This is a genomic window from Limimaricola cinnabarinus, assembly GCF_002723615.1.
Classification (GTDB): domain Bacteria; phylum Pseudomonadota; class Alphaproteobacteria; order Rhodobacterales; family Rhodobacteraceae; genus Limimaricola; species Limimaricola cinnabarinus_B.
This window is the reverse complement of the sequence record NZ_KZ304953.1, coordinates 1,362-55,733: the sequence shown is the minus strand read 5'-3', so window position 1 is coordinate 55,733 and position 54,372 is coordinate 1,362. Positions and strand designations below refer to the sequence as shown.

The 54,372-nt window shown below is 68.2% G+C and carries 56 protein-coding genes (1 of these 56 cut by a window edge); 34 read left to right on the top strand and 22 right to left on the bottom strand.

Annotated elements, in window-relative coordinates; all coding sequences use genetic code 11:
- On the bottom strand, positions 1 to 1,171 hold the 5' portion of the coding sequence (locus CJ301_RS04875) for a DUF5928 domain-containing protein (RefSeq protein ID WP_099274865.1). The gene continues 401 nt to the left of window position 1, outside the view; the window shows 1,171 of its 1,572 coding nt (coding positions 1–1,171); the start codon lies at positions 1,169 to 1,171; the stop codon falls past the left edge of the window.
- Between the two features lie 135 nt (positions 1,172 to 1,306).
- On the opposite strand from CJ301_RS04875, the gene CJ301_RS04870 reads away from it, so the two are divergent.
- On the top strand, positions 1,307 to 2,125 hold the full coding sequence (locus CJ301_RS04870) for a sulfotransferase family protein (RefSeq protein WP_099274863.1): 819 nt from the start codon (positions 1,307 to 1,309) through the stop codon (positions 2,123 to 2,125).
- 45 nt (positions 2,126 to 2,170) lie between these two features.
- The gene (locus CJ301_RS04865; protein ID WP_099274861.1) at positions 2,171 to 2,890 is read left to right on the top strand and encodes a phosphatase PAP2 family protein; all 720 of its coding nucleotides are present in this window, start codon (positions 2,171 to 2,173) and stop codon (positions 2,888 to 2,890) included.
- Here the strand turns inward: CJ301_RS04865 and CJ301_RS04860 are convergent.
- The gene (locus tag CJ301_RS04860; RefSeq protein ID WP_099274859.1) at positions 2,887 to 3,870 is read right to left on the bottom strand and encodes an adenosine kinase; all 984 of its coding nucleotides are present in this window, start codon (positions 3,868 to 3,870) and stop codon (positions 2,887 to 2,889) included. The two genes, CJ301_RS04865 and CJ301_RS04860, sit on opposite strands and share 4 nt — an antisense overlap.
- A complete protein-coding gene (gene nth, locus CJ301_RS04855) occupies positions 3,867 to 4,511 on the bottom strand; it encodes an endonuclease III (protein ID WP_099274857.1) in 645 nt (214 codons plus the stop codon). The genes CJ301_RS04860 and nth overlap by 4 nt, the downstream gene beginning before the upstream one ends.
- Before the next feature lie 221 nt (positions 4,512 to 4,732).
- Here nth and CJ301_RS04850 point away from each other — a divergent pair, with 221 nt between their 5' ends.
- The 4 genes from CJ301_RS04850 (at position 4,733) to CJ301_RS04835 (ending at position 7,560) form a co-directional block, all read left to right on the top strand.
- The gene (locus tag CJ301_RS04850; protein WP_099274855.1) at positions 4,733 to 5,563 is read left to right on the top strand and encodes a methylated-DNA--[protein]-cysteine S-methyltransferase; all 831 of its coding nucleotides are present in this window, start codon (positions 4,733 to 4,735) and stop codon (positions 5,561 to 5,563) included.
- A gap of 152 nt (positions 5,564 to 5,715) precedes the next feature.
- On the top strand, positions 5,716 to 6,375 hold the full coding sequence (locus tag CJ301_RS04845) for an OmpA family protein (protein ID WP_099274853.1): 660 nt from the start codon (positions 5,716 to 5,718) through the stop codon (positions 6,373 to 6,375).
- Positions 6,376 to 6,482: 107 nt separating this feature from the next.
- Entirely contained in the window at positions 6,483 to 7,256 is a 774-nt protein-coding gene (locus tag CJ301_RS04840; protein ID WP_099274851.1) for a FadR/GntR family transcriptional regulator, read from the top strand.
- 40 nt (positions 7,257 to 7,296) lie between these two features.
- Positions 7,297 to 7,560: a hypothetical protein gene (locus tag CJ301_RS04835; RefSeq protein ID WP_099274849.1), complete on the top strand. Its 264-nt coding sequence runs from the start codon at positions 7,297 to 7,299 to the stop codon at positions 7,558 to 7,560.
- Between the two features lie 75 nt (positions 7,561 to 7,635).
- On the opposite strand, the gene CJ301_RS04830 is transcribed toward CJ301_RS04835, so the two are convergent.
- The 5 genes from CJ301_RS04830 to CJ301_RS04810 form a co-directional block, all read right to left on the bottom strand.
- Positions 7,636 to 8,196, bottom strand: coding sequence for a F0F1 ATP synthase subunit B (locus CJ301_RS04830; protein ID WP_099274847.1), 561 nt, complete (start codon positions 8,194 to 8,196; stop codon positions 7,636 to 7,638).
- Positions 8,193 to 8,747 (bottom strand): F0F1 ATP synthase subunit B', encoded by a 555-nt coding sequence (locus tag CJ301_RS04825; protein WP_099275214.1) that lies wholly within the window; start codon positions 8,745 to 8,747, stop codon positions 8,193 to 8,195. The genes CJ301_RS04830 and CJ301_RS04825 overlap by 4 nt, the downstream gene beginning before the upstream one ends.
- A gap of 81 nt (positions 8,748 to 8,828) precedes the next feature.
- Positions 8,829 to 9,065: a F0F1 ATP synthase subunit C gene (locus CJ301_RS04820; RefSeq protein ID WP_099274845.1), complete on the bottom strand. Its 237-nt coding sequence runs from the start codon at positions 9,063 to 9,065 to the stop codon at positions 8,829 to 8,831.
- 70 nt (positions 9,066 to 9,135) lie between these two features.
- The gene (locus tag CJ301_RS04815; RefSeq protein WP_099274843.1) at positions 9,136 to 9,918 is read right to left on the bottom strand and encodes a F0F1 ATP synthase subunit A; all 783 of its coding nucleotides are present in this window, start codon (positions 9,916 to 9,918) and stop codon (positions 9,136 to 9,138) included.
- A gap of 4 nt (positions 9,919 to 9,922) precedes the next feature.
- Positions 9,923 to 10,261, bottom strand: a complete 339-nt coding sequence (locus CJ301_RS04810) for an AtpZ/AtpI family protein (protein ID WP_254050075.1) — start codon at positions 10,259 to 10,261, stop codon at positions 9,923 to 9,925.
- A gap of 220 nt (positions 10,262 to 10,481) precedes the next feature.
- Between CJ301_RS04810 and CJ301_RS04805 the strand changes: the two genes are divergently transcribed.
- Entirely contained in the window at positions 10,482 to 10,841 is a 360-nt protein-coding gene (locus tag CJ301_RS04805) for an ArsR/SmtB family transcription factor (RefSeq protein ID WP_099274841.1), read from the top strand.
- Between the two features lie 146 nt (positions 10,842 to 10,987).
- Here CJ301_RS04805 and CJ301_RS04800 read toward each other — a convergent pair whose 3' ends face one another.
- Positions 10,988 to 11,863 (bottom strand): LysR family transcriptional regulator, encoded by an 876-nt coding sequence (locus tag CJ301_RS04800; RefSeq protein ID WP_099274839.1) that lies wholly within the window; start codon positions 11,861 to 11,863, stop codon positions 10,988 to 10,990.
- A gap of 246 nt (positions 11,864 to 12,109) precedes the next feature.
- Between CJ301_RS04800 and ffh the strand changes: the two genes are divergently transcribed.
- From ffh to CJ301_RS04745, 11 genes are all read left to right on the top strand, one after another.
- The gene (gene ffh, locus CJ301_RS04795) at positions 12,110 to 13,606 is read left to right on the top strand and encodes a signal recognition particle protein (RefSeq protein ID WP_099274837.1); all 1,497 of its coding nucleotides are present in this window, start codon (positions 12,110 to 12,112) and stop codon (positions 13,604 to 13,606) included.
- Positions 13,603 to 14,121: a GNAT family N-acetyltransferase gene (locus tag CJ301_RS04790; protein WP_099274835.1), complete on the top strand. Its 519-nt coding sequence runs from the start codon at positions 13,603 to 13,605 to the stop codon at positions 14,119 to 14,121. Before ffh ends, CJ301_RS04790 begins: the two co-directional genes overlap by 4 nt.
- Entirely contained in the window at positions 14,118 to 14,411 is a 294-nt protein-coding gene (locus tag CJ301_RS04785) for a chorismate mutase (RefSeq protein WP_099274833.1), read from the top strand. The genes CJ301_RS04790 and CJ301_RS04785 overlap by 4 nt, the downstream gene beginning before the upstream one ends.
- A 43-nt stretch (positions 14,412 to 14,454) precedes the next feature.
- The gene (rpsP, locus tag CJ301_RS04780; RefSeq protein WP_099274831.1) at positions 14,455 to 14,817 is read left to right on the top strand and encodes a 30S ribosomal protein S16; all 363 of its coding nucleotides are present in this window, start codon (positions 14,455 to 14,457) and stop codon (positions 14,815 to 14,817) included.
- Positions 14,817 to 15,467: a 5,6-dimethylbenzimidazole synthase gene (gene bluB, locus CJ301_RS04775; protein WP_099274829.1), complete on the top strand. Its 651-nt coding sequence runs from the start codon at positions 14,817 to 14,819 to the stop codon at positions 15,465 to 15,467. Before rpsP ends, bluB begins: the two co-directional genes overlap by 1 nt.
- A gap of 60 nt (positions 15,468 to 15,527) precedes the next feature.
- Positions 15,528 to 16,037: a ribosome maturation factor RimM gene (gene rimM, locus CJ301_RS04770; protein ID WP_099274827.1), complete on the top strand. Its 510-nt coding sequence runs from the start codon at positions 15,528 to 15,530 to the stop codon at positions 16,035 to 16,037.
- 84 nt (positions 16,038 to 16,121) lie between these two features.
- Entirely contained in the window at positions 16,122 to 16,286 is a 165-nt protein-coding gene (locus CJ301_RS04765) for a DUF1328 family protein (RefSeq protein ID WP_017929173.1), read from the top strand.
- Positions 16,287 to 16,347: 61 nt separating this feature from the next.
- Positions 16,348 to 17,175: a tRNA (guanosine(37)-N1)-methyltransferase TrmD gene (trmD, locus tag CJ301_RS04760; RefSeq protein ID WP_099274825.1), complete on the top strand. Its 828-nt coding sequence runs from the start codon at positions 16,348 to 16,350 to the stop codon at positions 17,173 to 17,175.
- Positions 17,176 to 17,227: 52 nt separating this feature from the next.
- On the top strand, positions 17,228 to 17,620 hold the full coding sequence (gene rplS, locus CJ301_RS04755; protein WP_099274823.1) for a 50S ribosomal protein L19: 393 nt from the start codon (positions 17,228 to 17,230) through the stop codon (positions 17,618 to 17,620).
- 11 nt (positions 17,621 to 17,631) lie between these two features.
- Entirely contained in the window at positions 17,632 to 17,853 is a 222-nt protein-coding gene (rpmE, locus tag CJ301_RS04750) for a 50S ribosomal protein L31 (RefSeq protein WP_099274821.1), read from the top strand.
- 248 nt (positions 17,854 to 18,101) lie between these two features.
- Positions 18,102 to 18,632, top strand: a complete 531-nt coding sequence (locus tag CJ301_RS04745) for a hypothetical protein (protein ID WP_099274819.1) — start codon at positions 18,102 to 18,104, stop codon at positions 18,630 to 18,632.
- Positions 18,633 to 18,692: 60 nt separating this feature from the next.
- On the opposite strand, the gene CJ301_RS04740 is transcribed toward CJ301_RS04745, so the two are convergent.
- Positions 18,693 to 19,967 carry a DEAD/DEAH box helicase gene (locus CJ301_RS04740; RefSeq protein ID WP_099274817.1) on the bottom strand — a complete coding sequence of 425 codons (1,275 nt, stop codon included), beginning with the start codon at positions 19,965 to 19,967 and terminating at the stop codon, positions 18,693 to 18,695.
- Between the two features lie 374 nt (positions 19,968 to 20,341).
- Here CJ301_RS04740 and CJ301_RS04735 point away from each other — a divergent pair, with 374 nt between their 5' ends.
- Positions 20,342 to 21,151, top strand: coding sequence for a division plane positioning ATPase MipZ (locus CJ301_RS04735; protein WP_099274815.1), 810 nt, complete (start codon positions 20,342 to 20,344; stop codon positions 21,149 to 21,151).
- 76 nt (positions 21,152 to 21,227) lie between these two features.
- On the opposite strand, the gene CJ301_RS04730 is transcribed toward CJ301_RS04735, so the two are convergent.
- Positions 21,228 to 22,082 (bottom strand): SDR family oxidoreductase, encoded by an 855-nt coding sequence (locus CJ301_RS04730; protein ID WP_099274813.1) that lies wholly within the window; start codon positions 22,080 to 22,082, stop codon positions 21,228 to 21,230.
- Positions 22,083 to 22,255: 173 nt separating this feature from the next.
- Here CJ301_RS04730 and CJ301_RS04725 point away from each other — a divergent pair, with 173 nt between their 5' ends.
- Positions 22,256 to 23,560 (top strand): dihydrolipoyl dehydrogenase family protein, encoded by a 1,305-nt coding sequence (locus CJ301_RS04725; protein WP_099274811.1) that lies wholly within the window; start codon positions 22,256 to 22,258, stop codon positions 23,558 to 23,560.
- Between the two features lie 88 nt (positions 23,561 to 23,648).
- Here the strand turns inward: CJ301_RS04725 and glgX are convergent, their stop codons facing one another.
- The 3 genes from glgX to treZ form a co-directional block, all read right to left on the bottom strand.
- Complete coding sequence (glgX, locus tag CJ301_RS04720) at positions 23,649 to 25,808, bottom strand: glycogen debranching protein GlgX (RefSeq protein WP_254050074.1); 2,160 nt, start codon at positions 25,806 to 25,808, stop codon at positions 23,649 to 23,651.
- A 185-nt stretch (positions 25,809 to 25,993) separates the two neighbouring features.
- Complete coding sequence (gene treY, locus CJ301_RS04715) at positions 25,994 to 28,399, bottom strand: malto-oligosyltrehalose synthase (RefSeq protein ID WP_099274809.1); 2,406 nt, start codon at positions 28,397 to 28,399, stop codon at positions 25,994 to 25,996.
- A complete protein-coding gene (treZ, locus tag CJ301_RS04710; protein ID WP_099274807.1) occupies positions 28,399 to 30,147 on the bottom strand; it encodes a malto-oligosyltrehalose trehalohydrolase in 1,749 nt (582 codons plus the stop codon). The genes treY and treZ overlap by 1 nt, the downstream gene beginning before the upstream one ends.
- A 153-nt stretch (positions 30,148 to 30,300) precedes the next feature.
- Between treZ and CJ301_RS04705 the strand changes: the two genes are divergently transcribed.
- Complete coding sequence (locus CJ301_RS04705; RefSeq protein ID WP_099274805.1) at positions 30,301 to 31,095, top strand: SDR family NAD(P)-dependent oxidoreductase; 795 nt, start codon at positions 30,301 to 30,303, stop codon at positions 31,093 to 31,095.
- Between the two features lie 352 nt (positions 31,096 to 31,447).
- Positions 31,448 to 32,587 (top strand): THUMP domain-containing class I SAM-dependent RNA methyltransferase, encoded by a 1,140-nt coding sequence (locus CJ301_RS04700; protein ID WP_099274803.1) that lies wholly within the window; start codon positions 31,448 to 31,450, stop codon positions 32,585 to 32,587.
- Between the two features lie 14 nt (positions 32,588 to 32,601).
- On the opposite strand, the gene CJ301_RS04695 is transcribed toward CJ301_RS04700, so the two are convergent.
- From CJ301_RS04695 to CJ301_RS04685, 3 genes are all read right to left on the bottom strand, one after another.
- Complete coding sequence (locus CJ301_RS04695; protein WP_099274801.1) at positions 32,602 to 32,976, bottom strand: hypothetical protein; 375 nt, start codon at positions 32,974 to 32,976, stop codon at positions 32,602 to 32,604.
- A 137-nt stretch (positions 32,977 to 33,113) separates the two neighbouring features.
- Positions 33,114 to 34,364, bottom strand: a complete 1,251-nt coding sequence (locus CJ301_RS04690; protein WP_099274799.1) for an aminotransferase class V-fold PLP-dependent enzyme — start codon at positions 34,362 to 34,364, stop codon at positions 33,114 to 33,116.
- A gap of 98 nt (positions 34,365 to 34,462) precedes the next feature.
- Complete coding sequence (locus tag CJ301_RS04685; RefSeq protein WP_216823246.1) at positions 34,463 to 34,939, bottom strand: Lrp/AsnC family transcriptional regulator; 477 nt, start codon at positions 34,937 to 34,939, stop codon at positions 34,463 to 34,465.
- A gap of 185 nt (positions 34,940 to 35,124) precedes the next feature.
- On the opposite strand from CJ301_RS04685, the gene hppD reads away from it, so the two are divergent.
- Both hppD and CJ301_RS04675 read left to right on the top strand, forming a co-directional pair.
- Positions 35,125 to 36,237, top strand: a complete 1,113-nt coding sequence (gene hppD / locus CJ301_RS04680) for a 4-hydroxyphenylpyruvate dioxygenase (RefSeq protein ID WP_099274795.1) — start codon at positions 35,125 to 35,127, stop codon at positions 36,235 to 36,237.
- Positions 36,238 to 36,281: 44 nt separating this feature from the next.
- Positions 36,282 to 36,608 carry a Rieske (2Fe-2S) protein gene (locus CJ301_RS04675; protein ID WP_254050073.1) on the top strand — a complete coding sequence of 109 codons (327 nt, stop codon included), beginning with the start codon at positions 36,282 to 36,284 and terminating at the stop codon, positions 36,606 to 36,608.
- Between the two features lie 61 nt (positions 36,609 to 36,669).
- Here the strand turns inward: CJ301_RS04675 and CJ301_RS04670 are convergent, their stop codons facing one another.
- The 3 genes from CJ301_RS04670 to CJ301_RS04660 are packed head-to-tail and all read right to left on the bottom strand — an operon-like array spanning position 36,670 to position 39,900.
- The gene (locus tag CJ301_RS04670) at positions 36,670 to 37,119 is read right to left on the bottom strand and encodes a hypothetical protein (RefSeq protein ID WP_099274790.1); all 450 of its coding nucleotides are present in this window, start codon (positions 37,117 to 37,119) and stop codon (positions 36,670 to 36,672) included.
- 13 nt (positions 37,120 to 37,132) lie between these two features.
- Entirely contained in the window at positions 37,133 to 39,421 is a 2,289-nt protein-coding gene (locus tag CJ301_RS04665) for a xanthine dehydrogenase family protein molybdopterin-binding subunit (protein ID WP_099274788.1), read from the bottom strand.
- Positions 39,421 to 39,900: a (2Fe-2S)-binding protein gene (locus tag CJ301_RS04660; RefSeq protein ID WP_099274786.1), complete on the bottom strand. Its 480-nt coding sequence runs from the start codon at positions 39,898 to 39,900 to the stop codon at positions 39,421 to 39,423. Before CJ301_RS04660 ends, CJ301_RS04665 begins: the two co-directional genes overlap by 1 nt.
- 236 nt (positions 39,901 to 40,136) lie before the next feature.
- Between CJ301_RS04660 and CJ301_RS04655 the strand changes: the two genes are divergently transcribed.
- The 3 genes from CJ301_RS04655 (at position 40,137) to CJ301_RS04645 (ending at position 42,388) form a co-directional block, all read left to right on the top strand.
- The gene (locus tag CJ301_RS04655; protein WP_110522076.1) at positions 40,137 to 40,733 is read left to right on the top strand and encodes a c-type cytochrome; all 597 of its coding nucleotides are present in this window, start codon (positions 40,137 to 40,139) and stop codon (positions 40,731 to 40,733) included.
- Positions 40,734 to 40,765: 32 nt separating this feature from the next.
- Complete coding sequence (locus CJ301_RS04650; RefSeq protein ID WP_099274784.1) at positions 40,766 to 41,608, top strand: XdhC family protein; 843 nt, start codon at positions 40,766 to 40,768, stop codon at positions 41,606 to 41,608.
- Positions 41,609 to 41,713: 105 nt separating this feature from the next.
- Positions 41,714 to 42,388: an SDR family oxidoreductase gene (locus tag CJ301_RS04645; protein WP_099274782.1), complete on the top strand. Its 675-nt coding sequence runs from the start codon at positions 41,714 to 41,716 to the stop codon at positions 42,386 to 42,388.
- A gap of 66 nt (positions 42,389 to 42,454) precedes the next feature.
- Here CJ301_RS04645 and CJ301_RS04640 read toward each other — a convergent pair whose 3' ends face one another.
- The gene (locus CJ301_RS04640; protein ID WP_099274780.1) at positions 42,455 to 42,766 is read right to left on the bottom strand and encodes a hypothetical protein; all 312 of its coding nucleotides are present in this window, start codon (positions 42,764 to 42,766) and stop codon (positions 42,455 to 42,457) included.
- Between the two features lie 764 nt (positions 42,767 to 43,530).
- A complete protein-coding gene (locus CJ301_RS04635) occupies positions 43,531 to 44,571 on the bottom strand; it encodes an NAD(P)-dependent alcohol dehydrogenase (RefSeq protein WP_099274778.1) in 1,041 nt (346 codons plus the stop codon).
- 281 nt (positions 44,572 to 44,852) lie between these two features.
- On the opposite strand from CJ301_RS04635, the gene CJ301_RS04630 reads away from it, so the two are divergent.
- From CJ301_RS04630 to CJ301_RS04600, 7 genes are all read left to right on the top strand, one after another.
- Entirely contained in the window at positions 44,853 to 46,424 is a 1,572-nt protein-coding gene (locus CJ301_RS04630) for a sugar ABC transporter ATP-binding protein (protein WP_254050072.1), read from the top strand.
- A gap of 62 nt (positions 46,425 to 46,486) precedes the next feature.
- Positions 46,487 to 47,509 carry an ABC transporter permease gene (locus CJ301_RS04625; RefSeq protein WP_254050071.1) on the top strand — a complete coding sequence of 341 codons (1,023 nt, stop codon included), beginning with the start codon at positions 46,487 to 46,489 and terminating at the stop codon, positions 47,507 to 47,509.
- A 52-nt stretch (positions 47,510 to 47,561) separates the two neighbouring features.
- The gene (locus CJ301_RS04620; RefSeq protein WP_099274774.1) at positions 47,562 to 48,554 is read left to right on the top strand and encodes a substrate-binding domain-containing protein; all 993 of its coding nucleotides are present in this window, start codon (positions 47,562 to 47,564) and stop codon (positions 48,552 to 48,554) included.
- A gap of 128 nt (positions 48,555 to 48,682) precedes the next feature.
- On the top strand, positions 48,683 to 49,441 hold the full coding sequence (locus CJ301_RS04615) for an SDR family oxidoreductase (protein ID WP_099274772.1): 759 nt from the start codon (positions 48,683 to 48,685) through the stop codon (positions 49,439 to 49,441).
- Positions 49,438 to 51,225, top strand: coding sequence for a dihydroxyacetone kinase subunit DhaL (gene dhaL / locus CJ301_RS04610; protein ID WP_216823245.1), 1,788 nt, complete (start codon positions 49,438 to 49,440; stop codon positions 51,223 to 51,225). Before CJ301_RS04615 ends, dhaL (CJ301_RS04610) begins: the two co-directional genes overlap by 4 nt.
- Complete coding sequence (gene dhaL / locus CJ301_RS04605) at positions 51,225 to 51,941, top strand: dihydroxyacetone kinase subunit DhaL (RefSeq protein ID WP_216823244.1); 717 nt, start codon at positions 51,225 to 51,227, stop codon at positions 51,939 to 51,941. Before dhaL (CJ301_RS04610) ends, dhaL (CJ301_RS04605) begins: the two co-directional genes overlap by 1 nt.
- Positions 51,905 to 53,983, top strand: coding sequence for a bifunctional sugar-binding transcriptional regulator/dihydroxyacetone kinase subunit DhaK (locus CJ301_RS04600; RefSeq protein ID WP_254050070.1), 2,079 nt, complete (start codon positions 51,905 to 51,907; stop codon positions 53,981 to 53,983). The genes dhaL (CJ301_RS04605) and CJ301_RS04600 overlap by 37 nt, the downstream gene beginning before the upstream one ends.
- The last annotated feature ends 389 nt before the right edge of the window (positions 53,984 to 54,372 follow it).

Below are 54,372 nucleotides of genomic sequence, written 5' to 3'. Positions count from 1 at the left end.
CGCGGCGGTGGCGCGACCGCTTGCCCAGCCCGCGCTCCAGCCCGCCCATGGCGGGCAGCGCGGTGTCTTCCTCGTCGAAGAGGTAATCGATGCCGAGCATCCCGGTATGGTGCTTGATCGCCCCCACCAGCCGCTTGGCGACGTGTCTTTTGTGGCTGATCACCACCAGCAGCACCCGGCCCGCCCCGAGCGAGCTGCCGACCTCCCAGGCGCGCGGCGCAAAGCGCAGGCCCACCCGGCCGCGCCCGGTCAGAAAGCCGTGCAGCCGCCGCCCGTCGCCGCCCGCCGGAAAATCGCGGCGGTCCGAGGCCCAAAGATCGCCCAGCCGCGCGCGCAGCCGCGCAGCGCCGGGGCTGATCTTGCGCGCGAAAAGCGCGTCCTGCCCGAGCAGCAGGTCGTAATGGTCGTCGTGGAAGCTCGCGGGCATGCCGTAATCGGTGAAGGTCAGGAAGGTCGGGCTGCATGAGCGGATCTCCTCGCGCGGCACGAGATGGCGCACGAGGGTCTGGAACATCGTCTCGTCGGGAATCCAGCTCCAGCGAAACAGCCGCCGCACATCCGGGCGCGCGTCGAGAAACGCCAGCACCGCCTCCACCGTGGCGCGCCTCAGGCACCACCATTGCGAGCCGATCATCGGGCGGATATCGGCCGGCAGCGCCCGCGCGATGCCGAGCCGGCGCTGCGCCGCGAGGCTGGCATAGAACAGCCCCTTGCGGTCCCGCTCGTTGAGGAAATGCCAGCGCGTCAGCCGCTCCTCATGCATGCCGGTCTTGATCCAGCCGCCATCGAAGAAATCGACGCTCTCGATCCGGTCGGCCGGGTCTGCGGCGAGCTTCTCATGCGCGTGAACGGCCGATTTGATCGCCATGCAGTCGCCCGAGAGCAGGTAGAAATGCGTGGCGTCACCAAAGCGCGCGAGCGCCAGTCGCAGCGCCGAGAGCGTCGCGGCCACGAGGCTCCATTCGCCCCAGCCGCAGCGCTGCCGCCGCTCCACGAGCGCGATGCCCGGATGCCCCGACAGCCCGCCGCGCAAGCGCAGCCAATCGGTGCGCGAGGCGCGTGCGTCCATGTGTACCACCACCGCATCGCCAGAGGCGGCGAGCCCGCGCGCCTGCCGGATCACCGCGCCGGGGTCCTTGTGACACAACAGAATGAAAGCGATGCGCGTCATATGCGTTCCCCGGGCCACGCGGTCAGGATCACGCGCGGTTTGCGCCTTGATAGCGCGCGAAACCGTCGCATAAACAGGTCTCCAGAGTTTTCAGGGCCCCTTGTGGCCCAAGCGCGGCAGCGGATGGGACGGCAGATGGGATTTCCGGGCACCTGGATGACCGAAAGCGAAAGCATGGTGTACCGCGTGGTGCCCAAATGCGCCTGCTCGACCATCGGCCAGATCATGTACCGCTCCGACCACGGCCATTTCTTCGACGGCGACATCCACGATGCGCAGGGGGGGCTGCACAAATGGGCGCAGGAGCGCAGCCAGGGGCCGATCACCGACAACGTGACCGCGCGAAAGAGCCTCGTCTTCACCTGCGTGCGCAACCCCTATGGCCGCATCCTGTCCTCCTTCTTCGACAAGATCTGCGGCATCCAGCGCAATGGCCGCCGCTATCGCGGCAATCTCGTGCCGATGCTGGTGCAGAAATACGGGATCGAGGTGGGCGACCCCGAGACCGGCTTCGAATTCGACCAGATCCGCAGCTTCCGCCGCTTTCTGCTCTTCGCCCGCGACACGATCCGCTTTCGCAAGCCGATGGACCCCGACATCCACTGGGCGGCCATGTCGGGCCATGTCTCGACGCTGATCCGCGGCGGCGGGCGCTATGACATGATCTTCGACACCGAGAATTTCGACGCCGGCATGAGCGCCGTTCTGGCGCGCGCGCCGCTGCGCCACCCGGTCGATCTCGCCGCGATGCCCCGCTTCAACGAAAGCGAGGGCCACGGGCCCAGGCGCGCCCATCCGGTCGAGGATTTCTTCGACGATCTGTCGATGCATCTCATGCGCGAGGTCTATGGCCGCGATTTCGAGCTGTTCGGCTATGACATCGACGACCCGTCGCGCCGCGCCCCCGTGCGCGAGATCGATCTCGACGCGGTCCACGCCAAGCTCGGCGGATGAGACGCCTTCGGAACCCGCGCCCCACCGCATGGTTGAGACGCCGACATGCCTGATACCAGCGACATCCCCGCCCGCCTGCGCCGCCGTCCCGAATTGTGGATGGTGCTGCTGTTTCTGCTCTCGCTCGCGGCTCTGGGCTTCTTCCTGCTTGCGGGTGAGGTGGTCGAGGGCGACACCATGGCTTTCGACGAGGCGATCCTGCTGGCGCTCAGAACGCCCGGCGATCTGAGCGATCCGATCGGCTCGCACTGGGTCGAGGAGATGGCGCGCGACATGACGGCGCTGGGCGGCGTGGCGTGGCTGGTGCTGCTGACGGCGGGGGTCGCGGGCTATCTGGCGCTGTCGCGCCACACGCGCACCATGTGGTTCATGCTGGTCGCCATCGGCAGCGGCACCCTGGTCAGCCGCACCGCCAAGATGCTGTTCGAGCGCGCCCGCCCCGATCTCGTGCCGCATGGCTCCTACGTCTATACCGCGAGCTTTCCCTCCGGCCACACCATGCTCTCTGCGGTGACCTATCTGACGCTGGCGGTGATGCTGTCGCGGCTCGAGCCGCGCCGGGTGATCAAGGTCTATATCATGACCTGCGCGATCATCCTCACCGGCCTCGTCGGCGCGAGCCGGGTCTATCTCGGGGTGCACTGGCCCACCGACGTGATCGCCGGCTGGACCGCGGGCGCAGGCTGGGCCGTGCTGTGTCTTCTCGTGGCGCAGTGGTTGCAGCGCAAGGGCCGGATCGACCCGGCCGAAGACGCCGAGGATTAAAGCAGCCCGGCCTGCGCGAAGAGCGCCTTGAGATCGGCCTCGGGCCGCGCTCCGAAATGCGAGATCACCTCGGCGGCGGCGACGCAGCCCATGCGCCCCGCCGTTTCCAGATCGCGATCCGTGGCGATGCCATAGAGAAAGCCCGCGGCAAAGAGATCGCCCGCCCCGGTGGCATCGACCGGCGTGACCTTCTTCACCGGCACCACCACCCGCTCCTCGCCCCGGATCAGCACCACGTCGGCGCCCGAGCGGGTGCAGACGACGAGGCGGCACTCGGCGGCGGCGCGGGTCAGCGCCTCGTCGAGCCGGCACTGGTAGAGGCTTTCCCATTCGTGCTCGTTGCCGATGACGAAGTCGAGCTCGCGCACCAGCCTTTGGAAATCGGTGCGGTGCCGGTCGGCGCAGAACGGGTCCGACAGCGCGATCCCGGCGATGCCGCCGCCCGCATGGGTCAGCGCGGTCGCCCGCTCGAAGGCCTGCTTGCCCTTGGGCTTGTCGTAGAGATAGCCCTCGAGAAACAGCAGCCCCGCCTGCCCCGCCACCGCGTCCGAGACGTCGTCGGAGCCAAGCTCGGCGGAAATGCCGAGATAGGTGTTCATCGACCGCTCGCCATCGGGGCTGACAAAGATCATCGAACGCGAGGTCGGAAGCTCGCCGCCCTCGACCGGGGCATTGGCAAACCGCGTGCCGCCCGCTTCCATGGTCTCGGCGTAGAAGCGGCCAAGCGCATCGTCGCGCACCCGCCCGATGAAGGCCGTCTCCAGCCCGAGCGCCCCCAGCCCCGCCAGCGTGTTGGCGACGGAGCCGCCGGGCGCCTGCTGCCGCTGCTCCATCGCGCCATAGAGCATCTCGCCGCGCTCGCGCTCCACGAGCTGCATGATGCCCTTCTCGATCCCCATCAGGTCGAGAAAGCTGTCATCGGCCTCGGCGAAGACGTCGACGATGGCGTTGCCGATGCCGAGGATGCGGGGGGTGCTCATGCGGTCTTCTCCTCGAAGAGACAATATTCGCGGATCGGGCAGGCCGGGCATTTGGGCTTGCGCGCCACGCAGATGTAGCGCCCGTGCAGGATCAGCCAGTGATGCGCATGACCCTGCCAGCGCGCGGGGATATGGTCCTCGATGCCGCGCTCGACCGCATCGACATCCTTTCCGGGCGCGATGCCGGTGCGGTTGCAGACGCGGAAGATATGCGTGTCGACTGCCTGCGCGGGGTGCTTCCACCACATGTTGAGCACCACATTCGCCGTCTTGCGCCCCACGCCCGGAAGCGAGACCAGCGCCGCGCGCGAAGAGGGCACCTCGCCGCCGAAGCGCTCCACGAGGATCTCGCTCATGCGGATCACGTTCTTGGCCTTGTTGCGGTAGAGCCCGATCGTCTTGATATGCTCGATCAGCCCCTCCTCGCCCAGCTCCAGCATCTTTTCGGGCGTGTCGGCGATCTCGAACAGGCGCTTGGTCGCCTTGTTGACGCCCGCATCCGTGGCCTGCGCCGAAAGTGCCACGGCGACGAGCAGCGTATAGGCGTTGATGTGGTCGAGCTCGCCCTTGGGCTCGGGCTCGGCCTCATGCAGGCGGGCAAAGATCGCGTCGATGGCGTGGTAGTCGAGCTGTCGGGTCATCGGGCCTCTATGCCCGGAGGGGCCGCGCCTCACAAGCCCGGCGGCGCGCGGGGGGCCGGCCGGTCGCCATGCGTATTTATGGGAAAATGAACCGGGGGGCGCGCGCCCATGGTTCATCTTTCTCCAAATACGCATGGCGACCGGCCAAAGCCGCCCCACCGGCCGACAGGATGCGCAGCTTCCGGGTCGCGCGGGCGCGCCGGGCCGCCTAATGTCGTCCCATGGATCAAAGCCACGCATATCATTACGGCGTCATGCGCCGCGCCATCGACGCCATCGACGCCGCACCCGCGCCCTTGGCACTCGAGGATCTGGCGGCGCGGATGGACATGTCGCCCGCGCATTTCCAGCGCGTCTTCTCCGCCTGGGTCGGTGTCTCGCCCAAGCGCTACCAGCAATACCTCGCGCTCGGCCACGCCAAGGCGCTTTTGCGCGAGCGGCGTACCACGCTGGAGACGGCGCAGGAGCTCGGCCTCTCGGGGACAGGGCGGCTGCACGACCTGTTCCTGCGCTGGGAGGCGATGAGCCCGGGCGATTACGGCACGGGCGGCGCCGGGCTCGAAATCCGGGAGGGCCGCTTCGACAGCCCCTTCGGCCCGGTCGTGGCCATGGGCACGGATCGCGGGCTCTGCGGGCTGGGCTTTGCCGCCGAGACCGGGGTCGAGGCCAGCTTGCAAGATCTGCGCGCCCGCTGGCCCGCCGCGCGCTTTTCCGAAGACCCCGATGCGCTCGCCCCATGGGTCGAGGCGGCTTTCTCGGGGCGCGGCGAAGCGCGGCTGCAGCTCATCGGCGCGCCCTTCGCGATCAAGGTCTGGCAGGCGCTTCTGGAGGTGCCGTCGGGGCATGTGACGACCTATTCCGACATCGCCGCGCGGATCGGCGCGCCGCGCGCCGTGCGCGCCGCCGCGACGGCGGTGGGGCGCAACCCGATCTCCTGGCTGATCCCCTGCCACCGCGCCCTGCGCAAGTCGGGCGAGCTGGGCGGCTATCACTGGGGCCTGCCGGTCAAGCGCGCGATGCTGGCCTTCGAGGCCGCGCGCGGCGAAGGCTGAGGCATTCATGCCACAGCGCATCGGGTTCCATCCGGCCCCGGAACCCGGCTATCAAACCCGCGTTATTGCATAGCAGCCGCCCGCGGCCTCTATCATTCAGGGACAGGCGCGGAGCCCCGTTTCCGCGCATTACGCAAGAACTGGAAAGACACATGATCACCAAGCTCCCCCTCGCGCTCGTCACCGTCTCCGCCCTCGGCGTGGCCGCCTGCCAGCCGGTGACCCCGAACAACCCCGACCCCAATGCCAACACCCGTCGCGGCGCCATGGTCGGCGCGGGGCTCGGTGCGGCCGTGGGCGCGCTCACTGGCGATGACAGCGAGGACCGGCTGCGCCGCGCGGCCGTCGGCGCGGCGCTGGGCGGCGCGGCCGGGGCCGGCACCGGCGCCCTGCTCGACCGTCAGGAAGCCGAACTGCGCGAGCAGCTCGGCTCCAATGTCGGCATCGTCAACACCGGCGAAGAGCTGGTCGTGACCCTGCCGCAGGACATCCTCTTCGCCACCGACAGCGCCCAGCTGACCGGCTCGCTGCAGGCCGACCTGCGCGCCATCGCGGGCTCGCTCAACAACTATCCCAACACCACCGTCAACGTGGTGGGCCACGCCGACAACACCGGCGCCGCCGCCTACAACCAGCAGCTTTCCGAGCGCCGCGCCCAGGCCGTCGCCTCGGTGCTGACCTCGGCGGGCGTCGCTCCGAGCCGCGTGCGCGCGATCGGCCGCGGCGAGGATGCGCCCGTCGCCTCGAACCTGAGCCCCGAAGGCCGTCGCCAGAACCGCCGGGTCGAGATCATCATCACCCCCAACGGCTGATCATTGCAGCCTTGCCGGGATGGGCCGCCCTTCGGGGCGGCCCTTTTCTTTCGTATTGAGCAAAGCCCTCTCCGGTCATACAACTTTACCAGACGTGGAGTGCGCCGATGCCGTTCAAGCCGATCCAGCCCGAAAAGCTCTCGCATGGCGTGGTGCGCCAGATCGAGGAACTGGTGCTGCGCGGCGTGCTGCGCCCCGGCGACCGCCTGCCGCCCGAGCGCGAGCTGGCCGAGCGGCTCGGCGTCTCGCGCCCCTCGCTGCGCGAGGCGCTGGCCGAGCTGCAGACCCGCGGCCTCGTGGAAACCCGCGCCGGTGCCGGGGTCTATATCTCCGAGGTGATCGGCTCGGCCTTCTCCCCCGCCCTCGTGCGCCTCTTCGCCAGCCACGAGGAGGCCGTCTCGGACATGGTGGCCTTTCGCCGCGATATCGAGGGGCTCGCCGCCGAACGCGCGGCCCGGCTCGGTTCCGACAGCGATCTTGCCGTGATCGACGCGGTCTTCAAGCGGATGGAGGCGGCGCAGTCGCGCCCCGCCGCCAATGCCGAGAGCGAGGCCGGGCTCGACGCCGAGTTCCACCTCGCCATCGTCGAGGCGAGCCACAACGTTGTCATGCTGCACATGATGCGCTCGATCTACGATCTGCTGCGCGAGGGCGTGTTCTACAACCGGCAGGTCATGTTCCGCCAGCGCACGACGCGCGCCTCGGTGCTCGAACAGCACCGCGCCATCAACGAGGCGCTGCAGGCGCGCGACCCGGACGCCGCCCGCGCCGCCGTGGCGGCGCATCTCGACTACGTGCAGGCCGCGCTGAGTGATCAGCGGCAGGCCGACCGCCACGAGGAAATCGCGCAGCGCCGGCTGAGCCGGGAGACGCGACGCTAGGGCAACTTCGTGCTAGGATGTCCTCACAGGAGGACATGCCATGAGACTGCCGTTTTGCGCCGTCGCGACCCTCGCCGCGCTGTCATTCGCGTCCACCGCCCTCGCCGGGCCCGGCTGCGGCGGGCGCAGCCACGAGGTCACCGCGAGCACCGGAATGAGCCCCGCGCCCGAGGCCGGAAAGGCCATGAACGAAATGGCCCGGGCGCCGGACCGCGCGACCCAAATGACCCGATGGGCCGATGTTCTGGCCTTTCTCGATGCCACCGCGCCGAAGGGCGCATCGCCCGAGACCACGCTGCGCTGAGCTTTTGGCCCCGAGAGACGAAAAAGGCCCGGACGCCATCGCGCCCGGGCCTTTCGTCTCGAAGCCATGGTCCGGTCAGTGCAGCTTGGTGCCCACGGTCTGGATCGAGTCGTCGATCATCTTGTCGGCGCGCTGCGCGGTCATCTGCTCGGTGATGACCTGGCGCGCGGCGGCCACGGCCACGGTGACGGCCTGGTCGCGGACGTCGCGAACGGCCTTGTCCTGGGCCGACTGGATCTGCTCCTCGGCGGCGGTCAGGCGGCGCTGGATCGACTTCTCGATGTCGATCTTGGCCTGCTCGGCCGAACGGTTCGCTTCGTCGCGGGCGTTCGAGACGATGCGGTCGGCCTGCGTCTGCACGTCCTTTTGCTTGCGCTCGTAGGAGGCCAGCAGCGACTGCGCCTCTTCGCGCAGCCCGCGCGCCTCGTCGAGCTCGGCGCGGATGCCATCGGCCCGCTTGTCGAGCATCTTGCCCACCTCGCGCGGAACGCGGAAGTAGAGCAGCACGCCGACGAAGAGCAGGAAGGCCAGCAGCACCACGAAATCGGTGTTGCCGAGCGAGAAGAACGGCCCCGTCGCGGCCATCGCCGGGGCGGCGGCCATGCTCAGGGCCAGTGTCGCGAGAACGAGTTTCATGCGCGCTCTCCCAGCTTGGCGTCGACCGCGGCGTCGACCTTCTTGGCGTCGGCATCCGCGCCGAAGGCGGCCACGATCTCGCGCGCGACGTCGCGGGCGACCTCGCTCACGTTGCGCGCCGCGTTGTCGCGGATCTCGTCGATCGCCTTCTGGCTTTCGGCGGTCTTCGCGGCGATCTGCGCGTCGGCCTTTTCCATCTCGGCGTCGAGATCGGCCTGGATCTGCGCCTTGGTCTCGGCAACGATCCGATTGGCTTCGGAGCGCGCATCGGCGAGCGCCTTGTCATAGGCGGTCTCGGCTTCGCGCGCCCGGTGCCGCAGCTCCTCGGCGGCGGCGATGTCATTGGTGATCGTGCCCGCGCGCTCGGCCAGCACCGCGCCGATGCGCGGCAGGGCAAAGCGGGACAGGACGAAATAGATCACGCCGAGCGTGACCAGGAGCCAGAAGATCTGGTTCGGGAAGCTGGAGACGTCGAGCTGGGGCATGCCCGGCCCAGCGGCTTCGGCTCCGTGCACCACCACTTCGTCGGCGGTAATAATTTCGGTCGCCACGGCGTCCTCCATCGAGCCCTAAGGAAATGGCGGCGCGAGGGTTCGTGCCCCGCGCCGCCGGTCAGGAGATCGTGGTCTGGATCAGACCGCGAACATCAGCAGCAGGGCGACGAGGAACGAGAAGATCCCGAGCGCTTCGGCGAAGGCCAGGCCGATGAACAGCGTGGCGGTCTGCGAGGCGGCAGCCGAGGGGTTGCGCAGGGCGCCCGAGAGGTAGTTCGCGGCGACCGAGCCGACGCCGATGGCGGCCAGGCCCGAACCGATGGCCGCGAGGCCGGCGCCGATGAACTGACCGAAGAGTGCGATATCGCCTTCCATGGGGGTATCTCCTGATTTGGAATTGCGTTGGGTGAAGGGTGAACCGACCGCGAGGATCGCGCCCCCGTCCTCAGTGGGAGGGGTGCAGCGCGTCCTTGAGGTAGATGCAGGTGAGGATGGTGAACACGTAGGCCTGGATGCCGGCCACGAGCACTTCGAGCCCGTAGATCGCGGTGATCGCGAGCACCGAAAGCGGCGACAGCGCGGCGATGGCGGCAAAGCCCGCGAACACCTTGATCATGGCGTGGCCCGCCACGAGGTTGCCGGCCAGACGGATGGAGTGGCTGACGGGACGGACGAAATACGAGATCACCTCGATGATGGCGATGATCGGGCGCAGGAACAGCGGCGCGTCCTTCATCCAGAACAGGCCGAGAAAGGCCATGCCGTTCTTGACGAAGCCGAGGATCGTCACGCCGAGGAAGACGCCCAGAGCCAGAACCGCCGTCACCGCGATGTGCGAGGTGGTGGTGAAGGCCATCGGCAACAGGCCGAGATAGTTCGAGAACAGGATGAACAGGAACAGCGTCATGATCCAGGGGAAGTACTTGAGCCCTTCCTTGCCGGTGACGTCCTCGACCATCTTGTAGACGAAGCCATAGACCAGCTCGGCCGCCGACTGGATGCGGCTGGGGATCACGGCGCGGCCGCGGGTGCCGAGCACCAGCAGGCCGATCACGCACAGCACCGACAGCGCCATCCAGAAGGTGACGTTGGTGATGGTGTACCAGGAAACGGGATCGCCGATCTCGCCGAACAGCGGCTTGACCTCGAACTGGTCGAAGGGGTGGAACACCAGGCCACCGGCCTCTTCCGCATGCCCGTCGACCACCGCAACCGTCTCTGTCGCCATTCTCTCAGCCCTCGTCGTCGCCGGCCGGATCGGCCTGCTGTTTTACCTGCAGCTCCTTGGCCGTGCGCAGCATCGTCTTCACGCCCGCCGCGAGGCCAAAAAATATGAACGGGATCAGGAAGATCGGCATGGTCCCGAAAAGGGTGTCCAGACCGTACCCGACCCCGAAGCCGATCGCGAGACCGGCCACAAGCTCGATCACCATGCGCCAGGCGACCTGCGCCTGGCTGTAATGGCTCTCCTGATGAGCGGCTTCCTCCGGCTTGCCCTTGGCCTTGGCGAGACGCTCCTCGAACGCGCGCATCCGCGCGGCGTAGTCGTCTTCGTCTTTGCTGTCGGACACTCCGGTTCGGCCCCCTCATCGGTCGAAGAGGGTGCTATAGCGCGGGGCCGGATTGGTCAAGCGCCGGGAATCCGCGACGGAACGCGGGCTTTGGCGTTGTTATCATTGCGTATTTTCGGAAAGATGATGGGCAGTTGCCAAGCGTGGCGCGGCAGAGGAGGCGCCGGAGACATTCAACCGCGCGGTTGACGTTCGCCCCGCATGGGGGTCAGGTCGCCGCATGGCCGCTTCACTGGATCTGGTATTCTCCGCCCTCGCCGACCCGACCCGCCGCGCGATCCTCGCGCTGCTGCTCGAGGACGACATGGCCGTCACGGATGTGGCCGAGCCCTTCGACATGTCGCTCGCGGCGATTTCCAAGCATCTGGGGGTCCTGGCCGAGGCCGGGCTCATCACCCGCGACAGGCGCGGCCGGGTGACATGGTGCCAGCTGGAGCCGGAGGGGCTGCGCGAGGCCTCGGTCTGGATGCAGGGCTTCGGGCAGATGGAAGGCATCGATCTCGATGCCTTCGAGCGCTTTCTCGCGCGTGAACTGGGCGTCACCGCCTCCGAAGGCCCGGAGACGGCGCCCGAGGGCTGAGATCAGACGAGGCCGATCAGCGACAGGACCGCGATGACGACGACGACGAGACCTATGATGTAGATGATGTTGCGCATGGCTGTCCCTCTGGGGTCAAAATATGAATCTGCCGGGCCAACGCCGCGCTCACGAAATCGTTCCTCAGCCTAGCTCCAGCTTTTCGCGCGCTCCTTCAAGACCTTGAGAAAGGCCTGCACCTTGGGGGTGCGGTGCAGGTCGACATGGGTCACCACCCAGATCGGCACCTCCCATTCCGGCAGGGGGCCATGCACGATGGTCAGGTCCTCATGCGCCTGCGCCTCGTGCAGCGGCACGAAGCCGAGCCCCGCCCCGGCCAGCACCGCGTCGCGCTGGTTGCGCTCGCCGTAGGCCCGAAAGGCGATCCGCTCGGCCGGGACCTTCTCGCGCAGCCAGCGATAGAACGGCGCGCGGCTCTCCATGTCGTCCGAACTGACGAAGCGGTGCTGCGGCAGCTCCTCGACCCCGCCGGGCAGGCCGTGGCGGGCGATGTAGCTGCGCGCGCCGACCAGCGCGACCTGCATCTGCATGAGGGGCTGGACCACGTTGTCGGGTTGATCGGGGACTGACCCCGCGCGGATCGCCACATGCGCCTCGCCATATTCGAGCCGGAACAGCCGCGTGCCGGTCAGCAGCCGCACGATGACCGCCGGGTATTCGGCCTGGAAATCGATCAGCAGCGGCATGACCAGGTCGGCCAGCGTGTCGAGCGTGGTCACCGCCAGCTCGCCCTCGACCCCGTCGCCCTGCCCGCGCAGGCGGCTGACCAGCTGGGCGAACTGGTCGTCGGTGGCCTGCGCCACCTGCAAGAGGTCGCGCCCGGCCTCGGTCGCGGTGTAGCCGCGCGGATGGCGCTGGAACAGCTTCACCCCGAGCCGCGTCTCGAGCGCGTCGACATGGCGGATCACCGTGGCATGGTGCACCCCGAGCACATCGGCCGCCCCCGACACCGTGCCCATGCGGGCGACGTGAAAGGCGGTGCGGATTTCGTCCCAGTTGTCCATGTGGCTCTCCTCGCGGATGGAGCCCCCTTCTAGGGTGCATCGCCGCCGGCTCCAAGCCGCGCCGCGCTCTCGCTCCCGCTCTTGACGCCCGGGGCGATCCGACGTAACTGCGGCCCCCAAACCCGGAAGCTTTCGCTTTCCGGTCCCCGGCCCATATCGGGGATCGCCGTCCGTCAGCGCGTTGCGCCCACGGGCGCCGTTCCGCATTGTGCGCCGGGACTGACGCAACGGTCGGAAAGGACCGCCATGTTCGAATCGCTCTCAGACCGCCTCTCCGGCGTCTTCGACAGGCTCACCAAGCAAGGCGCCCTCTCCGATGAGGACGTCAAGACGGCGCTGCGCGAGGTGCGCGTGGCGCTCCTCGAGGCGGACGTCTCGCTCTCCGTGGCGCGCGACTTCGTCAAGGCCGTGCAGGAAAAGGCGACCGGCCAGGCGGTGACCAAGTCGATCACCCCGGGCCAGCAGGTCGTCAAGATCGTGCATGACGAGCTGGTCTCGGTGCTCACCGGCGACAGCGATCCCGGCAAGCTCAAGATCGACAGCCCGCCCGCGCCGATCCTGATGGTCGGCCTGCAGGGCTCGGGCAAGACCACCACCACCGCCAAGCTCGCCAAGCGGCTCACCGAGCGCGACGGCAAGCGGGTGCTGATGGCCTCGCTCGACGTCAACCGCCCCGCCGCGATGGAGCAGCTCGAAATCCTCGGCCGCCAGATCGGCGTCGACACGCTGCCCATCGTCAAGGGCGAGGACCCGGTCGCCATCGCCAAGCGCGCCAAGACGCAGGCCTCGCTTGGCGGCTACGACGTCTACATGCTGGATACGGCGGGCCGGCTGCATATCGACCAGGAGCTGATCGCGCAGGCGGCCGCCGTGCGCGACGCCGTCACCCCGCGCGAGACGCTGCTCGTCGTCGATGGCCTCACCGGTCAGGACGCGGTCAATGTCGCCACCGAGTTCGACGACAAGATCGGCGTCTCGGGCGTCGTGCTGACGCGGATGGACGGCGACGGGCGCGGCGGTGCCGCGCTGTCGATGCGCAAGGTGACCGGCAAGCCGATCCGCTTCGTCGGCTTGGGCGAAAAGATGGACGCGATCGAGACCTTCGAGGCCGAGCGCATCGCGGGCCGGATCCTCGGGATGGGCGACATCGTCGCGCTCGTGGAAAAGGCGCAGGCGACCATCGAGGCCGAGCAGGCCGAAAAGATGATGAAGCGGTTCCAGAAGGGCCGCTTCAACATGAACGACCTGAAGATGCAGCTCGAGCAGATGCTCAAGATGGGCGGCATGGAGAGCCTGATGGGCATGCTGCCCGGCATGGGCAAGATGGCCAAGCAGGCGAGCTCCGCGGGCTTCGACGACAAGATGCTCAAGCGCCAGATCGCGCTGATCAACTCCATGACCAAGCGCGAGCGCGCCAACCCCGACCTGCTGCAGGCCAGCCGCAAGAAGCGCATTGCCAAGGGCGCGGGGCTCGAAGTGTCGGAGCTCAACAAGCTTCTCAAGCAGCAGCGCCAGATGGCCGACATGATGAAGAAGATGGGCAAGGGCGGCATGCTCAAGCAGGCCATGAAGGGCATGATGGGCAAGGGCGGCGAGATGCCCGACGCGAACGACCCCGCCGCGATGGAAAAGGCCGCCAAGATGCTCGGCAAGCAGCTGCCGGGCGGCATGGGCAAGCTGCCGGGGCTGGGCGGTGGCGGCGGTCTGCCGCCGGGCCTGTCGGGCCTGGGGAGGAAGAAATGATCCCGAGCCTCGCCACCGAAAGGCTGCACCTCGTGCCGCCCTCGCTCGCCCATCTTCCGGCCGAGCGCGAGTTCCTCGCCTCCGAACGGTCGAGCTTCGTCGGCGGCCCCGCGCCCCGGCACAAGGCGTGGCGCGTGATCGCGCTGCATCTGGGCCATTGGCAGATCCTCGGCTACGGCATGTGGGCCGCGCTGGAGCGCGAGACCGGCAAGCCGGTGGGCCTTGTCGGCATCTGGGGCCCCGAGCCCTGGCCGATGCCCGAGCTGGCCTATCACCTCTACGAGGGGGCCGAGGGCAAGGGCTATGCCACCGAGGCGGGCCGTGCCGTGCTCGATTTCGCGCGTGACCGGCTCGGCATGGTCGAGCTGGCCTCGATGATCGACCCCGCCAACGCCGCGAGCCAACAGGTCGCGCGGCGGCTCGGCGCCGAGAACACGGGCCGCGAGTTTCGCGCCGACCCCGACGGCTCCGCCGTCGAGATCTGGCGCCACGACCTGACCGGAGCGCGCGCATGACCGAGGCCGCCCGCGCCGCACAGCTGCTCAAGGAGCACCGCGAGAGCATCGACCGGCTCGATGCGATCCTCGTCTACACGCTGGGCGAGCGGTTCAAGCACACCCAGGCGGTGGGTCGGCTGAAAGCCGAGCACGACCTGCCCCCCGCCGATCCGATCCGCGAAGAAGCGCAGATCGCCCGGCTCACCGATCTTGCGAACGAGGCCGATCTCGACCCCGAATTCGCCAAGAAATTCCTGGCCTTCATCATCCAGGAAGTCATCAAGCACCACGAGAAACACCAATCCTGACGGGGCCTGCCCCGTCACCGAAAACACCCAAGGAGACACTCCCATGGCCATGAAGATCCGGCTCGCCCGCGGCGGTTCCAAGAAGCGCCCCCACTACTCGATCGTCGCCACCGACAGCCGCATGCCGCGCGACGGCCGCTTCCTCGAGAAGCTCGGCACCTACAACCCGCTCCTTGCCAAGGACAGCGAAGAGCGCGTGAAGATGGATGTCGAGCGCGTCAAGGACTGGCTCTCGAAGGGCGCCCAGCCGACCGACCGCGTCGCGCGCATGCTCGAAGCCGCCGGCGTGACCGAGAAGAAGACCCGCTCCAACCCCAAGAAGGGCGAGCCGGGCAAGGCCGCCAAGGAGCGCGCCGAGAAGAAGGCCGCGCGCGACGCCGCCCCGGCCGAAGACGCGGCCGAGTGATGCAGCCCGGCCCGGAACGCCCCGGCGCCTTCGCACCGGAGTTCCGGGCCGAGCTGGCCCGGCTGATGGACCGGCGGCGCGATGTGCGCCGCTTTCTCACCGAGCCCGTGGACGAGGCAGCGCTCACGCGCTGCCTCGATTCGTTCCTGACCGCCCCCTCGGTGGGGCTGTCCGAGCCGTGGCGGGTGATCCGGGTCGAAAGCCCGGAGGCCCGCGCCGCCGCCCTTGCCAATTTCGAGGAGGCCAACGCCGCGGCGCTGGCCGACCAGTCGCGCGGCCGCGCCACGCTCTATGCCCGGCTGAAGCTGTCGGGCATGCGCGACGCGCCGGTGCAGCTCGCCGTCTTCTGCGACGAGACCACGCCCAAGGGCCACGGCCTCGGCGCGGCCACCATGCCCGAGATGCGCCGCTACTCGGTCGTCGCCGCGATCACCCAGTTCTGGCTCACCGCCCGGGCCGAGGGGCTCGGCACCGGCTGGGTCTCGATCCTCGACCCCGACCGTCTCGCCCGCGATCTCGGCGTGCCGCCCGGCTGGACGCTGGTGGGCTATCTCTGCGTTGGCTACGCGCAGACGCTCGACCGCGCGCCCGAGCTCGAGACCGAAGGCTGGGAGGTCCGGCGCGGCCACCTGCCGGTCGAGGCGCGCTGAGGCTTGCCTTCTCGCGCGGGCTGTCGTTTCAACGCGGACGACAGGCCTGGAGGATGTGAGATGAGCGACAAGATCTGCGTGGGGCGGTTGGCGGGCGCCTTCGGGGTGCGCGGCGAGGTGCGGCTCAAGAGCTTTTGCGCCGAACCCGAGGCCATCGTCGATTACGCGCCGCTGGTGAGCGCCGATGGCCGCGAGTTCCGGCAGATCGTCCTGACCGGACAGGGCTCGGGCGCCTATACCGCCCGGATCGACGGCATCACCACCAAGGAGGAGGCCGACGCGCTCAAGGGCTGCGATCTCTTCGCCCCGCGCGACCGGCTGCCCGCCCTGCCCGACGACGAATATTACCACGCCGACCTGATCGGGCTTGCGGTGCACGACACCGGCGGCGCGCTTCTGGGCACGGTGCGCGACGTGCTCAACCACGGCGCCGGCGACCTGCTCGAAGTTGCGCCGCCCGGCGGCGGCGAGACGGTGCTGCTGCCCTTCACCTTGGCCGCCGTGCCGACGGTCGATCTCGCCTCGGGGCGCATCGTCGCCGATCCGCCGGAGGGGCTCTTCGCGGGATGATCGCGCCCGGAACCGGCCCCACCCGTTCGTGTTGAGTGCTTGAAGCGCCGGAGTTCTTCCGGGCGCAGACCGAAAGGCATGTACATGATCGAATGGATTCTCATCCTCCTCGCCATCGCCGCAGTCGCCGGTCTTCTGGGCATGGGCCGGATTTCCGGCGCCGCCCTCACCGGGGCCAAGTGGCTCGCCATCATCGCGCTGGTGCTGTTCCTGCTGGTGCTGTTCGGGATCATCGGCCTCGCGGCCTGACCCGAGCCCCCGGGCCGCCGGACCTTTCCCGGCGGCCCGCGATCCGCTATGGCCCGAAGCCATGAGCGACATGCCCCCCTCCCGCGCCGCCGGGCGCCTGAGCGCCCGCCCCTCCGCGCAGCCGCGCGAGCTGATGACCGACACGCCCGATCTCGCGGGCGCCTGGACGGCACAGGTCATCACCCTGTTCCCGCAGGCCTTTCCCGGCGTGCTGGGCGAAAGCCTGACGGGAAAGGCGCTCAGGGACGGGCTGTGGCAGCTCCAGCCGATCGACCTGCGCCCTTACGGCGAGGGCAAGCACCGCAATGTCGACGACACGCCCGCCGGCGGCGGCGCGGGCATGGTGCTGCGCCCCGACATCGTCGGCCGCGCCATCGGGGATGCGAAGGCGCGCGCCAAGGGTGTCACACCGGTGATCTATCTCTCGCCGCGCGGCCGCCGCTTCGATCAGGCGCTGGCGCGCGAGCTCAGCCGGGCCGACGGCGTCATCCTGTTGTGCGGCAGGTTCGAGGGCGTGGACGAGCGGGTGCTCGAGGAGCACGAGGTGCTGGAGGTCTCGCTTGGGGATTTCGTCCTGACCGGCGGCGAGATCGCGGCGCAGGCCTTGATCGACGCCACCGTCCGACTTATACCGCGCGTGCTGGGGAATCAGGCGTCCACGGAGGAGGAATCCTTCTCCCACGGTCTGCTCGAACACCCGCAATACACCAAGCCCGCGCTCTGGAAGGGTCGTGCGATCCCCGAGATTCTTCTCTCGGGCCATCACGCGAAGATCACCGACTGGCGCCGGACCATGGCCGAAAGGCTGACGAAAGAACGGCGACCTGATCTCTGGCGGGCGTATTGCGAAGAGCGCGGTGCGGACCCGGACGAAGACCGAGAGCTCTGAGGTTGCGCGCAACGTCGCGGGACAAACCGCGAGCAATCAAGGAGTGACAGGCATGGACCTGATCGCACAGCTCGAAGCGGAGCAGATCGCTTCGCTGGGGAAGACCATCCCCGATTTCAAGGCCGGTGACACCGTGCGCGTCGGCTACAAGGTGACCGAGGGCACCCGCACCCGCGTCCAGATGTACGAAGGCGTCTGCATCAGCCGCAAGAACGGCTCGGGCATCGCGGGTTCGTTCACCGTGCGCAAGATCTCGTTCGGCGAGGGCGTCGAGCGCGTCTTCCCGCTCTACTCGACCAACATCGATTCGATCGAGGTGGTGCGTCGTGGCCGCGTGCGCCGCGCGAAGCTGTACTACCTGCGCTCGCGTCGCGGCAAGTCGGCCCGTATCGCCGAAGTCAGCAACTACAAGCCCAAGGCCGACACGGCCGCGGCCAAGGCCTGAGGAGCGCCGACATGAAAGCGGACATCCATCCCGACTACCACCTCATCGACGTCAAGATGACCGACGGCACCGTCGTCAAGATGAAGTCCACCTGGGGCAAGGAAGGCGACCAGCTGTCGCTCGACATCGACCCCTCGGTGCACCCGGCCTGGACCGGTGGCTCCTCGCGTCTCATGGACGCCGGCGGCCGCGTGTCGAAGTTCAAGAACAAGTACGCCGGTCTCGGCTTCTGATAGCCCCGACCATCGCGATTCGAGAAAACGCCGCCCTTCGGGGCGGCGTTTTGCGTTTGTGGCGCAAATGGGGCGAAGACGGGGCGCCGACGCCGGGGCCGAGGCCGCGAAAACCGGCAATTTCGCCCAACAATGGCAGAGGGGGCCGGGAATATGGCGTTTTCCGGGCAACAATACGCATCCAATCGTGACGCGATGCGTTGAGCCCTGCTACACCATGGCAAATGTGTCATTTCGGAGGCTTTTCGATGCAGCATTCAGGCGCCCGGGCCTTCGGCGACAAAGCCTTCGGCGACAAGGCCCATCTCATCGACCATCATGAAATGATGCGCATTCTCGGCCGTGTGCCGCCCGTTCAGGGCCATGGCCGCCACGAAAAGGCCACGATCTGTCGCGCCGCCTATACCATGCACAAGGCCGCCACCCGCCCGCGCGGGATGCGCGACCCCGAGGCAGAGCCGCAGCGCCGCGAGACCCCGCGCGAGGTCTGGGCGCTCGCCCCCAATGCCCGGCTCGTCGCGCAGGCGCTAAAGGAGGGCCGCGGTGCTGCGCTGGTCGCGCAATGGGACGAGTTGACCCGCACCGCGCCGTGGTCGGGCATCGCCGCCTCCTTCGGCGCGGCGCAGGCGGCGCGCCCCGGCGGGGCGCTGGCCGAAAAGCACCGCGCCCGCGCCGCCAGCGGCGGCTTCGATATCGTCACTGCCGCGCAGAGCGTGGCGCTGCGCGAGCGCCTGCTCGGCACGCCGTGCGAGACCGAAGGCGTCGATCTCGATCTCTGAGCCCCCTTCCGAAGGGGCCGAAACGAAGAACGCCGCCCCTCGGGGCGGCGTTCTCGTATCTCAAGCCGCCTTGCGCGCGGGGCGGCGGCGACGATTCCCGCCGCCGGGCTTCGAGGCGCCCTCGGGCTTGCCACCGCCGCCACCGCCAAAGCGGCGACCGCCGCCGCCACCACCGCGACGCCCGCTCTTCTTCTCGGGCGCGACCGGGTCCCAACGGGTGCCGGAGGCGACCGGGATCGCGGCCTTCATCGCCTTCTCGATATCCTTCAGCTCGCCCATCTCGTCGGGCGCGCAAAGCGCCACCGCGCTGCCATCGGCGCCGGCGCGCGCGGTGCGGCCGATGCGGTGGACGTAGTTCTCGGCCACGTTGGGCAGCTCGTAATTGTAGACGTGGCGCACGCCCGGGATGTCGATGCCGCGCGCGGCGACGTCGGTGGCGACCAGCACCCGCACCCGGCCCTCGCGGAAATCGCGGATCGCACGCTCGCGCTGGCCCTGGCTCTTGTTGCCATGGATCGCGGCGGCGGCGAAGCCCGCGGCGGCAAGCTGCTTGGAGAGCTTCTCCATGCCGTGCTTGGTGCGGCCGAAGACCAGCGCCAGCTCGTCGCGATGCTTGTCGAGCAGCTCGGTCAGAAGCTCGGTCTTGGCGGCCTTGGCGACGAAGTGGATCGACTGGTCGATCTTGTCGGCGGCCTTGCCCGGCGGGTTCACCTGCACGCGCACCGCATCGGTCAGATAGGCCGAGGCCAGCTCTTCCATCTGTTTCGGCATGGTGGCCGAGAACAGCATGGTCTGGCGCTCCTTCGGCAGGAGCGGCGCGATCCGGCGCAGCGCGTGGATGAAGCCCATGTCGAGCATCTGGTCGGCCTCGTCGAGCACGAGGAACTCGGTGTTCGACAGGTTCACCGCGCGGCGGTCGAGAAGGTCGATCAGCCGGCCCGGCGTGGCGACGAGCAGCGAGCAGCCGCCTTCCATGCGCTTGATCTGGCCATTGATCCCGGCGCCGCCGACGACGAGCACGGTCTTGAGATGGCTGCCTTTGGTATAGGCGGTCAGGTTGTCGGCGATCTGCTTGGCCAGCTCGCGCGTCGGCGCCAGCACCAACGCGCGGGCCGATTTCGGCGCGGGCTTGCCGCCCGACTTGATCAGCCGGTCGATCATCGGCAGGCCGAAGGCCGCCGTCTTGCCGGTGCCGGTCTGGGCGAGGCCCATCACGTCGCGGCCGTTCATGGCGTGCGGAATCGCCTGGGTCTGGATCGGGGTCGGGTCGGTGATGCCCTGCTCGGCGAGGGCGGAAACGAGACGGGGCGCGAGCCCCAGCATGTCGAAATCCATGTGCATCCTTGTAAGCGGCGCAAGACGCACCGCGGCATGGGCGCAGACCCGCGGGGAGGCGGGCCGACGGTCGGGTTGCGCCCTTGCGCTCACGCGGGGCCGAATGCCCACGCGCCGACAGGACGCGGCCCCTTGCGTGAATTGGGAACCTCAGAGATCCGAAAGCGGTGCGGGCGCCTGCGCGTATCGCGGGGGCGGCGCGGCTGCTCACGCGGGCCATGCGCCTTCGGTCTAAGGGGCAGATGGACCCGAAAGCCGCACAAGTCAATGGGCTGGCCTGCGCGGCGCGCGCGGGACTTGCGCGGGCCACGGCCATCCCCTACCCCGGAAAGCAATGCGGGAACGGCATCTTGCCGCCGGAAGGGACGTGACACGTGGCGCATATCATCGTCGTGGGCAACGAGAAGGGCGGAGCGGGCAAATCGACCGTCTCCATGCATGTCGCCACCGCGCTCGCGCGGATGGGTCACAAGATCGGCACGCTCGACCTCGACCTGCGGCAGAAATCGCTCGGCCGCTATGTCGAGAACCGCCGCCGCTACTGCGAGCGGGCGGGGCTGAGCCTGCCCTCCCCCGCCCATGTCGAGCTGCCCGAGATCGACATGGCGAGCCTGCAGCCCGGCGAGAACGCCTCCGACCACCGGCTTTCGGCGGCGGTGGCGCAGCTCGAGGATGACAGCGACTTCATCCTGATCGACTGCCCGGGCAGCCATACCCGGCTCAGCCAGGTGGCGCATTCGCTGGCCGACACGCTGGTCACGCCGCTCAATGACAGCTTCATCGATTTCGACCTTCTGGCCAAGATCGACAATGACGGCGAGACGATCCTCGGCCCCTCGGTCTATTCCGAGATGGTCTGGAGCGCGCGGCAGCTCAGGGCGCAGGCCGGGCTCGATCCGATCGACTGGGTGGTGCTCAGGAACCGGCTGGGCGCGCAGCAGATGGTCAACAAGCAGAAGATGGAAAGCGCGCTGTCGCGGCTTTCCGAGCGGATCGGCTTTCGCGCCGCCCCGGGCTTCAACGAGCGGGTGATCTTCCGCGAGCTGTTCCCGCGCGGGCTGACGCTGCTCGATCTGCGCGACATCGGCGTGAGCAATCTCAACATCTCGAATGTCGCCGCAAGGCAGGAGCTGCGCGACATGATGCGCGCGCTCGACCTGCCCGGCGTCGAGGTGGATTTCTGAAGCCGGGCGATCCGCCCCTTTGGAAACGAAGAAGGGACGCCCGAAGGCGCCCCTTTTCATTCGTGGTCCGGCACCCTCAGGCCCCGACGATCTTGCCGCCATTGGGGTGCAGCGTCTGGCCGGTGAAGTAGTTGCCGTCCGACGAGGCGAGGAAGAGATAGGCCGTCGCCACCTCCCAGGGCTGGCCGGGGCGGCCCAGCGGCGTGTTCTCCCCGAAGCCCTCGACCATGTCGGGCGGCATCGAGCCGGGGATGAAGGGCGTCCAGATCGGCCCCGGCGCCACGGCGTTGACGCGGATGCCCTTCTCGGCCAGCGCATTGGCCATGGAGCGCGACAGCGCCAGCGTCGCGCCGCGGGTGGTCGAATAGGTCACCAGCCCCGCATTGCCTTTGAAGGCATTCACCGAGGTCGTGTAGACGATGGAATCGCCTTCCTTGAGGTGCGGCAGCGCGGCCTGGGTAATGAACATCGGGTGCATCACGTTGCTGTCGATGGTCCGGCGCAGGCGCTCTTCGGAAATGTCCTCGAGCCCGTCATCGAGCCACTGCATCGCCGCGTTGACGATCAGCACGTCGAGCTGGCCATAGGTCTCGACCGTCTTGGCCACCGCCGCCTCGCAATGCGCCTTCTCGCCGAGATCGCCGCGGATCAGCAGCGCCTCGGAGCCTTCCTCCTCGACCAGCCGCTTGGTCTCCTCGGCATCCTTGTCCTCTTCGAGATAGGCGATGGCGAGCTTGGCGCCCTCGCGCGCAAAGAGCACCGAGACGGCGCGGCCGATGCCGCTGTCGCCGCCGGTGACGAGCGCGACCTTGCCTTTCAGCTTGCCGACGCCGGGGTGGCGCGGGGTGTAGTCGGGCGCGGGCGTCATCTCGTGTTCGTCGCCCGGCATCGTGTCCTGGGTCTGGCCAGGCATGTGCTTGGGTTCGCTCATGGGGGATCTCCCTGTTCGGGCTGTCTTCCGGGCCAAACCGAAAGCGCCCGCCCCGGTTCCCCCTCGCCTTGCCTGTTCTGCCCGCATGGGCGGCGTTTCGCCACACGGCGCCGGTCGGAACCCCGGCCCCGCGACGCCGGTTGCCCCACGAAGCCAAGCCACAGGAGAGCCCCATGGATACGGAGTATGACGCCATCGTCATCGGCGGAGGCTCGGCCGGGTTGTCCTTTGCCCGGCACGCGGCCGGGCTGGGCCGCAAGGTCGCCCTGATCGAGCGCGCCGAGCTGGGCGGCACCTGCGTCAATCGCGGCTGCGTGCCCAAGAAGATGCTCTGGACCGTGGCCGACGCGCTGCACCGCGGCGCCGGACTGACGCGGGCGGGCCTGCTGGGGCCCGCGCCGCAGGTCGACATGGAGCGGCTCTGCGCCGCGCGCGGCGCGAAGCTCGACGGCATCCGCCAAAGCTACCGCGAGACGCTGCACGAGGCGGGGGTGAGGCTGATCGAGGACAGCGCGAGGCTGACCGCACCGGGCGAGGTGACGATCTCGGGCCAGAGGCTGCGCGCGCCGCGCATCGTGCTGGCCACGGGCGGCCACCCGATCAAGCCCGAAATGGAGGGCGCGCATCTGGCCTGCGACAGCGACGCGGTGCTGAACTGGACCGCGCTGCCGCGCTCCATGGCGATCATCGGCGGCGGTTATATCGGCTGCGAAATGGCCGCGATCCATGCCGCCATGGGCGTGCGGGTGACGCTGGTGACCGACACCGACCGGGTGCTGAACGAGTTCTCCGAAAAGGCCGCGCGTGTCGGGCAGGCCAACATGACCGCACAGGGCATCCGCATCGTCACCGGCTGCACGCCCGAGGCGGTGCGCGAGGCCGAAGACGGGCTGGAGCTGGTGCTCGACGCCGAGACGACGCTCCGCGTCGATCAGGTCGTCGCGGCCACGGGCCGGGCCCCCAACCTGGAGGCGCTGGGCGACATGGCCGAGCGTGTGTCGCTGACCGAGAAGGGGGTGCTGAAGATCGACGCGGCCTTCGAGACCTCGCTGCCCGGGCTGCACGCGGTGGGCGATTGTGCCGACAGGCTGCCGCTGACGCCGGTCGCCTCCAGCGATGGCGAGACGCTGGCGCAACAGCTCTTCGGCGCGCATCGCGAGCCGGTGGATCTGCGCCATGTCGCCACCACCGCCTTCGTCCTGCCGCCCGTGGGCGAGGTCGGCCAGCCCTCGGCCGAGACGATCTTCGAGGAGGCGACGCTCGCGCCGCTTTCGGCCGCGCTGCGCGCGGATGCGCCGCAGAATTACTGGGGCCTCGGAGGCGCGGAGACGGAGATCACCTCGGTCTCGCTGGTGGCCGAGGGCGCGCATGAAGCCATCGGCTGGGCCGCGCAGATGCTGCTGCACCGCCCCGACCGCAAGAGCATGCAGCGCGCGCTGGGGGTGCATCCCTCGACCTCCGAGGAGATCATGGGCTGAAGCCCACACACGGGCGGCGCGCCGCCACGAGAAGGGCCGGCCCGGTGATCCGGGCCGGCCCTTTGCCGTTGCGATGAGAGGATAGGGCTCAGGCCGGGGTATCGTCCCCCGCCGCGTCGTCACCGGCGGGCGCGGCATCTTCGTCCTCGTCGTCGTCCTCCACCACGGCCTTGTGGTCGGGCACCCAGACCACCACCGACTGCCAGCCGACGCCGACCTTGCCCTGCTCGGCCACGTCGCAGCTCACCGGGTCGAGCGTGGTGTCGATCGCGCGACGCCAGCCGCCCTTGGGCAGCTTGAACTCGCAATTGTCGCCCGAGTTCAGCACCACCATCACCTCGCGCCCGTCGCTATGCGGCACCAGCCGCATGCCGAAGCAGCTCAGCTCGGGGTTCTCCCAGTCGCCCGGCTCCATGCGCCGCCCCTCGGGGTGGCGCCATGTCACGGTCGGGCCGCCATCGGGCGCATCCTCGGGCGCGCGGGCAAAGCGCAGCCGCGCGAGGCCGCCCTCGGCCTTGCGGAAGGCCATCAGCTCGGACACCGCGCTGGTGATCTCGTCGCGCGCGTTCTCCCAGTCGAGCCAGGTGGTCTCGTTGTCCTGGCAATAGGCGTTGTTGTTGCCGCCCTGGCTCTGGCCGAAATCGTCCCCGGCGAGCAGCATCGGCACGCCCTGGCTCATCAGCAGCGTCGCCAGCATCGCCTTGACCCGGCGCACCCGGCTGTCATTGACCGTCTCGTCATCGGTCGGCCCCTCGACGCCCATGTTGTCGGAGAGGTTGTTGGAATGGCCGTCGCGGCCATCCTCGCCATTCGCCTCGTTGTGCTTCTCGTTGTAGGAGACCGTGTCCCACAGGGTGAAGCCGTCATGCGCGGCGATGAAGTTGATCGACGAGGTCGCGGGGCGGTGGCTGTGGTTGAACTGCACCGGCGAGCCGGTCAGCCGCTCGGCCATGGCGGGCACCAGCCCCTTGTCGCGGCGCCAGAAGGCGCGGATGTCGTCGCGCGCCTTGTCGTTCCATTCGCGGAACGGCCAGGGGAAACCGCCGACCTGGTAGCCGCCATCGCCGATGTCCCAGGGCTCGGCAATGAGCTTCACCGTGGAGAGCACCGGGTCCTGGCGGATCGCGGCGAAGAACGAGCCCTCGCGCTCGAAGCCCAGCGCCTCGCGGCCCAAGGTCGAGGCGAGGTCGAAGCGGAAGCCGTCGACATGCATCACCTGCACCCAGTAGCGCAGGCTGTCGAGCACCATGCGCAGCACCATCGGATGCTCGACATTGAGCGTGTTGCCGGTGCCGGTGGTGTCGTAGCTGTGGCGCTTGTTCTCGGGCGAGAGCAGGTAATAGGAGGCGTTGTCGATGCCGCGGAAGGACAGGGTCGGCCCCATCTCGTTGCCCTCGCAGGTGTGGTTGTAGACCACGTCGAGGATCACCTCGAGCCCGGCGGCGTGGAACTTCTTCACCGCCTGCTTCACCTCGCGGTAGAAGCCCGATTTCAGATAAGGCTTGTGCGGCGCGAAGAACGACAGCGTGTTGTAGCCCCAGTAGTTCGACAGCCCCTTGTCGACGAGATGCCCGTCATTGGCAAAGGCGTGGATCGGCAGAAGCTCGACCGCACTGGCGCCGATCCGGGTCAGGTGGTCGATGAAGGCATCCGAGGCGAGCCCCTCGAAGGTGCCGCGGTCCTCTTCGGGCACGCCCGGATGGCGCATGGTCGCGCCCTTCACATGGGTCTCGTAGATCAGCCCGTTCTGCCAGCGGCGGCGCAGGGCGCTGTCCGCCTCCCAGTCGAACTCGGTATCGACCACGACGCCCTTGGGCATGAAGGGGGCGCTGTCGCGCGGATCGGGGCCTTCGGTGTCGTCGCCCGGCTGGGTGTAGCCGAACAGCGCCGGGTCCCACTTGATCTCGCCGATGATCTCGCAGGCATAGGGGTCGAGCAGCAGCTTGTTGGGGTTGAAGCGGTGGCCTTCCTCGGGGGCCCAGGGGCCATGCACGCGGTAGCCATAGACCTGCCCCGGCCCGACATCGGGCAAATAGCCATGCCAGATGCCGCCTTCCATGCGCGGCAGGTCGAGGCAGGCGATCTGTTCCTTGCCCTCATCGTCGAACAGGCACAGCTGCACGCAGGTCGCGTTGTCCGACCAGAGCGCGAAATTGGTGCCGTAGCCGTCGTAATTCGCGCCCAGCGCGTCCGAGCGCGAAGCGGCGAGGTCGAAGGCGGGCAGGTTGGGTTGGATGTCCTTGGCCATCTGGATGTCTGAACTCCGTGGCGGCGCTTTTCGGGGAAAAGCGGCGCGGATGACCGGCACGGGGGGGAGGCCGTGCCGGAGGATGAAAACATGGGATGCGAGCACGCGCGAATGCCCCGCACGAGATCGGGGGCTCCTGCCGCAACGCCGCAGCGGCTCCGGGGTTCCCGGCGGGAAACGCCGCGTCAGCCCTGCGCCGGCAACCAGTCGAGCCGCACCGCCGCATCGCGATCGGCCTCGTTGCGCGGCCAGACGGGGTCTTGCCCCGGCGTCGCCTCGATGCCGTGGCCCTGCCGGTCGATGCGCAGCTCAAGCCGGCCCTCCGCCCCCTCGCGGGTCAGCAGCAGCACGCCCGGCGCGGGCGCCTCGATCCGTACCTCCGCCGTCTCGAAGAAGCCGGGCATCCGGCGGCGCAGCGCCAGCCCGGCGCAGATCAGCCGCGCCTTGCGCCCGGCAAAGCTGTCGATCTCGGGGGCGGGCTCGGGCTTTGGCCCCTCGGTCGCGACCGCGCCAGGGATGTCGTCCAGCGGCACCTCATGCGCGAAGCAATCGGGCGCGCCCTTCATGGCAAGCCCCGCGATGGCCCGGAAATCCACCGCCATGCGGTTGTCGGGATCGGTGAGCTGGAACGCGCCCACCTCGGTGCCCTGGTAGATGTCCGGGATGCCCGGCATCACCATCTTGAGCGCCGTCTGCGCCAAGGACAGCACCTCGCCGCGCGCCATGAGCTGGCCCGCCCCGGCGGGCAGCTCGCTCTCCCAGCTTGCCGCCAGCGCGGCGGCGAAGCGCTGCGCCGCGGCCTCGGCCTCCTGGTTCTGGTGGGTCCAGGTGGTGACCTCCTTGGCCTCGCGCATCGCCTTCTCGACATGCTGGCCCAGCCGCTCGGCGATGTCGCCGCGCCCCTTCTCCCACATCGCCAGAAGCGTCTGCAGGATGTACCAGCGCAGGTTCGGGTCGATCTCCTGCGCGCCCTCCACCGTCTCGCTGTGCTCCCACAGCGCGAGGAAGGCCTCGGGCAGGTGACTGATCGCGACGAGCCGCATCCGCGCATCCTCGGAGCGCTTGGTGTCATGGGTCGAGGTCAGCGTCATCTCGGAGGGGGCGCGGCGCTGCAACCAGCCCGAGAGCTCCTCGACCTCGATGGTCGGCGCGTCGGGGTCGGCGCCGACCTCGTTGGCGGCGATGTAGCGGTTCCAGCGGAAGCCCGCCGTGTCCTCATGCGCCTTGGCCAGAAGCGCGCCGGTGACCTGCTGGAAGCGGGTCTGCAGCGCGCGCTCCTCGGGGCTTTCGGGGTCGGTGATGAACCCCGCGACGCGCCTGACGGTGGCATCCGAGCGCAGCCCCTCGCCCGCCTCGGCCGTGACCTGCTCCATCAGCGCACGCTCCTCCTCCGAGGGCGCCTCGCCTTCAGCGAAATAGGTGCGGTAGCGCGGAAAGGCCACGAGCAGCGCGATGATCGCCTCGCGCAGCGCCTCGTCGCCGGTCTCGAGCGCGCCCTCGGGCCCCATGGCGCTGCGCGCCATGTCGATGAGCTGGTGCATCTCGGCGGCCAGCTCCTGGCGGATCACCTCGTTCTTGGCCGCGATCAGCGCGTCGTGAAAGCTGCCCTCGCGCCCGGTCTCGCGGCGCCAGACCTCGTCGAGCCGGCCCAGCCCCTCGGCATCGGTGAGGATGCGCGATATGGCGCGCGCCGCCTCGTAGCCGGTGGTCCCCTCGATCGGCCAGGAGGCGGGCACGGTCTCGTCACCGGTCAGGATCTTTTCGATCCAGACGGGCGTGTCGCCCACCCGGCCGCGCAGGCGGCGCAGATAGGCCGCCGGATCGGCGAGGCCGTCGATGTGATCGAGCCGGATGCCCTGCACCAGATCCTTGTCGAGCAGGTCGAACAGCAGCGCGTGCATCTCGTCGAACACCGCCTCGTCCTCGACCCGCATGCCGATCAGCCCGGTGACGTTGAAGAAGCGCCGATGCGTGACGCCGTCGCGCTCGTATTCCCAATGGGTCAGCCGCCAGGGCTGCGCGGCATGGGTGTCGCGGATCGCCTGCGGATCGCGGCGCATCTCCTCGGAGGGCAGCGTGCCCTGCGCCATGGGAACGGCGAAATGCTCGGTGGCCAGCTGCGGCCCCTCCTCGCCCTCCTCGAGCCGGAAGGCGCCCGCCTCCAGCATCTCGTCGAAGGGCTGGCCGAGGAAGGGCAGCACCAGCCGCCCCTTGCCCCAGTCGATGTCGAAATGCCGGGCAAAGCGGCTGTCGGGCCCGTGGCGCAGCACGTCGCGCAGCCAGGGGTTTTCGAGGTGAAAGGCGGTGTGGTTGGGCACGATGTCGAGGATGATCCCGAGCCCGGCCTCGCGGCAGTCCCGCGCCAGCGCCTCGAAGCCCTCGCGCCCGCCGAGGCAGGGGTCGATCTCGGCGGGGTTGGTCACGTCGTAGCCATGGGTCGAGCCGGAGGCGGCGGTGAAGATCGGCGACAGGTAAAGATGGCTGATGCCGAACCCCGAAAGATAGGGCACGAGCCGCCGCGCGCGGTCGAAATCCACCCCCTCGCGCAGCTGCAGGCGGTAGGTGGCGCGGGGGAGTTTGCGGTCGGTCATCAGTTGCGGCTCACGATCAGGGCGAAGGCGAAGGGATCGGCGGCGGGATCGCCGATGGCGAAGTCATGCGGCTCGGTGGTGGGCGGGGTGTCGGGCGGAGAGCCCAGGTTGATCCGCGCCACCACGTAGCCGTCCTTGAAGGGCCACAGCGCCGAAAGCGCGCGCGGCCCCGTGCGGGCCACCCGCGCCGGCCCGGCGCGGCCCGATGTCATCAAGGGCACGATGCGCTCGGCGCGCAAGGACAGCAAGCGCCGGGTGAGATCGCGCCAGCGCTCCATGGCCTCCGGCTCACCCCTGAAGGGGCGCGAGCGCTCGAAGGTCTCCTTGGCGTTGGGGTCCGGCACCTCCTCGCCGAAGCTCAGGAAATCCTTGAACTCGCGCTGCCGCCCCTCGCGGGTGAGGCGGGCCAGCTCGCCCTCGTGATCGCAAAAGAACAGGAAGGGCGCGGTCTCGCCCACTTCCTCGCCCATGAAGAGCATCGGAATGAAGGGCGAGGTCAGCAGCATCGCATGCGCCACCTCCGCGCCGCGCGGATCGGTGAGCGAGACGAGCCGCTCGCCCAGCGCCCGGTTGCCGACCTGGTCATGGGTCTGGTTGGAGTTGACGAAGGCGGTCCATGGCAGGTGCGAGGCGGGCCGCCCGCGCCGGGTCTCCTTGCCATGGCGCGGCTGGCCCTCCTCGACATGGCCGCGGGTCAGCGCCAGCACCAGATCGCCGATCGGGTCATGCGCGAAGGGGGCGTAGTAACCCTCGTTCTCGCCGGTGAGCGCGGTGTGCACCGCGTGGTGATAATCGTCGTTCCAGCTCGCCACGTAGAGCTGGGTGTCGCGCAGCTCGGGCTCGTTGCGCTCGTCCTCGGTGATCAGGTGGATCGGGCGGCCAAGCTCGAACGCCTGCACCCGCTCGCCCAGCTCGACGAGGAAGTGATGCGGCGACGGGTCTATGATCTGGTGCACCGCGTCGAGCCTCAGCCCGTCGAGCCGGTAGTCGCGCAGCCAGTGCAGCGCGTTCTCGATGAAGAAGGCGCGCACCGCCTCTTGCGTGAAATCGATGGCCGCGCCCCATGGGGTGTGGCGCTCCTCCTCGAAGAACTCGGGCGCATAGGCGTGCAGATAGGCGCCGTCGGGGCCGAAGTGATTGTAGACCACGTCGAGGATCACCATCATCCCGGCGGATTGCGCCGCCTCGACGAGATCCTGCATCTCCTCGGGCGTGCCATAAGCGGGATGCGGCGCGAAGGGCAGCACCCCGTCATAGCCCCAGCCACGCGCGCCCTGCCACTGGCCGACCGGCATGATCTCGATCGCGGTGATGCCGAGATCGGCCAGATCCTGCATCTTTTCGGCGGCGGCCCTGAAGGTGCCCGCTTCGGTGAAGGTGCCGACATGCATCTCGTAGATCACGGCCTCGTCCCAAGCCCGCCCGGACCAGTCGCCGCGCCAGTCGCGCGCGCCTGGGTCGACAAGGCGCGAGGGGCCGTGCACGTCGCTCGCCTGCTGGCGCGCCGCCGGGTCGGGACGCGCCTCGCCATCGATGACGAAGGCATAATCCTGCCCCGCCTCGGCGCGGGCCGTGACGGACCAGAAGCCGTCATCGTCGCGGCTCATGGGGCTGTCCTCGCCGCCGAGCCGCAGCGCGACCTCCTTGGCCGAGGGGGCCCAGAGCCCGAAATGCCATTGCCCGCCGCCGCCGGGCCGCGCGCCCCAGCGATTGCCCGATGCCGCCGCCGGCGTTCTGTCCTGCGTCATGTTGGTCCTCATTGCCCTGTCACGCGAACAGGCCGGCGGGCCTGCGGGTTCCATCAAGCGCGACGCATCGCCGGGGAACAAGTGGGGTTTTTGCCTCTTGTGCCCGCAACGGGCCACCACCGGCCCCCCCCCCGGAGCGAAACGGAGCGACACATGGATCTCGGCATCAAGGGCAAGCGCGCCCTCATCACCGGCAGCTCGGGCGGCATAGGCATCGAGGTGGCCAGGCTGCTCAAGCAGGAGGGGGCGCATCCCTTTCTGACCGACCTGGACGAAGAGGCGCTGAAGAAGGCCGACGAGGCCATGGGCGGCACCGCGGGCATCATGGCCGCCGATCTGACCGACACCGACCAGATCGCCAGGCTCAAGGCGCGGCTCGAGGAGGAGGGCGGCTGCGACATCCTCGTCCATGCCGCGGGCGTCACCGGCGCCAAGGGCGATCCGCTGGAGATGACCGACGAGGACTGGATGGAGGCCTGGGAGATCGACTTCATGTCCGCCGTGCGGCTGAGCCGGGCGCTGGTGCCGGGCATGGTCGGGAAGGGCTGGGGCCGGGTCGTCTTCGTGACCTCCGAGAACGCGGTGCAGCCCTATGCCGACGAGGCGGTCTACAACGCCGCCAAGGCGGCGCTTTTGAACTTCACCAAATGCGTCTCCATGCCCTATGCGCCCAAGGGCGTGCTGTTCAACACCGTCTCGCCCGCCTTTATCGAAACGCCGATGACCGACGGGATGATGGACAAGCGCGCCGACGAGTTGGGCGTGTCGAAGGAGGAGGCGATCGAGAGCTTTCTCAAGGAGGAGCGCCCCTTCCTGACGCTGGGCCGGCGCGGCCACGTGGAGGAGGTCGCCCCGGTGATCGCGCTGCTGTGCTCGGATCGGGCGAGCTTCACCGTGGGCTCGGCCTACCGGATCGATGGCGGCTCGGTCGGCGCGATGAACATCTGACGCGCTCGCAACACGGCAAGCACCCGGCGGCAAAGAGACCGCGCCATCGACGCGGCCCCTGCCCTGCGATCGGGAGGCTCACTCCTCCACCGGGCCGCCGGCTTCTCAAGCGTCCATATTGGTGACCTTCCCGAAGCCCATCTCCCTTGAGCGCCTCGCCCGGCCAGCCCCGGCAGAAACATGAACCACACAAGCGCCGTGGCCGTGATGATCGGGGGGGCCGTATCCGCCCCGCTCATCCGAGAGGTCCTTTCGAAGATCCGGCAAGGGGTGCGGCGGGAATCGCGCCCTGCCCCGCGCCGGGGGCGAGAATCCCGTCGCGGCAGGCGCGCGTTGCCGCTATGGGTCGCGCATGAGCGACGATACATACGAGATCTTTCTGCAGGCCCCGCCGGGGCTGGAGCCGCTTCTGGCCGAGGAGGCGCGCGAAAAGGGCTTTGCCGCCCCCGCCCCCGTGCCCGGCGGTGTCACCACCCGCGGCGGCTGGGAGGAGGTCTGGCGCGCCAATCTCGAACTGCGCGGCGCGGGGCGCGTGCTGGTGCGGCTGGGCGGCTTCATGGCCTTTCACCTCGCGCAGCTCGACAAGCGCGCGCGCAAGTTTCCATGGGGCGATGTGCTGCGCCCCGGCGAGACGGTGCGCGTCGACGTGCTCTGCCGCCGCTCCAAGATCTACCATGCGGGCGCCGCGAAGCAGCGCATCGAGACGGCGCTCGAAGCCTTTGGCGCGGTGATCGCCCAAGGCGGCGACGAGACCGACGAGGCCGATGCGACGGCGATCGCCATCAAGGTGCGGATCGAGGACAACGAGGTGAGCTTCAGTCTCGACAGCTCGGGCGACCCCCTGCACCGGCGCGGCACCAAGCAGTTCGTCGGCAAGGCGCCGATGCGCGAGACGCTGGCGGCCCTGTTCCTGCGCGCCTGCGGCTATGCGGGCCGCGAGCCGGTCTATGACCCGATGTGCGGCTCGGGCACCTTCGTGATCGAGGCGGCCGCGATCGCGGCGCAGGCCCGCCCCGGCGCGCGGCGCGATTTCGCCTTCGAACGGCTGGCGAGCTTCGATCCCGCGCGCTGGCGGAAGATGCGCGATGCCGGGGCGGTGGCGCTGCCCGAGGGGCTGCGCTTTGCCGGGTCGGACCGGGATGCGGGCGCCGTCGCGGGGGCCACGGCCAATGCCGCGCGGGCGGGGCTCGAAGGCCTCACGGCCTTCCGCCATGCCGCCGTCAGCGACGCCGCCCCGCCCGAGGGGCCCAAGGGTCTGGTCATGATCAACCCGCCCTACGGTGGGCGGATCGGCAACAAGAAGCTGCTCTACGGGCTGCACGCCGCGCTGGGCGAAACCCTGCGGCGCAATTTCGAGGGCTGGCGGGTCGGCCTCGTGACGAGCGAGCCGGGGCTGGCGCGCGCCACCGGCCTGCCGCTGAAGCCCTGGGGGCCGCCGGTCCCGCATGGCGGGCTCAAGGTCACGCTCTTCACCGCGCCGCCGCTCGACTGAGCGGCAAGGCGGGGTCAGGCGGCGGCGCGCGCCTGTGCCGCGTGCTGCCGCGCCGCCTCGATCACCGCCCCGGGCAAGGATTGCAGGCAATCGGCCGGGCGGAGGCCCTCCAGTGCCGCACATGGCGTGCCGAGCCAGCCGACCATCCCCGAAGGCGGCATCACGGGCCGCAACGCGGCGATGAGGGCGCGCATCTGCACAAGCGGCAGCCCCGCCTCGTCGAACTGGCAGGCCGGGTAGCGGCCTTGGTCCTCGACCACGCGATCGGCGGCGCTCCAGGCCTGCGCGATCTCGCTGCCCAGCGGCACCCAGCGCCGCAGCCGGGCCGCCACCTCGGCGGCATCGCGCATCGGCAGGCTGTCTGCCGCGTCTTGTCCCAGAACATCCATCTGCGATCCTCCCGCGCGACCAGATAGGCGGCGATCCTGCAAAGGAAAGCATTGAGAACCGGAAGACATCGCCCATGGCGTGCAGACCTGCGCGGCGACGACGCGCGACGCCATGCGCCTCGCAAGGCCGGGCCGGTTCAGCTGGCGATGTCGCGCATCGCGGCGAGAAAGCGGATCACCTCGGCCTCGGTGTTGTAATGGCACATGGAGACGCGCACGCAGCTTTCCATCCCGAGCGGGTTCAGGATGTTGCCCGAGTAGTGGTCCGCCTTGCGGATATGGGTGCGGATCCCGGCGGCGTTCAGCGCGGCGACGATCCCGCCCGCCTCGTGGCCGGCCAGCGCAAAGGAGACGAGCCCCTCGCGGCGGGGGTTGTCGATGCCGCCGAGAATGGTGATGCCCTCGAAGCTCGCCAGCCCCGGCAGGTTGCCCGCGCCGTGCAGCATCGCCCGGGTGAGCGCGGCCTCCTGCGCCTGGATCGCCTCGCCCGCCGCCACGATGCGCGCGCGGCGGTCCCCGTGATCGCCGACCTGTCCGCCGAGCCAGTCGAAATAGGCGACGACGTCGGAGAACGCCGCATAGGCGCCCGCGTCGCGGGTGCCGAGCTCCCACGGCGCGCCGGGCGCGCCCATCAGCCCGTCATGCGGCAGCGCGGCCAGCCGGTCCGACAGCCATGCGATGCCGTAGCCATGGCGCGAGAACACCTTGTAGGGCGAGATCACGTAGCCATCGACGTCCAGCGCTTCGAGATCGAGCCCGCCATGCGCGGCGTGCTGGATGCCGTCGACGATGATGTAGCAGTCGGGCGCGGTCTGCCGGATCTTCGCCGCGATCGCCGCGACATCGACGCCCATGCCGGTGACGGGCGAGGTGTGCAGGATCGTGGCGACACGGGTGTCGGGCGTGATCTCGGGCGCATAGGCGCCCGCATCGACCGAGCCGGTGGCGTCGTCATGCGCGACCAGCACGTGGCGCTTGCCGCCGATCGGGGCATAGCGGTCGGCGGCGGAGCGGGTCGCGGGATGCTCCAGCGTCGAGCCGAGCACCCGGCCCTCGGGCGTGCCGAGGCAGGCCGCGCCGATCAGGCGAAAGAGCAGCTCCGTGCCGCTTTCGCCCGCGATGAACTGCCCCCCCGGCGCGTTGAAGAACACCGCCATGTCATCCTTGGCCCGCGCGATCAGCTCGACCGCCGCCCGGCCCGCCGGGTTGTCGCGGCCCGGATTGTCGGGGATGGCGGCAAAGCGGGCCGAGGTCTCGACCACCGATTTCAGCGTCAGCGCCCCGCCCGCATTCTCGAAGAAGATCCGCTCGCCCTGGAACGGGCAGTCGGAGACATGGGCGAAACGGTTGCGGATTTCCTCGATCAAGTGCGGCTGCGCGTCGAACATCGGCTTTCATCCTTTCGGCCGGGGGCCCCGGCGGCTGTGGTCGCGGCGATAGTGTACAAGATCGCGCGAGGGTCAATCGCCCCGAGGCGGCGGGCCGGTCAGGCGCAAGGATGCCGCGACAGGTCGACCCCCGGCTCGTCCTTGACCGTGCGCAGAACGATCTCCGAGCGCACCTGCGCCACCTGGTCATGCGGCAGGAGATGTTCGTGGATGAAGCGGGCGAAGGCTTCGAGATCGGGGGTGCGCAGGTCGAGGATGTAATCCGCGTCGCCCGAGACCGAAAAGGCCGAGCGCACCTCGAAGCGCCGCTCGACGAAGCGCGCGAAGCTGCGGTCGTTGTCGCCGCCATGGCGGCGCAGATTGACCCGGACGATGGCGCGCAGGCCGAAGCCCAGCTTCTCGCCATCGAGCCGCGCGGCATAGCCCGCGATCAGCCCGGCGGTCTCCAGCGCCGCCCGACGGCGCGAGCATTGCGAGGCCGACAGGTGCACCCGCTGCGACAGCGCCGCATTGGTCAGCGCCCCATCGGACTGCAGCGCCCGAAGGATGGCGATGTCGAACTCGTCCAGCGTCATTTCCCGCACCCTTCCTGCCTGCTTGCCGCATGATATCCGGGGCATCCGCGCAAATGAAACGCAAAAGAATGCGCCGGCGCATGAAACATGCATGGGGGCACCGCCCGGGCTCGCAAGATGCACACCCCATGCGCGTCGCCTGCGGCACAATGGCGGCAACCGCAGCCTAAAGAGGAGGTCGCCCGATGGGTCCCTTTCCGCACAACGCCCCCAAGGCCACGATCAGCGAGACGAACCCCGCCGGCACGGACGGCTTCGCCTTCGTCGAATTCGCCCATCGCGATCCCGCCGTGCTCGACAAGCTGTTTCGGCAGATGGGCTTCGTCCCCGTGGCGAAGCACAAGTCGAAGGACATCACCCTCTACCGGCAGGGCGACATCAACTACCTGCTGAACGCCGATCCGGGCGGCCATGCCGCGCAATTCGTCGAGGATCACGGCCCCTGCGCCCCGGCGATGGGCTGGCGCGTCGTCGATGCGCAGCATGCGCTCAAGCGCGCGGTCGAGCTGGGGGCCGAGGAATACAAGGGCGACGGCAAGGCGATCGACGCCCCGGCGGTCTATGGCATCGGCGGCTCGCTGCTCTATTTCATCGACACCTATGGCGAGAAGGGCAGCGCCTTCGAGGCCGATTACGACTGGCTCGGCGAGGCCGATCCCTGCCCCGAGGGCTTCGGCTTCTATTACCTCGATCACCTGACCCACAACGTCGTGCGCGGCAACATGGACACCTGGTACCGCTTTTACGCCGACACCTTCAACTTTCGCGAGATCCGCTTCTTCGACATCAAGGGCAAGCAGACCGGGCTGACCAGCCGGGCGCTGACCTCGCCCGACGGCAAGATCCGCATCCCGATCAACGAGAGCGCCGACGACAACAGCCAGATCGAGGAATATCTGCGCGAATACAAGGGCGAGGGCATCCAGCACATCGCCATCGCCTGCGACGACATCTATGGCGGCACCGACAGGATCGCCGAGGCCGGGATGGAGTTCATGCCCGGACCGCCCGCCACCTATTACGAGATGAGCCATGCGCGGGTGAAGGGCCACGAGGAACCGATCGACCGGATGCAGAAGCGTGGCATCCTGATCGATGGCGAAGGCGTGGTCGGCGGCGGCGAGACGCGGGTGCTGCTGCAGATCTTCTCCAAGACCGTGATCGGCCCGATCTTCTTCGAGTTCATCCAGCGCAAGGGCGATGACGGCTTCGGCGAGGGCAATTTCCGGGCGCTGTTCGAATCCATCGAGGAGGACCAGATCCGGCGCGGCGTGCTGACGCCCGACGCCGCGGAATGAAATGGTCCGACCTCAGGGCTGCCCCCGCCCCGGGAACGGTCGTCTTGCAGGACGCGCCCGCGGCGCCGGCCCTCAGCCTCACCGTCACCAGCGAGGCGGGGGATTTTCCCCTGCTGGTGGTGCGCACGGCGCAGGGCGTCAGCGGCTATGTGAACATGTGCCCGCACCAGTTCCTGCCGCTCGATCATCGCGGCGGGCAGCTTTTGTCGAAGGATGGCGAAAAGCTGATGTGCTCGGCCCATGGCGCGATGTTCGATGCCGCGACGGGTGAGGGCGTGGCGGGCGAAGGGCTCGGCTGCGCGCTGATGCGCGTGCCGCTGGAGACGGTCGAGGGGCAGATCAGGATCGCGCGCGCAGCCCCGGAGGGGTGATGCGAAAAAGGCGGGGGTCGCGGCCCCCGCCTTTTGCCATGTCTTGAAGAGCGGCCGCGCCTCAGTTCGCGATCACCTTGATGATGACCTCGTCGAGCGCATCCATGCAGGCTGCCTCATTGCCCTCTTCGGCCATCTCGCGCGCCTGCTGAAGCTCGGTGCGCGCCTCGATCACCCGCTCGCCCGCATCGCCGGATTCGTCGGCCTCCTCGACGGCGGCGGCCTCCTCGGCCTCGTCCTGCACCGGGATCACCGGCTCGCCCTCGTCGGGCTCGGGCGCGGTGCCGGTCTCTTCGTCGTCTGCGGCGGCGCCGCTGTCCTCCATCGCCTGCGCCTCGCGCGCCCCGGCGACGGCCTGACCGCTCGAGGAGGCGGAGATCGCCTGCTTGGCGGCAAGATCGAGCAGGCGCTCGAAATCGTCGATCCGGCCCGTGCAGTCATGCGCCAGCGCGGGGCCCGCCAGGAAGGTGGCGAGCACGCCCCCCGCCACTGTGGTCTTGAGCTTCGTCACGATGGATCTCCCTTCAGCTGCGCAGCTGGTCTGCGATGGGCAGCCGGCGAATGCGTTTCTTGGTGGCGGCAAAGACGGCATTGGTGATCGCGGGGACCACGGGCGGCAGGCCCGGCTCGCCGACACCGCCGAGCGGGCGGTCGTAAGCCGCGTCATTGCCCACGAAATGCACGTCGATCCGCTTGGGCGCCTCTTCCATCCGCGGGATGAGATAGGTGTCGAAATTGTCCTGCACCGCGCGGCCCTCGGCAAAGGTCACCTCGGTCATCAGCGCCTGACCGACGCCCATGATCACCGCGCCCTCCATCTGGGAGCGGATGCGGTCGGGGTTCACATGCGCGCCGCAGTCGATGGCGATCGAGACGCGCGGCACCCTGACCTCGCCATCGACCACCTCGACCTCGGCCGCCACCGCGACATAGGAGACGAAGCTGTAATGCCCGGCGATACCGAGGCCCTGCCCCTCGGGCATGTCGCGGCCCCATTCGATGCCCTCGGCCGCCGCCTCGACCACCGCCGCCATGCGGCCCGTGTCGATCGGGTAGACATCCGGGTTCTCGCCATAGTTCCACACGTCGCCCTGGTTGGTCGGGTCGATCTCGCGTGGCGGGCCGATCAGCTCAAGGAGATACTCCTTCTGGTCGCGCCCCGCGGCCTCGGCCAGCTCGGCGGCGAAGGACTGGATCGCGAAGGCGTGCGGGATGTTCGACACCGAGCGGTACCAGCCGATCCGCACATGGGCGGGGGCCTGCGGGTTCTCGGCGCGCACGTTCTCGATTGCCAGCGGCATGTTGAGAAGACCCATGCCAAGCTCGAAGGGCAGCTTCTGCATCGGGTCGGGCGCGAAGATCGAGCCGATGGTCGGCGCCGCGGTGCGGTGCCGCCACGCGACGGTTTTGCCCCCCTCGTCGAGCCCGGCCGACATCTTCTCGACCGAGACGGTGTGGTAGTAGCTGTGGTGGATGTCGTCCTCGCGGGTCCAGGTGAGCTTGACCGGCGCGCCGTCCATCGCCTGGCTCAGGATGCCCGCCTCGAGCACGAAGTCGGGCTTGGACTTGCGCCCGAAGCCGCCGCCCAGCAGCGTGACGTTGACCCGGACCGCGCTCTCGTCCAACCCGAGCCGCTCGGCCAGCCGCAGCTTCGTCACCTGCGGCGCCTGCACGCAGGCCCAGGCCTCGGCGCGGCCATCCTTGATCTCGACCACCGCGGCGGGCGGCTCCATCGGCGCCTGAGCGAGATGCGGGATGTAGTATTCCGCCTCGACGGTCTGCGCGGCGCCTGCGGCCGCCTCGTCGTAATCGCCCTCGTCGCGCAGCACCTTGCCGCCCTCCGAGTTCGCCGCCTGAGACAGCGTCTCGCGGTAGGTCTCGCTGTCGTAATCGGCATTGGGGCCATTGTCCCACTCGATCTCGAGCGCGTCGCGCCCCTTCATCGCGAGATAGGTGTTGCGCGCGATCACCGCGACGCCGCCCAAGGGCGCGAACTCGGTCGGGAATTCCGAAGGCTCGATCCGCACGACCTTCTCGACGCCGTCGATGGCGAGCGCTGCGCTGTCGTCGAGCGAGGCGACCGTGCCGCCATAGACCGGCGGGCGGGCGACCACGGCATAAAGCATGCCCTCGCGCTTCACGTCGATGCCGTAGGTCGTGGTGCCGGTGGTGATGTCCATGTTGTCGACGAGACCGATCGAGTTCTTGCCGATATAGCGGAACTCGGAAGGGTCCTTGAGGGTCAGGCTGTCGCGCGCGGGCACGTCGAGATCCATCGCGGCGGCGGCCAGCTCGCCATAGCCCAGCGTTCTGCCCGAGCCCGCATGGCGCACCTTGTGGCCGTCGGCCTTCACCTCAGAGACATCGACGCCCCACTGCTCGGCGGCGGCCTGTTCCAGCATGGTGCGCGCGGCGGCACCGGCGCGGCGCAGCGGCATGAAGTGATGCCGCAGGCTGCGCGAGCCGTCGGTGTCCTGGTTGCCGTATTTCTCCTCGTCGCCCGGCGCCTGGGTAACGCGGACATTCTCCCATTCCGCGCCCAGCTCGTCGGCCACGACCATGGCGATCGAGGTGCGCACGCCCTGCCCCATCTCCTGCCGGTGGCAGGTCACGGTGACGATGCCGTCCGGGGCGATGGCGATGAAGACCTTGGGATCGTCGCGCCAGCCATTGGGCATGGCATCGCGGCCGAATTCCGGCTCTTCCTGCGCGCGGCCCGGACGGGGCAGGCCCACGGCGAGGATGAGAGCGCCCGCGCCCATGCCGCCCAGGATGCCGCGGCGGCTGACATTGATGATCGATGAGTTGCGCATCACTGGGCCTCCGCTGCCTTGCTGCCCGACTTCGCCGCCGAGGCCTGCTTCACCGCCGCGCGGATGCGCGGATAGGTGCCGCAGCGGCAGAGATTCGCGCTCATCACCGCGTCGATATCCTCGTCGGTGACGGTGTCGTATTGCTCGACCAGCGCCGCGGCCTGCATGATCTGCCCGGCCTGGCAGTAACCGCATTGCGCGACGTTGAGCTCGCGCCAGGCTTCCTGCACCGGGTGATCGCCCTTTTCGGAGAGCCCCTCGATGGTGGTCACCTCGGCCCCTTCGAGCACGCCCACCGGCGTCACGCAGGCAAAGGAGGGCGCGCCGTCGATATGCACGGTGCAGGCGCCGCAGGCGGCGATGCCGCAGCCATATTTGGTCCCGGTGAGCCCCATCTCGTCGCGCAGGACCCACAGCAGCGGCGTGTCCTGATCGCCGTCGAAGCGGCGCTCCTCTCCGTTGATGACTAGCTTGACCATCCCGGCATTCTCCTCTCTCGTCGATCCCGGTCCGGCACGCCGCCGACCGCTTGTCGTTCGTGGCGACATGGTGCGCAGGCGCCCATGGTCCAGTCACGATCCGCAATCTGCGGATTTGGCGGAGCGGCGACGTCGGAAGAGAGGGGAACCGCAAGGTCGCCCCGATGATTAACCAATGCGGTGTTGCGCCATTGGCGGTGCCGCGGATCTGGAATTTCGGCCGAAAGGACCCGCCCATGAAACTCTTTACCGCCCTTGCCACCAGCACCCTGCTCGCCGCTCCCGCCTTTGCGCAGGAGATGAACGGCGATGCCGCCAATGGTGAATCCGAATTCGCGCGGCAATGCGTGAGCTGCCACGTGATCGCCGATGAGAGCGGCGAAGTGATCGCCGGGCGCAATGGCCGGATCGGCCCGAACCTGCACGGCGTGGTCGGTCGCGCCCCCGGCGCGGTGGAGGATTTCCGCTACAGCGACGCGATCGTGGCTTACGGCGAGCTTGCCCCCGAGGAGGACCTGACCGGGACGGCGCCGACCGGGGAACAGTTCGAGACCGTGGTCTGGGGCCCCGAGAACACCATGGCCTATCTGCAGGACCCGACCGCCTTCCTGCGCGAGGCGCTCGATGACCGGCGCGCCCGCTCGAAGATGGCCTACAAGGTGCGCGACGAGCAGGTCGCGGCCGATCTCTACGCCTATCTCGCGACCTTCAGCCCCGATTTCGAGATGGGCGACGAGATGGCCGAAGGCGACGCCGCGATGGGCGACATGGATGAGATGGATCACTCCATGGACGACATGACGGGCGAGACCGAAACCGAGACGGCGAACTGAGCCCGGTGGGTCATCACCCCTCTTCGGTCGACATGACGCAGGACGCCGTGTCGGCAGAGGCCTCGGCCCCGGCTGACACGGCCTTCGCGCTGACCGCTTCCGAGGTCGAACCGGCCCTTGCCGCCTTGTCCGAAAACGGCGGGGTGCTGACAATGCTGGTCGGGATCGATGGCGCCTTCTACCGCCCGTTGGGGGCGGTCATGGCCTTTCCCGAGGGCGGCGCGCCGGTGGGCAGCCTCTCCTCGGGCTGCATCGAGGGCGACCTCGCGCTGCATGCCGCCGAAGTCCTGGCCGAAGGCAGGCCCCGGCAGCTGCGCTACGGGCGCGGCTCGCCCTATCTCGACATCCGCCTGCCCTGCGGCAGCGGGCTCGACGTGGCGCTCGTCCCCGTCGCACCCGGCGCGGCGCTCGACGGGCCGCTCGCCGATCTGCGCGCCCGCCGCCCGGCGCGGCTTTCCCTGCCAAAGCTGCCGAAGCTGGAGATCCGCCCCGACCCGCGCATGGCGGTGATCGGCACCGGCCCCGAAGCCGCGGCCTTCGCGCGGCTGGCGCAGGCCGCGGGCTATCCGACCGAACGGCGCGACGGGCTCGCGCCCGGGGATGTCGATGCCGCGACCGCCGTGGTGCTGTTCTTTCACGAGCATGAGCGCGAAACGGATATCCTCGACGCGGCGCTGCGCTCGCCCGCCTTCTGGATCGGCGCGCAAGGCAGCCGCACGGCGCAGGCGCGCAGGCTCGATACGCTGCGCGCGACCGGTTGGGACGATGCGGCGCTTGCCCGGGTGCGCGGGCCGATCGGCCTGATCAAGAACAGCCGCGATCCGCGCGTGCTCGCCGTTTCGGTGCTGGCCGAGATCGTCGCCGCCACGCAGTAGGCCCTCCCGAAGCGCGCCCGGCGGCAAGGGTCGGCCGGACCGCTCCCCTTGCTTCGCCGCGCCGAAGGGCCACCTCAGGCACAGGCCGAACCACAGGAGACCCTCATGACGGACCGCGTTCTCTTCATCACCGGCGCCTCCTCGGGCATCGGCGCCGCCACCGCCCGCGCCGCCGTGGCGGCGGGCTGGCATGTCGGGCTGATGGCCCGCAGCGCCGACAAGCTCGATGCGCTCGCCGCCGAGCTGGGCGACCGGGCCCTGGCCCTGCCGGGCGACGCCACCGATCTCGCGGCACAGGAGCGCGCCGTGGCCCGGCTCGTGGAAGCCAAGGGCGGGCTCGATGCGGCCTTCGCCAATGCTGGCACCGGGCTCGACACGCCCGGCACGGTCGAGGGCGACCCGGAGGAATGGCGCCGCATGATCGACCTCAACATCATGGCGCTGCTCTACACCGCCCGCGTGGCCCTGCCCGAGCTGAAGAAGCGCCGCGGCCATCTGGTGCTCACCGGCTCGGCGGCGGGCAAGCGGCACATCGCGGGCTCGATCTATGGCGCGACGAAATGGTTCGTGCATGGCTATGCGGGCAATATGAGCGAGGAGATGCGCGACTGGGGCGGGCGCTGCACGGTGATCGCGCCGGGCATGGTCGACACGCCCTTCTTCTCCGAGCCCAAGCCAGACAAGATCCAGCCCGAGGACATCGCCCGGGCGGTGGTCTTCGCGCTCGACCAGTCCGAAACCTCGGACCTGCGCGAGATGTTCATCATGCCGACCGGCTGAACCGCGCCTTCGGCGGTCCGCTCGCCGGTCCGGCGGGCGGCGTCGAGGCGGCCACGCCCGAGCGGATCAGCCCAGCTCGCCTTTCGGCGGCGCTTCGAGCACCCGGAATTCCGACCCGTATCCCACGATGCAGCTGATGCCCGTCGGATCGGTGAGCAGCACGGTGTAGCTGCCATTCTCGGGGTTGGACCAGATCTCGAGCATCCTTTGCCGCGTCTCGGAGGTGGTCTCCAACCCGGCGGCGGTCGGCGCTTCCAGGTAGCGGTCTTTCAGGCGCTCCACGATATGATCGCGCGGCGCACAGCCCATCGCAGCGGCTGGCGGAGCCGTCGCCGCCATTCCCGACAAAAGCGCCGCGGTCACGAGACGTTTGAACATCGTAACCTCCTTTTCCGCAGAACCGGAAACGCGCGGAGGAGATGCTGCGGAGATCAACGCCCCCTCCCCATATATGGGCCGGATCCCCATCGCGCCCAGAACACGGGCGATCAACAGATGCGGAAGCGTATCGAGAAAGGGGGGCGAGACGACGCTCATGCGGGTCATTCGGAGCCGCTCCACCGGAGCGTTTCCGAGATGGTCTCGACCCTTCAGGTTACGAGCCTGAAGGGCGCGGTGTCGATGTGGGGTTTGGTTGCGGGAGCAGGATTTGACGAGACACGTATGGCCGGTAGGTTGCGCGTTTCGCGCCCAACAGTAGCCCGGTAGTGAATAGCCCCGCGTTGCTCGGACGCCCTCGTGCCTCGGTTTCTGCTGCCGCTCGAACTCGGGGGGCGACAGCATTCCGGTCCTGTCCCGGGGCGTTGTGTAGCTGAGGCGGCCATCGGGTTTCCCGGTGGGGTCGGGTTACGAAAGCCGACCTGAACCGAGGAATGACCCCGATGACCAAACCCATCATCAAAGCCGATTGAAGGCGTTCAAGGGGCTAACGCCGGCGCAACTCATCTGGCGAAAATGGCAGACTACCCCCCTCGTTTCATCGAGAACCGGGCCACTCGACCTCGGAGCCATGCATTTGAGACCATTTCGGCCGATCTCCAGCCCACCGACGGTCAACCTTCATTGCTGCCACTCCGGCACCAAGCAGGGCTATGACAGGTCATCCGTCACCGATATCCCCGTCGAGCGTCCGGTTCGGTCGATCAGCTGGGCATCTCGATCTGCATCTTGACGTCAGTCTCGCGCCCTTCTGCGGCACGTTCAAAGGCCGCGATGCTGTCCTCGAAGGGCATGCTGAGCGAGATCAGCGGCTTCAGGTCCACCTTGCCCGTCCCGATCAGCGCGATGGCGCGGTCATAGACATTGGCGTAGCGGAAGACCGTTTCGAGGCGCAATTCCTTGGCTTGCAGGCCGACGATGTCCATGGGCACCGGATCGACCGGCATGCCGACCAGCACGGCGGTCCCGCCCGGACGCACCAGTTGCGGCAGGCCCAGGACGGCCGGTGCCGCGCCCGAGCATTCGAAGACAACATCCGCACCCCAGCCTTCGGTCGCTTCGGCGATGGCATCCGCCGCGGGAATGTCGCGGATGTTGATCGTCTCAATGCCGGGATAGGCGCCGATGATGTCCAGCTTGCGCTGGGCCAGGTCGGCCACCAGGACCTTGGCGCATCCCCCGGCCAGGGCCGCCAGCGCCGTCATCATGCCGATGGGGCCCGCGCCCAGCACCATCCCCACGTCGCCGGGCTGGATGCGCGCACGCAGCGCGGCCTGCATGCCGATCGCGAAGGGCTCGACCATTGCCCCTTCGGCGAAAGAGACATTGTCGGGCAGCTTGTAGGTATAGGCTGCCGGGTGAACGACCTGCGGCGTAAGGCAGCCATGCACGGGAGGCGTCGCCCAGAAGGTCACCGCGGGATCAACGTTGTAGATGCCCAGCTTGGCCGCGCGCGAGGCGGGGTCGGGAATGCCCGGCTCCATGCAGACGCGATCACCCTCCTTCAGGTGACGGACCTGCGCACCGACCTCGATCACCACGCCCGAGGCTTCATGACCTAGAACCATCGGTTCGTTGACGACGAAGGGCCCGATCTTGCCATGGGTATAGTAATGCACGTCGGACCCGCAGATACCCACGGTGTGAACCCGGATGCGGACATCGGTCGGCCCCATGTCCATGTCCAACGGAATATCCCGCAGCGACAGCTCTCCTTTTCGCTCCAGAACCAGCGATCTCGGCATCTTGCCTCTCCCTTGGATGCTTGGCGGCAATCGGTCTGCCGGCGGGCGCATACGACGTCAGCCGGGGCAAGCTGTAAAGGTCTCCGACATTTGCGCGGGCCCGAAAAATCACGGCGTCACTGCCGAGATGGCGGGGCCGAAGCCGCTCCAAGACCGGTCGGCGTGGCATTTTTTCCAAGCACTGCTGCCGCGACAGCCGCACCGGGGGCCAAAGCTTGCCGCGGACCGACGCGGCCAAGTTGATACGGCATTTCTGACAAATGACCGATAGCAGTTGACAGATGTCGGAACGATCTTCTAGCCTGCTATTTGTCAGGTCATGCCTGACATTTGTACTGCCTGGGGAAGGGCCGTGCGTAGGGGGAGGAATCATGGAACAACCGCTGCTGGAGGCCACGGGCTTTCGCAAATCCTTCGGGGGCGTTCCGGCCCTGCGCGATGGCCGCTTCGTGTTGCACCCCGGCTCGGTCCATGCGCTTTGCGGTGGCAATGGTGCCGGCAAGTCCACCTTCCTGAAGATCCTGATGGGCATTCATCATCGTGATGCCGGCACGCTGCTGCGCGACGGCAAGCCGATGACTTTCGAGAGCCCTTCGCAGGCCCTTGCCAACGGCATCTCGATCATCGAGCAGGAGTTGAGCCCGGTTCCGGCGATGACCGTGGCTGAGAACATCTATCTGGGGCGCGAGCCGGTGGGCCTGTTCGGCCGCGTGCGCTTTGGCGACCTGAACCACATGGCGCAGGAGCTGCTGGACGGCTTCCATTTCGGCATCCGTGCGGACAGCCTGATGATGGACCTGACCGTGGCGCAGGTCCAGCTGGTCGAGATTGCCAAGGCGCTGAGCTATGATGCCGAGATCATCATCATGGACGAACCGACCTCAGCCTTGGGCGAGGCCGAGGCGGATCAGTTGTTCGCCGCCATCAAGACCCTGACGGCACGGGGCAAGGGCGTCATCTATGTCAGCCACCGCCTGTCCGAAATCTTCTCGATCTGCGACAGCTATACCGTGTTCCGCGACGGGGCCTTCGTCGAGACCGGGGCGATGGACACTATCGACAAGGATCGCCTGATCCATCTGGTCGTGGGCCGTCCGCTGACCGAGGAATTCGTCAAGGAGAACGAGCCGGGCGGCGAGGAAATGCTGTCCGTGCGCAATCTGAGCGCCGATCACGGCGTCCGTGACGTGAACTTCGCCGTCAGGCGCGGCGAAATTCTGGCACTTTACGGTCTGATGGGATCGGGCCGGACCGAGATCTTCGATCGCCTGTTCGGCCTGTCGGACACCGCAGGCGGTGAGATCGTGATCGAAGGAACAGCCACGCGGATCGACACGCCGAACCAGGCGATCGCTGCGGGGCTGGCCTATGTCACCGAAGACCGCAAGCATTCGGGCCTGGTCCTGACAGGGGATGTCCGCGACAACCTGTGCCTTGCGACGCTGGACCGCGTGTCCAGCGGCCAGTTGATGCGCGTGGGCGCTGAACGCGACGCGGCGCAGCGCATGATCGAGACGCTGAACATCAAGACCGCCTCGGACAAGCTATCGGTATCCAACCTGTCGGGCGGCAACCAGCAGAAGGTCGTTCTGGGCAAGTGGTTTCTGACCGAACCGCGCATCCTGTTGCTGGACGAGCCGACGCGCGGTGTCGATGTGGGCGCCAAGCGAGAGATCTATCGCGTCATGTCAGATTTCACGCGGGCCGGAGGCGCCGTCATCATGATCTCGTCCGAGACGGACGAAGTTCTGGGCATGGCCGACCGCGCCGTCGTCATGCGCGACGGCCGCGTGGCCGGGGAATTGCAGCGGGCGGAATTGTCCGCGGAGAGATTGTTGCATCTGGCAGCCTGAGAGCGCGGCGCGCCCCATGCGGGCGGCTGCGCGGCGCATGATGCACGAAAGGGAGGATCAAGTTGGAAAAGCAGATCGAAGCCGCCACGCCGGCCGGGACAGGAACCGAGCAGTCGCGCTCGATCACGACGCGCATCGGCCCATTGGCACAGCGATACGGCATCCTGATCGCGCTGATCCTGCTATGCGTCGTTCTGGCCGCGGTGAACGAAAATTTCCTCAGCCAGCGCAACATCATCAACGTGCTGCGCCAGACCTCGATCAACGGCATCCTGGCGATCGGCATGACCTTCGTCATCCTGACGCGCGGGATCGACCTGTCGGTCGGCTCGGTCGTGGCGCTGGTGGGGGTCGTCTCGGCCAGCTTCGCCACGACCAGCACGGCGGGGGTGATCGGATCACCTTACATGCCGCTGATCGCGGTGGTGATGGGACTTGCGACGGGAACCGCCGTCGGGGCCGTGTCGGGCACGATGGTGGCGCGGTTTTCCGTTCCGGCCTTCGTGGCGACGCTTGGCATGCTATCGGCGGCGCGCGGTCTGACGCTGATCTATTCGGGCGGGCGGCCCGTGCCTGCGCTGACCGACGGCTATCGCTGGATCGGGACGGGCGACATCGCGGGCATTCCGGTGCCGATCATCCTGTTCGGCCTGGTCTTCGTGCTGGCGCATTTCGTCCTGACCCAGACGCGGTTTGGCCGCCATGTCTATGCCGTGGGCGGCAACCCGCATGCGGCCAAGGTTTCGGGTCTGCCCGTCCGTCGCATCCGTTTTGCGGTCTATGCCATTTCCGGGGCGCTGGCGGGGGTCGCGGGGATGATCCTGGCGGGCCGCACCGGGTCGGCTTTGCCGCAGGCCGGCGTCGCCTACGAGCTTGATGCCATCGCGGCCGTGGTCATCGGCGGCACCAGCCTGGCAGGCGGTATCGGCCGTGTCAGCGGCACGGTGATCGGCGCGCTGCTGATCGGGGTGATGAACAACGGGCTCGATCTGATGGGGGTCGAATCCTACTACCAGCAGGTCATCAAGGGCGGGCTGATCGTCGCGGCCGTGCTGCTGGACCGTTCGCGGAAATCCGAGGACTGATGCCGAACCGGCATCAGGTCTCGAAGAGAATGTCATAAAGGGAGGACACCACATGACACCGAAGATGATGATGACGGCCAGCATGCTTGCCTTGGGGCTGGGGGCGGGAGCCGTCCATGCGCAGGACGATCCGGTCAAGATCGGCATGGCCGCCTATGGCCTGAACGCCGAATTCATGCAGCTGTGGTCGGCTGCCGGCGAGAAGCATCCCGCCGTCCAGTCGGGCATGGTCGAACTGACGGTCTTTGATGGCCGTTATGATGCCCTGGTCCAGCAGGATCAGTTCGAGACGATGATCACCCAAGGTTATGACGCGATCGTCTTTGCTCCGATGGATGTCGAAGCGGGTGCCACGGCGGTCCAGCTGGCGGTCGAGGCGGGCATTCCGGTTGTCGGTTCGAACGCGCGGGTGAACAGCGATCAGCTGACCTCTTATGTCGGGTCGGACGATGTCGAAGCGGGCTATCTGGAGGCCAAGGCGGTCCTGGACAAGATGAACTGCGAAGGTGACGTCGTCATCATCGAAGGCCCCATCGGCCAGTCCGGAGAGATCCAGCGCGGTGAGGGCAACGAAAAAGCCCTGGCCGAATGCCCCGACGTCGAGATCCTGGAGCGCCAGACCGCCAACTGGTCGCGCGCCGAGGCGCAGAGCCTGATGGAAAACTGGCTGACCTCGCATGGCAATGACATCCGCGGCGTCATCGCGCAGAACGATGAAATGGCCCTGGGTGCGATCGAGGCGATCCGTGCCGCGGGCATGGATGTCGACAATTTCGCCATCGCGGGCGTGGACGGCGTGACCGACGCGCTGAACGCGGTCAAGGAAGGCCGCATGGATTCCATCCTTCAGGATGGCGAGGCGCAGGCACTTGGCGCCATCGACGTCGCCATCAAAGCCGTCCGCCCCGATTACGAGCCGATGTCCGACATCTGGAAGCAGTATCCTGACATGCCGTGGAATGGCGGTGCCGACAGCGAATACAACGTCCCCTGGACCCCGGTTACGGCCGAGAACGTCGACGCGCTGCTGGCCGCGCGCCAGTAAGTCCGTCCGAAACCCTCCCCGGCGCCCACGGGCGCCGGGGGCCACTCACGGAACGCACTCCCGGATCATCCCTGCCGCCGCGCAAGCCGCTTGGGCGGGGATGGTCCCATGTCAGACAGAGGATCGCTATGGCAGCTTCACTGGACTTTTCCCTGGCGGGCAGGACGGCCGTCGTCACGGGGGGCGCCTCGGGGATCGGCGCGGCGATCGCGCAGGCATTTTCGCAGCAGGGCGCGAGGATCGTCTTGCTGGACATGAACCTTGAGAGCGCGGAGCAGCTGGCAGAGGATTTGCCCGGCGAGGCCCGTGCCTTTTCCTGCGACGTGACCGACGCAGACAGCATCGCATCCGCCATCGCACATGCCACCGAGGCCTTCGGCGGCATCGACATCCTGGTGAACTCGGCCGGGATCGTGGATCTGGCCCCGGCCGAGGATCTCTCGGGCCAGGCATGGACGCGCACCATCGACATCAACTTGACCGGCAGCTTCGCCATGGCGCAGGCCGTGGGTCGCGTCATGATCGCGGCAGGCAAGGGCGGGCGGATCATCAACCTGGCCAGCCAGGCGGGTTCTGTCGCGATCGAGGGGCATGTGGCCTATTGCGCGGCAAAATTCGGCATTCTGGGCGTCACCAAGACGCTGGCGCTGGAATGGGGCCGGCATGGCATCACGGTCAACGCCATCTCTCCGACAGTGGTGATGACCGAACTGGGCCGCAAGGCTTGGGCGGGCTCCAAGGGCGACGCGATGAAGGCGCAGATCCCGGTCGGCCGTTTTGCCGAGCCCGATGAGATCGCGGCGGCGGCGGTATTTCTGGCCTCGGACGCGGCAGCGATGATCAATGGCGCCGACCTTCTGGTCGATGGCGGATATACGGTGAGATGATGGACAACAGCGAGGTGAATACCCGGAGCGGCCTGGCCATGCAGCGGTTCTTCAACGACCCCGACGACATTGTCGATGAAACGGTGGCGGGCTTCGTCAAGGCGCATGGCGACCTGGTCTGCAAGGACCCGATGAACCCGCGCGTCGTGCTGTCGCGCTTCGCCCCGCAGGAGGGGCGCGTGGGCATCGTCACCGGTGGCGGTTCGGGCCACGAACCCGCCTTCATCGGCTATGCCGGGCGCAACATGGTGGATGCCGTGGCCGTAGGCGAGCTGTTCTCGTCACCGACGGCGCAGGCCTTCGCGGATGCAATCCGTGCGGCGGATGGCGGGGCTGGGGTCGCGGTGCTTTACGGCAATTATGCCGGCGACAACATGAACGTGAAGATGGCGCGCGACATGGTGGCCGAAGACGGCATCGAGGTGGCGCTGGTCGTCGCCAATGACGACGTCTGTTCGGCCCCGCCCTCCGAGCGTGCCAAGCGGCGGGGCGTGGCAGGCGAAATCTTCATGTGGAAGATCGGCGGTGCCCGCGCGGCGCTTGGTGGCGACCTGGCGCAGGTCCAGGCGGCCGCGCAGAAGGCCATCGATGCCTGCCGTTCGGTCGGCGTCGGCTTGGGGCCCTGCACGCTTCCGGCGGTGGGCCATCCGAACTTCCAGATCGCCGCCGGCACGATGGAGGTCGGCATCGGCCATCACGGCGAACCCGGCGCCCGGGTCGAGCCGCTGAAACGCGCCGATGACATCGCCGACGACATGTTGCGGATCGTGCTGGAGGATCAGGACCTGAAGGCCGGGACCGAGGTCGCGGTGCTGGTCTCTGGTCTGGGCGCGACACCGGTCAACGAGCTTTATGTCCTTTTTGACCGCATTGAGACCGGGCTGGAGGGCGCGGGCCTGAAGGTACATTGCGCGCTCGTCGGCAATTACTTCACTTCGCTCGAAATGGTGGGGGCGACGCTGACGGTCATGGCGCTGGACGACGAGCTGAAGGAACTGCTTGACGTCGAATGCGCCTCACCGGGGATGAGCCGGTCGGGCGCGCCGGTCCAGCCGATCGCCGCGACATCCGCCCCGCGCCCCCGCCGAAGCGGAGCTGCCAAGGCCGGGGCCACGATCGAACGCGCCCCCGAAGCCGAGAGCGATCCGCGCCTTGACGTGCACGCGGCCTCCGGCATCGTGACCGATCTGGCATCCGTCATCGTCGCCAACAAGGCCTATCTGTCCGAGATCGACGGCCTGATCGGTGACGGCGATCACGGCATCAACATGGCCAAGGGCTTTGGACGGGCCGCCGAGCGCATCGCCGGTCAGAATCTGACGCTGGACGAGGCGCTTTCGGTGCTGTCGGACGTGCTGATGACCGAGATCGGTGGGTCGATGGGGCCGCTCTATGGGTTCATGTTCGGCAACATGGCCCGCGCGATCGAAGGGCGTCAGGCGATCGATGCAGAGGGTTTCGGGGTCATGCTGCGCGCGGGTCTTCAGGGCGTCAGGAGCACGGGCGCTGCCGAACTGGGCGACAAGACCCTTGTCGACTGCCTGGTGCCGGCGATCTCGGCCTATGAGGCCACCTGCCCCGACGGCTTCGAGAATGCGCTGATGGCAATGGCGCAGGCGGCCGAGGAAGGCCGCGACAGCACCATCGACATGGTCGCGCGGCTGGGACGTGCCAGCCGACTTGGGGAACGCTCGCGCGGTGTGCTGGATGCGGGCGCGACCTCTTGCGCGCTGATCCTGACGAAGCTGGCGGACAGCGTGGCAACCCGGCTGTCCCGGACGTGATGGGCGAAGCCGCGGCATTGCATCGCCGCGGCTTCGCGCCGATAGTCGTCGATATGCAGATGTTTACCCGACACGACCTGACCTCGCTGTTCCGCAGCCTTGCCGCGCGCATGGATGAGGAACAGGATTATCTGGCCGAACTGGACGGCGAGATCGGCGATGCCGATCACGGGGTCGCCATGTCGGTGGGCTTTGCCGCCGCCGCAAAGGCGCTGTCGGAAGACGAGGCCGCGGTGCCGATGCTGGCCGATGGCATGATGCTGGCCGCCCGCGCACTGCTGAACGAGATTGGTGCGACGACCGGCCCGCTATATGCCAGCGCGCTGATGCGGGCCGCCCAAGCCTTGGGCGCTACGACCGAAATACCGCTGGCGCGCCTGCCCGAGGTGATCATCGCGATGTCCGAGGGCATCGCCCTGCGCGGGGCCAGCAAGCCGGGCGACAAGACCATGATCGACGCTTGGGCCCCTGCGGCCCATGCCGCCCGTGCCGGTCTGGCAACGGATCGGGATGTCGCGCATATTCTAAAGGATGCAGCCTCGGCTGCCGCCGAGGGTGCCGAGGCAACCCGTGCGATGATGGCGGTCAAGGGGCGGGCGGCGCGACTTGGGCCGCGCAGCCTTGGACATCTGGACCCCGGGGCGGCGTCGGCGGCAGCGCTGCTGGACAGCATGGCGCAATGGGCCATGGTCCGGTCGCACCCGGTTTCGTCATGACCGCAGGTCAATCGATGCGGGTGGGGGGCACCGTTCGCAGCCCCCTGCGGTTCGGCGAAGATCCGTTGCTGTGGGCGGCTTGGCTCTATTACGAAGAAGGCATGACCCAAGGGGACATCGCGACGCAGATGGGCGTGTCCCGGGCCTCGGTCAATGCCTATCTGGCGGATGCGCGGGCGCGGGGCATCGTCTCGATCGAGATCGATCCCGATCGCTTTCGCGCCCTCAGCATCGCCCAGAGCCTGCAGGACCATTTCAACCTGTCGGATTGCCTTGTGATCCCCTCGGAAGGAGGGGGCAGTCCACTTGTAGACCGGTTGGGGGCAGCGGCGGCGCAGCTTCTGACCAGGACGGTGCAATCGGGCGACACGATCGCGGTCACCTGGGGGCGCACCGTGTTGTCGATGGCCGACAGCGTCCGTCCCGGCGGGTTGCAGGATCTTCGTATCGTCCAGGCGACGGGCGGCACGACGGCCAAGACGTCCTGGACCCCCGAGGCCTGCGCGACCACGCTGGCGGACGCCCTCGGCGCGCGTTGCATTCCGATATCGGCGCCCGCCATCGTATCCTCTCCGGACATGCGCAGGCTCTTGCTGCGCGAACCGGTGATCGCCGGACAGATGAAGGTCCTGGCCGAGGCGAACCGCATCATCCTGGGGATCTCTTCGCTGCGTCCCGAAAGCACGATTCACAGCAGCGGTTTCTTCGACGCGGTGAGCGCGCAGGATTACGCGAATGCGGCGGTAGGCAGCATCGCAGGGCGGTTGATTTCGGCCACGGGCGAGGTCGTCGACGGACCGCTCGAAGCACGCACCATCGGCATCGACCTGGACAGCCTGGGCAAGATTCCCTGCCGCATCGGTGTCGCCGGCGGGATGGACAAGGTACAGGCCATTCTGGCGGCCCTGCGTGGCAGGCTGGTCAACGTCATGGTCACAGATGCCGATACGGCCCGCGCGATCCTTGCCTCCGAAGGCCGCGATATCGACGCCCCCAAGCGCGCCGGCAAGCCAGCTGCCGCCCTGCCCGAGCGCGTGCGGGTCAAGAAATTCCTCAATCGCTCCCAGGATGCCGTCAGCGAGATGATTGCGGGGGCGGTCTTGGCGCATGACGAGCTCTTGGCCCCCATCGAAGGCGCGCCGCGCGCGCTGAAAGCCGTGACCGGCCCCCGTCCCGGAAAGGTGGGTTTGGTCATCGGCGGCGGATCGGGGCACGAACCGGGATTTTTCGGCTATGTCGGGGCCGGTCTGGCCGATGCCGTCGCCATCGGCAACGTCTTTGCCGCGCCGCCGCCCGATCCGATCCTGGCAGCGACGCTGGCTGCCGATGGCGGAGCAGGCGTGCTGCACATCTTCGGCAATTTTTCAGGCGACGTGATGAATTTCGAGATGGCCGCCGAGATGGCCGCCGCACGGGGTATCCCGGTGCGCTCGGTCATCACCACCGACGACATCGCCTCTGCTCCGGTTGAGACGCGCGCAGCGCGGCGTGGCGTGGCCGGAAATGCCTTCGTCTTCAAGATCGCCGGTGCCGCATGCGACCGGATGCTGCCGTTGGAGCGCTGCGTCGAACTTGCCAATCGTGCGACGCAACGGTGCTTCACCATGGGCATCGCCCTTGAACCGGGCACGTCCCTCGAAACGCGCCGCCCCAGTTTCCGAATTGGCCCTGAAGAGATGGAGATCGGTGTCGGGGTGCACGGCGAACGCGGTATCGCCAGTGACAGGCTGGTCGGCGCCGATGAGGCAACCGACCTGGTTGTCGACCGGATCCTGTCGGAAATGGCGCCGGCCGAAGGTGATCGGGTCGCGCTTTTGGTCAATTCGCTCGGCAGCACGCCGATGATGGAACTTTACATCATCAACCGACGCCTCAGACAGCGGCTGCGCGCCCGTGGTGTCATGGTGCATCGAACCTTGATCGGTCACTACTACACGTCCCTGGATATGGCCGGCATGTCGATCACAGCGATATTGCTGGACGACGAGTTGGCAAGCCTGTTGGATCATCCCTGTCATTCGCCTGCCTGGCATCACGCATAATCGCAATCATGCGATGAAACCGGGGCTGAACAAAACCGCGCATCATCCTTGCGCCGTTCGATCCGAAGGGGCCAAGTTCTGAAGTCGCCGAGTTTCCTATAGGATTTCTAATGCGTGGCGATCGAATCAAATCTGAAGCAGGCGTCGCCCCTGCGCCGGGGCTTTGCCCGTCGAGACCTGAAACGCTCCACTGGAGCGTTTCCGAGCCGGTCTCGACCCTTCAGGTTATGAACCTGACGAGCGCAATGGCGATGGGGGGATTGGTTGCGGGAGCAGGATTTGAACCTGCGCCGGGGCTCCGCCCGTCGAGACCTGAAACGCTCCACTGGAGCGTTTCCGAGACGGTCTCGACCCTTCAGCTTACGAGCCTGACGAACGCGGTAGTGATG

Coding starts and splice junctions, on each gene's coding strand:
- CJ301_RS04840 (WP_099274851.1), top strand. CDS start 6,483: ATGCCGTTCAAGCCGATCCAGCCCGAAAAGCTCTCGCATGGCGTGGTG.
- CJ301_RS04705 (WP_099274805.1), top strand. CDS start 30,301: ATGGATCTCGGCATCAAGGGCAAGCGCGCCCTCATCACCGGCAGCTCG.
- CJ301_RS04820 (WP_099274845.1), bottom strand. CDS start 9,065: ATGGAAGGCGATATCGCACTCTTCGGTCAGTTCATCGGCGCCGGCCTC.
- rimM (WP_099274827.1), top strand. CDS start 15,528: ATGAGCGACAAGATCTGCGTGGGGCGGTTGGCGGGCGCCTTCGGGGTG.
- CJ301_RS04730 (WP_099274813.1), bottom strand. CDS start 22,082: ATGAGCGAACCCAAGCACATGCCTGGCCAGACCCAGGACACGATGCCG.
- CJ301_RS04645 (WP_099274782.1), top strand. CDS start 41,714: ATGACGGACCGCGTTCTCTTCATCACCGGCGCCTCCTCGGGCATCGGC.
- CJ301_RS04685 (WP_216823246.1), bottom strand. CDS start 34,939: ATGACGCTGGACGAGTTCGACATCGCCATCCTTCGGGCGCTGCAGTCC.
- CJ301_RS04800 (WP_099274839.1), bottom strand. CDS start 11,863: ATGGACAACTGGGACGAAATCCGCACCGCCTTTCACGTCGCCCGCATG.
- CJ301_RS04830 (WP_099274847.1), bottom strand. CDS start 8,196: ATGAAACTCGTTCTCGCGACACTGGCCCTGAGCATGGCCGCCGCCCCG.
- CJ301_RS04635 (WP_099274778.1), bottom strand. CDS start 44,571: ATGCCGAGATCGCTGGTTCTGGAGCGAAAAGGAGAGCTGTCGCTGCGG.
- dhaL (WP_216823245.1), top strand. CDS start 49,438: ATGATGGACAACAGCGAGGTGAATACCCGGAGCGGCCTGGCCATGCAG.
- hppD (WP_099274795.1), top strand. CDS start 35,125: ATGGGTCCCTTTCCGCACAACGCCCCCAAGGCCACGATCAGCGAGACG.
- CJ301_RS04850 (WP_099274855.1), top strand. CDS start 4,733: ATGGATCAAAGCCACGCATATCATTACGGCGTCATGCGCCGCGCCATC.
- CJ301_RS04630 (WP_254050072.1), top strand. CDS start 44,853: ATGTCGGAACGATCTTCTAGCCTGCTATTTGTCAGGTCATGCCTGACA.
- CJ301_RS04640 (WP_099274780.1), bottom strand. CDS start 42,766: ATGTTCAAACGTCTCGTGACCGCGGCGCTTTTGTCGGGAATGGCGGCG.
- CJ301_RS04835 (WP_099274849.1), top strand. CDS start 7,297: ATGAGACTGCCGTTTTGCGCCGTCGCGACCCTCGCCGCGCTGTCATTC.
- CJ301_RS04600 (WP_254050070.1), top strand. CDS start 51,905: ATGGGCCATGGTCCGGTCGCACCCGGTTTCGTCATGACCGCAGGTCAA.
- rpmE (WP_099274821.1), top strand. CDS start 17,632: ATGAAAGCGGACATCCATCCCGACTACCACCTCATCGACGTCAAGATG.
- treZ (WP_099274807.1), bottom strand. CDS start 30,147: ATGACGCAGGACAGAACGCCGGCGGCGGCATCGGGCAATCGCTGGGGC.
- CJ301_RS04725 (WP_099274811.1), top strand. CDS start 22,256: ATGGATACGGAGTATGACGCCATCGTCATCGGCGGAGGCTCGGCCGGG.
- CJ301_RS04815 (WP_099274843.1), bottom strand. CDS start 9,918: ATGGCGACAGAGACGGTTGCGGTGGTCGACGGGCATGCGGAAGAGGCC.
- CJ301_RS04700 (WP_099274803.1), top strand. CDS start 31,448: ATGAGCGACGATACATACGAGATCTTTCTGCAGGCCCCGCCGGGGCTG.
- CJ301_RS04860 (WP_099274859.1), bottom strand. CDS start 3,870: ATGAGCACCCCCCGCATCCTCGGCATCGGCAACGCCATCGTCGACGTC.
- CJ301_RS04765 (WP_017929173.1), top strand. CDS start 16,122: ATGATCGAATGGATTCTCATCCTCCTCGCCATCGCCGCAGTCGCCGGT.
- CJ301_RS04740 (WP_099274817.1), bottom strand. CDS start 19,967: ATGGATTTCGACATGCTGGGGCTCGCGCCCCGTCTCGTTTCCGCCCTC.
- CJ301_RS04695 (WP_099274801.1), bottom strand. CDS start 32,976: ATGGATGTTCTGGGACAAGACGCGGCAGACAGCCTGCCGATGCGCGAT.
- CJ301_RS04615 (WP_099274772.1), top strand. CDS start 48,683: ATGGCAGCTTCACTGGACTTTTCCCTGGCGGGCAGGACGGCCGTCGTC.
- CJ301_RS04620 (WP_099274774.1), top strand. CDS start 47,562: ATGACACCGAAGATGATGATGACGGCCAGCATGCTTGCCTTGGGGCTG.
- rplS (WP_099274823.1), top strand. CDS start 17,228: ATGGACCTGATCGCACAGCTCGAAGCGGAGCAGATCGCTTCGCTGGGG.
- trmD (WP_099274825.1), top strand. CDS start 16,348: ATGAGCGACATGCCCCCCTCCCGCGCCGCCGGGCGCCTGAGCGCCCGC.
- CJ301_RS04845 (WP_099274853.1), top strand. CDS start 5,716: ATGATCACCAAGCTCCCCCTCGCGCTCGTCACCGTCTCCGCCCTCGGC.
- rpsP (WP_099274831.1), top strand. CDS start 14,455: ATGGCCATGAAGATCCGGCTCGCCCGCGGCGGTTCCAAGAAGCGCCCC.
- CJ301_RS04655 (WP_110522076.1), top strand. CDS start 40,137: ATGAAACTCTTTACCGCCCTTGCCACCAGCACCCTGCTCGCCGCTCCC.
- glgX (WP_254050074.1), bottom strand. CDS start 25,808: ATGGCCAAGGACATCCAACCCAACCTGCCCGCCTTCGACCTCGCCGCT.
- CJ301_RS04870 (WP_099274863.1), top strand. CDS start 1,307: ATGGGATTTCCGGGCACCTGGATGACCGAAAGCGAAAGCATGGTGTAC.
- treY (WP_099274809.1), bottom strand. CDS start 28,399: ATGACCGACCGCAAACTCCCCCGCGCCACCTACCGCCTGCAGCTGCGC.
- CJ301_RS04865 (WP_099274861.1), top strand. CDS start 2,171: ATGCCTGATACCAGCGACATCCCCGCCCGCCTGCGCCGCCGTCCCGAA.
- CJ301_RS04650 (WP_099274784.1), top strand. CDS start 40,766: ATGACGCAGGACGCCGTGTCGGCAGAGGCCTCGGCCCCGGCTGACACG.
- CJ301_RS04805 (WP_099274841.1), top strand. CDS start 10,482: ATGGCCGCTTCACTGGATCTGGTATTCTCCGCCCTCGCCGACCCGACC.
- CJ301_RS04745 (WP_099274819.1), top strand. CDS start 18,102: ATGCAGCATTCAGGCGCCCGGGCCTTCGGCGACAAAGCCTTCGGCGAC.
- dhaL (WP_216823244.1), top strand. CDS start 51,225: ATGGGCGAAGCCGCGGCATTGCATCGCCGCGGCTTCGCGCCGATAGTC.
- CJ301_RS04790 (WP_099274835.1), top strand. CDS start 13,603: ATGATCCCGAGCCTCGCCACCGAAAGGCTGCACCTCGTGCCGCCCTCG.
- nth (WP_099274857.1), bottom strand. CDS start 4,511: ATGACCCGACAGCTCGACTACCACGCCATCGACGCGATCTTTGCCCGC.
- CJ301_RS04785 (WP_099274833.1), top strand. CDS start 14,118: ATGACCGAGGCCGCCCGCGCCGCACAGCTGCTCAAGGAGCACCGCGAG.
- CJ301_RS04660 (WP_099274786.1), bottom strand. CDS start 39,900: ATGGTCAAGCTAGTCATCAACGGAGAGGAGCGCCGCTTCGACGGCGAT.
- bluB (WP_099274829.1), top strand. CDS start 14,817: ATGCAGCCCGGCCCGGAACGCCCCGGCGCCTTCGCACCGGAGTTCCGG.
- CJ301_RS04665 (WP_099274788.1), bottom strand. CDS start 39,421: ATGCGCAACTCATCGATCATCAATGTCAGCCGCCGCGGCATCCTGGGC.
- CJ301_RS04690 (WP_099274799.1), bottom strand. CDS start 34,364: ATGTTCGACGCGCAGCCGCACTTGATCGAGGAAATCCGCAACCGTTTC.
- ffh (WP_099274837.1), top strand. CDS start 12,110: ATGTTCGAATCGCTCTCAGACCGCCTCTCCGGCGTCTTCGACAGGCTC.